10 protein-coding genes (2 of these 10 cut by a window edge) are annotated in these 57,671 nt (G+C 51.0%); 6 read left to right on the plus strand and 4 right to left on the minus strand.

Going from position 1 to position 57,671, the window contains the following annotated elements; all coding sequences use genetic code 11:
- Positions 1–36,692, plus strand: partial view of a non-ribosomal peptide synthase/polyketide synthase gene (locus MKX36_RS10865; RefSeq protein ID WP_340864649.1) — the 3' portion only. Its footprint begins 5,689 nt before the window's first position; the window shows 36,692 of its 42,381 coding nt (coding positions 5,690–42,381); the start codon falls outside the window, past its left edge; it ends in the stop codon at positions 36,690–36,692.
- Between the two features lie 165 nt (positions 36,693–36,857).
- Complete coding sequence (locus tag MKX36_RS10870) at positions 36,858–48,038, plus strand: amino acid adenylation domain-containing protein (protein WP_340864650.1); 11,181 nt, start codon at positions 36,858–36,860, stop codon at positions 48,036–48,038.
- Positions 48,039–48,060: 22 nt separating this feature from the next.
- On the opposite strand, the gene MKX36_RS10875 is transcribed toward MKX36_RS10870, so the two are convergent.
- The gene (locus tag MKX36_RS10875) at positions 48,061–48,201 is read right to left on the minus strand and encodes a hypothetical protein (RefSeq protein ID WP_016818937.1); all 141 of its coding nucleotides are present in this window, start codon (positions 48,199–48,201) and stop codon (positions 48,061–48,063) included.
- A 102-nt stretch (positions 48,202–48,303) separates the two neighbouring features.
- On the opposite strand from MKX36_RS10875, the gene MKX36_RS10880 reads away from it, so the two are divergent.
- Both MKX36_RS10880 and MKX36_RS10885 read left to right on the plus strand, forming a co-directional pair.
- Positions 48,304–50,205: a serine hydrolase domain-containing protein gene (locus MKX36_RS10880; protein ID WP_340864651.1), complete on the plus strand. Its 1,902-nt coding sequence runs from the start codon at positions 48,304–48,306 to the stop codon at positions 50,203–50,205.
- A 102-nt stretch (positions 50,206–50,307) separates the two neighbouring features.
- Entirely contained in the window at positions 50,308–53,343 is a 3,036-nt protein-coding gene (locus MKX36_RS10885) for a chitinase N-terminal domain-containing protein (protein WP_340864652.1), read from the plus strand.
- A 231-nt stretch (positions 53,344–53,574) separates the two neighbouring features.
- Here MKX36_RS10885 and MKX36_RS10890 read toward each other — a convergent pair whose 3' ends face one another.
- Positions 53,575–53,922 carry a hypothetical protein gene (locus MKX36_RS10890; RefSeq protein WP_016818941.1) on the minus strand — a complete coding sequence of 116 codons (348 nt, stop codon included), beginning with the start codon at positions 53,920–53,922 and terminating at the stop codon, positions 53,575–53,577.
- 370 nt (positions 53,923–54,292) lie between these two features.
- Here MKX36_RS10890 and greA point away from each other — a divergent pair, with 370 nt between their 5' ends.
- Positions 54,293–54,772 (plus strand): transcription elongation factor GreA, encoded by a 480-nt coding sequence (greA, locus tag MKX36_RS10895; protein WP_016818942.1) that lies wholly within the window; start codon positions 54,293–54,295, stop codon positions 54,770–54,772.
- Between the two features lie 130 nt (positions 54,773–54,902).
- Here greA and MKX36_RS10900 read toward each other — a convergent pair whose 3' ends face one another.
- Complete coding sequence (locus tag MKX36_RS10900) at positions 54,903–55,442, minus strand: transcription repressor NadR (RefSeq protein ID WP_016818943.1); 540 nt, start codon at positions 55,440–55,442, stop codon at positions 54,903–54,905.
- Positions 55,439–56,593 carry an IscS subfamily cysteine desulfurase gene (locus MKX36_RS10905; protein WP_107735017.1) on the minus strand — a complete coding sequence of 385 codons (1,155 nt, stop codon included), beginning with the start codon at positions 56,591–56,593 and terminating at the stop codon, positions 55,439–55,441. Before MKX36_RS10905 ends, MKX36_RS10900 begins: the two co-directional genes overlap by 4 nt.
- A 167-nt stretch (positions 56,594–56,760) precedes the next feature.
- Between MKX36_RS10905 and nadA the strand changes: the two genes are divergently transcribed.
- On the plus strand, positions 56,761–57,671 hold the 5' portion of the coding sequence (gene nadA, locus MKX36_RS10910; protein ID WP_025364776.1) for a quinolinate synthase NadA. The gene runs 196 nt beyond the window's last position; 911 of the gene's 1,107 nt are visible here — the first part of the coding sequence; it begins with the start codon at positions 56,761–56,763; the stop codon falls past the right edge of the window.

The following is a 57,671-nucleotide window of genomic DNA, read 5'->3' on the forward strand; positions in this document are numbered from 1 at the left end:
TGGTGAACCATATTATCGTGTTTGAAAACTACCCCGTGGAACAGCGCATGGAGCAGATGGGTAGCCGCGGGAACAATGGCTTTACGATTGCCAATGCTTCCATGTCAGAGCAAACAAACTATGATTTCAACATCACCGTGGTGCCAGGCGATGAAATCCATGTCCATTTGGAGTACAACGCGCAGGTGTTGGAACGTACAGCTGTAGAGCAAATCCGTGAGCATTTGCTGCATATGATTGAAGAAGCGATTCACCGACCAGATGCACTGGTGGATGAGCTTGAGCTGGTGACTGCTGCGGAAAAAGCGAAAATCATCGATGGTTTTGGATCAGTAGGCGTAGCTGCATGGAGTGATGAAAAGGAATCGGAATTGTTGTTCCACGCCTATGTGGAAGAACAAGCGCAGCTTGTGCCGGATCATGTGGCCGTTGTATACGAGGAGCGGCAGCTTACGTACCGCGAGTTGAACGAGCGTGCGAACCAACTGGCCCGTAGATTGCGGAATGAGGGCATTGGACGTGAATCGATTGTCGGCATTTTGAGTGAGCGCTCGGTAGACATGCTGATTGGCGTACTGGCGGTGTGGAAGGCTGGAGGCGCCTATGTACCACTGGATGCAGACTATCCGTCCGAACGGATTCGTTTCATGCTCGAGGACAGTGGTGCGACGGTGTTGCTCACGCAAACCGGTTTGCAGGAGCGAGCTCAAGCATGGCTCGCGGAAAGCCGGCTGGCCTTGGTCGGAGGGCAGACTGAGGTTGAACTGGAAACAGCGGCTGGTGCTGAAATGATGGAAAGAGACCGCCTGAATGAAGGCGTAAGCTTGAAAGCAGATTCGAAGTCTGACAGCGAAGCAGCATCCGAACCGGCAACAGGGCTGCGTCTGCGTACTGTATTGGCACTGGACGATGAGTCGCTGTACACCGGGGATACCACGGATATTGAACGTATCAACGAGCCGCAAGACTTGGCGTATGTGATCTATACGTCCGGTACAACGGGGCGTCCAAAAGGCGTCATGATCGAGCATCGCAGCTTGGTGAATACGGCTGCCGCGTATCGCCGGGATTACCGTCTGAACCAGTTCCCGGTACGTCTGCTGCAACTGGCGAGCTTCTCCTTCGACGTGTTCGTCGGCGATATTGCACGGACGCTCTATAACGGGGGCACGATGGTCATCTGTCCGAAAGAGGATCGCATTGATCCAAGCCGTCTGTACGGCTGGATTCGTGATTATCAAATCACCGTGTTCGAATCGACTCCGGCTCTGATCGTACCGTTTATGCAGCATGTGCATGAACACGGGCTGGACATGAGCAGTCTGGAACTGCTGATCACGAGCTCAGACAGCTGTAGCGTGACGGACTACCGAGTGCTGCAAGAACGGTTTGGTGCGGACATCCGCATTATTAACAGCTATGGCGTCACGGAAGCGGCAATTGACTCCAGCTTCTACGACGAAGAGCTGTCAAAGCTGCCAAGCAGTGGGAATGTGCCGATTGGTCAGGCATGGCTGAACGCACGCTTCTACATCGTGGACAGCCAGCTGAATCCAGTGTCGATTGGCGTACTGGGTGAGCTGTGCATCGGCGGCATCGGGGTCGCACGGGGATACCTGAACCGTGCGGACCTGACAGCCGAGAAATTCGTAGCGAACCCGTACGTGCCGGGTGAACGACTGTATCGCACCGGCGACTTGGCGCGGTGGATGCCAGACGGCAATGTAGACTTTATCGGCCGGATGGACTATCAGGTCAAAATCCGGGGCTATCGGATCGAGCTGGGCGAGATTGAAACGGCGATCCAGCGGGTACCGGGTGTGCGTCAAGCTGTAGTCATCGACCGGACGGACGAGCGTGGACACAAGTATTTGTGCGGATACATCACGGGAGAAGCCGAGCTGCGGATCGAGGAAGTACAGGCCGCGCTGGAAGCCGGACTGCCAGCGCACATGGTGCCAGCACGGCTCATGCGACTGGAGACGATCCCGCTGACCAGCAACGGCAAAATCGACCGCAAGGCCCTGCCAGAGCCAGAAGGCAGCATCCATACGGGAGCAGCCTATGTGGCACCGCGTACTACGGTGGAGCAGGTACTGGCTGCGGTATGGGCCGCAGTGCTTGGCGTGGATGCCGTAGGCACGCAGGATAACTTCTTTGAGCTTGGCGGCGATTCGATCAAGGCCTTGCAAGTATCCTCCCGCTTGCTGCAAGCAGGTTATCGACTGAACATGAAAGACCTCTTCAGCCATCCGACGGTAGCGGCACTCAGTCCATTACTTCGTACCGATGGCAAGGTGGCCAGTCAGGAAGAGGTCGTAGGCCAGGTGGAACTGACACCTATTCAGCGCTGGTTCTTCGAGCAGCAGCCGGCTGATCTGCACCACAGCAACCAGGCGATGATGCTGTACCGAGCTGGGGGCTTTGACGTCGAAGCGCTGCGCCGTACGATGGACCGTATGGTCCAGCATCATGACGCATTGCGCACGGTATTCCGTGAGACGGAGCAAGGCTATGTTGCTTGGAACCGCAGTGTAGAGGAAGGCGAGCTATACACGCTGGACATTGTAGATTTCAGCAGAGTGGAAGATGAATCCAGCGCTATCGAAGCCAAGGCGAGTGAAATTCAAGCCAGCATTCATTTGAGCGAGGGTCCGCTGGTGAAGCTCGGTCTGTTCCATTGCGCGGAGGGCGACCATGTATTAATCGTCATTCATCATTTGGTGGTGGACGGTGTATCATGGCGTATTTTGCTGGAGGATTTGGCATCCGGTTATGAGCAGGCTGTTGCAGGTCAAACCGGCACAGCTATTCGGCTGCCGCATAAAACAGATTCGTTCCAGGTATGGGCCAAACAACTGTCAGCCTACGCCAACAGTGCAACGATGGAGCAGGAGCTGGCTTACTGGCAGCATATCGAACAAGCCGAAGCAAGCCTTGCGAAGCCTTTGCCGAAGGATTTTGCGAATGATAATGCACGGCTGGGAGACAGTGAGGTGGTGACGGTCCGCTGGACGAAGCAGGAGACTGAGCAGCTGCTCAAACAAGCTCATCGTGCGTACAACACGGAAATGAATGACCTGTTGCTGGCGGCGCTTGGAAAAGCGGTGTATGACTGGTCGGGTTCCGAACGGGTACTGGTCAATCTGGAGGGCCATGGACGGGAAGCCATTGTACCGGATGTGGATATTACGCGTACGGTCGGCTGGTTTACAAGCCAGTTCCCGGTTGTCCTGGATGGAAGTCTGGGACAAGGGGGACATACTGCTCGTCTGATCAAGCGGACCAAGGAAGGGCTGCGTCATATTCCGCAAAAAGGCATCGGCTATGGCATTTTACGCTACCTGTCGGATCTAAATGTGCTAGAGAAAGCAGGCGTGCAGTTACAGGCTCAACCTGAAATCAGTTTTAACTATTTGGGCCAATTCGATCAGGATTATAAAGGCAACGATTTACAGCCTTCATCCTATTCCATCGGTGTGCCTGTCAGCACGAACGCGACTATGGATTTTGCGCTGGATATCAACGGATTAATCGAGGATGGCGAGTTGGTGTTCACGATCCGCTACGGTACAACGCAGTTCCGTCATGAAACGATTGCACGGCTGGGAGAGCTGCTGGCATCTGGCTTGCGTGAGCTGATTCATCATTGCGTCACCCAAGAAAGAACAGTGCTGACTCCAAGTGATGTGCTGTTAAACCATGTAACGCTGGACGAACTGGAGCAATTGGTGGAAGATACGCGAGATCTGGGCGAGCTGGAAAATGTGTATGCTTTGACACCGATGCAAAAGGGTATGCTCTTTTTCAGCCTGATGGATGAGAATTCGGCGGCTTATTTTGAGCAGGCATCCTTTGAGTTGAATGGGCGCTTCGATGTGGTTACTTTCGGTAAGAGCTTGGATCTGCTCGTACAGCGTCATGAGGCCCTGCGGACGAACTTTATCAACTCATGGAAGGATGAGCCTGTACAGGTCGTCTTCCGCAATCGCAGCGGACAATTATACTATGAAGACCTGCGCGGACTGGAAAAAGAAGAACGTAAAGCACGTGTTGAGGCATTTACCCTTGCCGATAAAGCGAAAGGATTCCATCTCGCGGAGGACGCACTCCTTCGTATCTCAATCCTACAAACCGGGGATGAAACGTATCACTTTATTTGGAGCTTCCATCACATTTTGATGGATGGCTGGTGCTTGTCCTTTATGACCCAGGAAGTATTCGGTAGCTATCTGGCCCTGCGTGCGGGTGATGAGCCAGTGCTGGAGCCAGTCACGCCGTTCAGCCGATTTATCGAATGGCTGGAGCGTCAGGATCGTGAGGCAGCCCTGCAATACTGGCGTGGGTATCTGGCGGACTACGAGCAGCAAATTACGCTTCCACAGCAAAAAGCACAGCCGAAATCGATGCAAGACGGGGAATATATCGCTGAAGATCTGGATTGCGAATTCCAGCCAGAGCTGGTTGCCCAGATCGAACGGGTGGCGAAGCAAAATCAGGTGACGATCAACACGCTGATTCAGACCGTATGGGGCGTTCTGTTGCAGAAGTATAACAACAGTACGGATGTCGTGTTCGGCAGTGTTGTATCCGGCCGTCCAGGGGATATTCCAGGTGTGGAGCACATGATCGGGCTATTTATCAATACAATTCCAGTGCGTGTGCAGTCTGAACCAGGCGAAAGCTTTGTTGAGCTGATGAAACGAACACAGCGGCAGGCGCTGGCTTCCAATGCTTACGATGCGTTCCCTCTGTATGAAATCCAGGCACTGACCGAGCAGAAGCAGGATTTAATCAACCATATTATGATATTTGAGAATTATCCGGTGGAGCAGCAGGTAGAGCAACTGGGCAGTGATGGACAGGATCCCTTCACAATTTCAAACGTGGTGTCTACAGAGGAAACCAACTACGATCTGAACGTTGTCGTGATGCCAGGTGAAGGCATCAAGATTCGTTTTATGTATAACACGCTCAGCTTTGATCAAGCAGGTATTGAGCGCCTGTATGGACATTTTGCGCGCCTGTTGGAGCAAATTTCGCTCAACCCGCATGTTCGGGTGGAAGAGCTGGAACTACTCACAGCAGCGGAAAAACAGCAAATTACAGCGGCCTTTAATGATACCGCTTGTGCATTTCCGTCTCATCAGACGATCCATCAGCTGTTTGAAGAACAGGTGGCACAGACACCGGATCAGGTGGCACTGGTGTTTGGACATCAGCGTCTGACGTATCGGGAGCTGAATGAACGGGCGAATTCGCTGGCACGAGTGCTTCAAGCACAGGGAGTAGGACCTGACAAACTGGTCGGTCTGATGGTACAGCGCTCCGTGGAAATGATCGTAGGTCTGCTGGCTGTGCTAAAAGCAGGCGGTGCTTATGTGCCGATTGATCCCGAATTTCCGTCCTCACGCATTGCATACATGCTGGAAGACAGCGAGGCCGCAGTGCTTCTGACCCGTCGTGATTTGGCAGAAGAGCACCATTGCCACGCCAATGCCCTATTTCTTGAGGATGCGGCATTGTACCAGGGAGAAAGCAGTAACCTGGAATCGATTGCCAGACCAGAGCATTTGGCTTACGTCATCTATACCTCTGGTTCGACTGGAAATCCGAAAGGAGTTATGCTCCAGCATCGCTCCGTCCTCAACTTTATTACCGGGATGCGCGAAGTCATTGACTTTGAAACGAGCAAAACGATGTTGTCACTGACGACGATTTCATTCGATATTTTCGTTTTGGAGACTATTCTGCCCCTGTTGGGTGGAATGACGGTGGTGCTTGGCGACCACCAGCATCAGGTGAATCCTCAGGCGCTGGGTGAATTGATTGCTCATCATCATATTGAAATGTTGCAAATGACGCCGTCCCGGTTGCAAATGCTGCTGGGTCATGAAGCAGGCTCCCGCGCGTTGCAAGGCGTGAAGGCTATTATGGTCGGGGGCGAAGCCCTGCCGTCCAAGCTGCTTGCAGCACTGCAAGAAATCAACGGTCCCCGTATTTATAACATGTACGGACCTACAGAAACGACGGTGTGGTCGACCGTGCAGGAACTGACCCATGCTCAACAAATTAACATCGGACGTCCTATCGCGAATACCCAAATATATATCTTGAATGCGAATGGGGAATTGCAGCCCGTCGGTGTGCCGGGTGAGTTATGTATTGCCGGGGAAGGCTTGGCTCGCGGGTACTGGAAACGTGAAGAACTGACGGCCGAGAAATTTGTAAATCATCCGTTCGCTGATGACAAGGCAGGCCATGAGCGAATGTATCGTACAGGCGATTTGGCGAGATGGATGCCGGACGGTAACATTGAATATTTGGGGCGGATGGATCACCAGATTAAAATCCGGGGCTACCGGATCGAACTGGGCGAGATCGAATCGCAGCTGCTGCAGGTGGAGTCCGTACAAGAAGCAGTCATCATGGCCCGCACGGACGAAACAGGTCAAACCCAGCTCGTGGCGTACTACGTGGCAAGTCAAGAGCTTGGAGCTAATGAGCTGAGACAAAAGCTGGGACAAGCGCTGCCAAACTATATGGTGCCGTCGTATTTCATCTGGTTGGAGCAGATGCCGCTGACACCGAACGGCAAAATCGACCGCAAGTCCCTGCCAGCACCGGAAGGCAGTCTACACAGCGGTGCAGAGTATGCAGCGCCACGAATGGTAACGGAACGGACACTCGTAGCGATCTGGCAGTCCATCCTGGGCGTGCCCACTGTCGGGATTTTGGACAATTTCTTTGATCTGGGCGGCGATTCGATCAAGGCGATTCAAATCGTATCGCGTGCGTTCCAGGCAGGCTACAAGCTGGACATGAAGGATTTGTTCCGCTACCCAACCGTCGCAACACTGGCACCGCATATGCACGAGGTAAGTCGTAGGGTAGATCAGGGAGAAGTGAGCGGGGAAACAACTTTGTCTCCGATCCAGCATGGGTTCTTTGCCCAAAAGCAAGTAGACGCACATCACTTTAATCAGGCGGTGATGCTGCACCGGGAGCAGGGTTTTGATGAGTCCGCTTTGCGTCAGGCACTTGGCAAACTCACAGCGCATCATGATGCTCTGCGGATGGTGTTCAGCAAGACCGAGCAAGGCTATGAAGCCTGGAACCGCGGAGTACAGGAAGGCGAGCTGTATCACCTGGACGTGGTGGACTTTACGAACTTGACGGATGAAGCCACGCTCAGCGCAGCTATTGAGGCGAAAGCTAGTGAAATTCAAAGCAGTATCCAGCTGCATGAAGGGCCGCTGTTGAAGGCTGGTTTGTTCCACAGTGCGGATGGGGACCATCTGTTGATGGTAATTCACCATTTGGTCGTGGACGGGGTATCATGGCGCATTTTGTTCGAAGATTTAGCTGTAGCCTATGAACAGGCCATCCGTGAAGAGACGCTCCAGTTACCAGACAAAACAGATTCATTCCATTCCTGGTCACAAAAACTTTCCGTCTATGCGAATAGCGCAGCCATGGACAGCGAATACGCCTACTGGGAGCAATGGAACGCTGCTGCTTTGGCTGACCAAGTACGTTTGCCTGAGGATCAAGCGCAGACCGAACCGTTTACCTGGGCTGACACGGATACCGTGGTCTTCCAGCTTACGGAAGAAGAGACAGAAAAACTATTGAAGCAAGCACACCGCGCGTACAACACGGAAGTGAACGATTTGCTGCTGACTGCACTAGGCATGACGCTGTACACGTGGACGGGGCATGAACGCAGCCTGATTCATTTAGAGGGACACGGACGGGAGAACATTTTGCCGGATACGGACATTTCTCGTACGGTAGGCTGGTTTACGAGTCCATATCCGGTGCTGCTGGATATCGGTCGTGGTCATGCTTTGTCGGATCGAATCAAACAGGTCAAAGAGAGCCTGCGTCTTATTCCGAATAAAGGAATGGGTTATGGAATCTGGAGATTTTTGAGTGAATCCGGTCAAACCGTTGGTCAGCCAGCAGATGCGCTGAACCTTGGTCAACATCAAGCTTTTGCCGAGCCACAAGTAAGCTTTAACTACCTCGGACAGTTGGATCAGGACTTGCCAAACAGCGATATCCATATGTCTCCTTACTCGATGGGATCGGTCGTTAGTGACCGGACGAAGTTGAAATATGCACTCGATGTGAGTGGAATCGTCACGAACGGCATCCTGGAACTCGACATTCGGTATAACGGCAAAGCCTTCCGTAAGGATACGGTCCAAATGTTAGCCAACCTGCTGAAAGCCAATCTGCTTGAAGTGATCGAGCATTGTGTGACACGGGAGCAGGCCGAATTGACTCCAAGTGATGTGCTGTTTAAAGGCCTGACCCTGGAGCAATTCGATACGATTAAGGCGCAGACCAAGACGGTTGGGGAATTGGAAAATGTGTACCCATTGACCCCCATGCAAAAGGGGATGCTGTTCCACAGTCTGATGAATGCAGAAACAGGCGTGTATTTTGAGCAGGCAACCTTTGACCTTGAGGGCCACTTTGTACCATCCATATTCCAGGAAAGCCTAAAGCTGCTGGTTAGCCGGCATGCGATATTACGGACGAATTTCTACAGCGGCTGGCATGGTCAACCCTTGCAAATCGTCTATCGTCATAAAGATCCGAGCTTCCGTTATGAGGATGTCAGAGGGCGTAAACACGCTGTAGCTGAATTTGTGTCTCAGGATAAAGCCAAAGGCTTTGATTTAACCAAGGATGCGCTCATGCGCGTAGCCGTCTTCCGCACGGGTGATCGCTCATACCGTTTTGTATGGAGCTTCCATCATATCGTAATGGATGGCTGGTGCCTGTCACTAATGACAGACGAAGTATTTAGTGCATATTTTGCCTTGCTGGAGAACAAGCAGCCAGAACTCGCACCTGTCAAGCCGTATAGTGACTATATCGAATGGTTGGAACACCAAGATGCACAGGAAGCATCTCGTTATTGGAGTGACTATTTGGCAGGTTTTGAGCAGCAAACCTTGTTGCCTAGTGAGAACTCGCAGGCTTCTGAAGCAGAGTGGGACAAAGATTCAGACAGAAGCGGTCAAAGTTCAAATTCCGGCTATGTTTTGGAAAAGCTGCCATTTATGTTGGGTAAAGAACGGAGTGCCGCCTTAAACCAAATGGCCAAGCAACAACATGTCACGATTAACACATTGCTGCAAAGCGTGTGGGGCGTTATTTTACAGAAATACAATAATCATCAGGATGTTGTGTTTGGTAGTGTGGTATCCGGTCGTCCGGCAGAAATTCCGGGTGTGGAGAGCATGATCGGTTTGTTTATCAACACGATTCCGGTACGCATATGCAGTGCACCGGATGCTACATTTGCTGACGTATTGCAGCGTACGCAGGAACAGGCTCTGGCCTCCAGTGTCTATGACACGTTCCCGCTCTACGACATTCAGGCACGGACTGAACAAAAACAAGACCTGATCAATCACATCATGGTCTTTGAAAACTATCCCATCGGGCAGCAGATGAAGCAGATGGGCGGTTCCGGCGAAGCGGACGCACACACAGGCTTCTCCATTGCTAATGTGGAACTTACAGAGCAAACCAACTACGATTTTAACCTGATTGTCGTACCTGATGAGGATATCTCTATCCTGCTCGAATACAATGCGCTGGTGTATAACCAGTCTGCAATGGAGCGTATCTATGGTCATATCAACCACGTCATCGGACAAATCGTAGACAACCCGGATATCCGTGTGAATGAGCTGGCATTGGTGACAGCGGAAGAGCAGGCACAGATCGTCCAGGTGTGGGGAGATACGGCGGCAGCCTATCCGCAGGACCAGACGCTAAGCAGTCTGTTTGAGCAGCAGGCAGCGAATATACCGGAGCAAGTGGCGGTGTTGTGCGGAGCGGAGTCGTTGACCTACCGTGAGCTGAACGAGCGAGCTAACCGACTCGCACGCATCTTGCGTGCCGAAGGGGTTGAACCAGATCAGCCCGTGGGTATTCTGGTCCACCGTTCATTGGACATGATCGTGGGCATCTACGCGATCCTGAAGGCAGGCGGGGCCTATGTGCCGATCGATCCAGAATATCCGGCTGACCGCATCCGCTTTATGCTGGAGGACTCGGGCGCGAAGCTGGTGCTGGCACAAGCGCATCTGGCGGAGCAAGCCTCGCTGAGTTTCGACGGCCAGGTACTGGTACTGGATCGTCAGGACATCTATCACGAAGACAGTTCAAATCTAGAGCCCCTGGCTGGACCGCACCATGTCGCCTATGTCATTTATACCTCTGGCTCCACGGGAAAACCGAAGGGCGTGATGGTGGAGCACCATTCCGTGCTGAACCGAATTTTGTGGATGCATAATCGCTACGGCTTGAGTGCAGAAGATACGATTCTGCAAAAGACCGCCTTCACCTTCGACGTGTCGGTGTGGGAGCTGTTCTGGTGGTCAATGGTCGGCTCGAAGGTAAGCCTGTTGTCGGTCGGCGGGGAAAAGAACCCGGAAGACATCGTGGACACGATTGCCCGCGACGGTGTGAGCACGATGCACTTTGTACCCGCCATGCTGCATGCGTTCCTGGAGTATGTGGAGCAGCAGCCACGAGAAGTGATGCAAGCGAAGCTGGGCACGCTGCGCCATGTCTTTGCCAGTGGTGAAGCGTTGCCGCCACAGCATGTGGCCCGGTTCCAGCGGCTCGTGTCGAGCCTGGCCGGAGCGAAGGTGGTCAACCTGTATGGACCAACCGAAGCGACGGTGGACGTATCGTACTTTGATTGCGAGCCGGATGAGGAATATGCAGTGATTCCGATCGGGAAACCGATTCAGAATATCCGTCTGTACATTGTGAAGGAAGGCACGGAGCAATTGCAGCCGATTGGGGTTGCAGGGGAACTGTGTATTGGTGGTGTCGGCGTAGCCCGCGGTTACCTGAACCGTCCGGAGCTGACGGCCGAGAAATTTGTGAAAGATCCGTTTGCTGGCGGGGAAGCAGGCTATGAACGGATGTACCGCACCGGCGATTTGGCGAGATGGATGCCGGACGGGAACATTGAGTATCTGGGCCGGATCGACCATCAGGTGAAAATCCGGGGGTACCGGATTGAACTGGGCGAGGTCGAAACACAGCTGCTTCAAGTGGAATTGGTACGAGAAGCGGTGGTTATGGCTCGTACGGATGAAACGGGTCAAAAACAAATGGTCGCCTACTATGTTGCGGGGCAAGAAATCGGAGCCAGCGAGCTGAGAAGTGAGCTGGGCCGAGAATTGCCAAGCTACATGGTCCCATCGTACTTTGTACAGCTGGAGCAAATGCCGCTAAGTCCCAACGGCAAAATCGACCGCAAGGCCTTGCCGGCACCGGAAGGCAGCCTGCAAACCGGAGCCGACTATGCAGAGCCGCGTACGGTGCAAGAACGCGCGCTGGTCGCGGTCTGGCAGTCCGTACTGGGACTACAGACGGTCGGTATTTTGGACAATTTCTTTGATCTGGGCGGCGATTCCATCAAAGCCATCCAAATCGCATCCCGTGCGTTCCAGGCCGGCTATAAGCTGGACATGAAGGATTTGTTCCAATATCCGACAGTTGCAGCCCTGGCACCGCATATGCATGAGGTCCGTCGTATGGCCAATCAAGAAGAAGTCAGCGGGGAAACTGCTTTGCTACCGATCCAGCATTGGTTCTTTGCGCAGGAGCGCGAGCGTCCACAGCACTTTAATCAAGCGGTCATGCTCTATCGCGCCGAGGGATTTGAGGAGACGGCGGTTCGTAAGGTTATGGATCACCTCGTGAAGCATCATGATGCGCTTCGTACAGTTTTCCGTCAGACTTCCGCTGGTTATACGGCTTGGACACGGGCTGTAGAGGAAGGCACGCTGTATACGCTGGAAACAGTGGACTACCGTAAACAGGAAAACTATGCGGAAGCGCTGGAAGCGAAGGCAACGGAAATTCAAAGCAGCATGGACCTGTCCGCAGGACCGTTGGTGAAGCTGGGAAGGTTCCGTACAGCCGAAGGCGACCATCTGCTGATCGCCATTCACCACTTGGTGGTGGACGGAGTGTCGTGGCGGATTCTGTTCGAAGATTTCTCGACAGGCTACGAGCAGGCGATCAAGGGTGAGCCTGTACGATTGCCTTATAAAACAGATTCCTTCCAAACTTGGGCACAGGAGTTATCTTCTTACGCCAACCGTCCTGAGGCTGCCTCGGATGAAGTTTATTGGAAGCAGCTGGAACAGGCCAAAGCGGAAGCTACGCCGCTGCCTAAGGATTTTGCCTATGAAGGCTCCTTGAACGCAGACAGCGAAGTGCTGACCGTAGCGTGGACCGAAGCTGAAACCGAGCAACTGCTGAAGCAGGCTCATCGCGCCTACAACACCGAGGTCAATGATTTGCTGCTGACTGCGCTGGGACTCGCGATGCACCGCTGGACAGGCGCAGGCCATGTGCTGGTGAATCTGGAGGGACACGGCCGGGAAACGATCCTGCCAGAGGTGGATATTACGCGTACGATCGGCTGGTTTACGAGCTTGTATCCGGTGTTGTTGGAGACCAGCAAGGAAATGACACTGGCTCAGCGAATTAAAGAAACGAAGGAAGGCTTGCGCCGGATTCCGCATAAAGGGCTGACCTATGGCATTTGGCGCTACTTGTCCCCTACGTTCGGAACAGGTGAAGCGCGTGCGATTGCAGAACCGGAAATCAGCTTTAACTACTTGGGGCAGGTGGATCAGGATCTGCAAAACAGTGGAATCACGTTGTCGTCCTACCATGCAGGGGAGACAGAGGATGCCCATTCCCGCTTGCCGTACACGCTGGATTTAAACGCGATGATCTCGGAAGGCACGCTGTGTTTGACAATTGCTTACAGCCGTAAGCAGTATCGTAAAGAAACGCTGGAGCGTGTGGCGGGACTGCTGCAATCCGCTTTGCAAGAGGTCATTGCGCATTGCACCGCTCAGGAACAACCGGAACTGACGCCAAGTGATGTATCCTTCAAAGGTCTGACGACTGGAGAGCTGGAACAGATTGCGGAACAGGCGGCACGTATCGGTGAGCTGGAAAATGTATACGCACTGACACCGATGCAAAAGGGCATGCTCTTTTACAATCTGATGGATTCGCAATCGGGAGCGTATTTTGAACAGGCCTCCTTTGATCTGCGCGGACATTTTAATATTGCTGCATTTGCGGCCAGTTTGGATGTCTTGGTGCAGCGGCATACGGTATTGCGCACGAACTTCTACAGCGGCTGGAAGGATGAACCGCTTCAGGTCGTGTACCGGAATAAGCGCAGTGAACTGTATGTTGAGGATTTGCGGGATATGGAGGAAGAGCAGCAAAACGAGTACATGCTCGAATTTACACGTAAAGACAAGCAAAGAGGTTTTGATCTAGCAAAAGACGCCTTGATGCGTGTCGCTGTGTTGCGCACAGGTGAGGATACGTACCGTTTTGTATGGAGCTTCCATCATATCGTGATGGACGGCTGGTGCTTGTCACTGGTGACAAACGAAGTGTTTGCAAGCTATTTTGCGATCCTGGCTCATAAACAACCGGAACTGGCCCCTGTAACCCCGTATAGTCAATATATCGAATGGCTGGAGCAGCAGGATCGTCAGGCCTCATCAAGTTATTGGAGCAAGGTTCTGGATGGATATGAGGAGCAGTCCCGTTTGCCACAGGCAAAAATCCAGGGCAAGGCGGGGTATCAGGCGGAGCGTCTGGATTTTGATTTGGGCGTAGAGCTAACCGCTGGTATTCAGCGTATAGCCAAGCGTTATCAGGTGACCATCAATACGTTGATGCAGACCGTTTGGGGCCTTTTGCTGCAAAAATATAATGGCACCGATGATGTCGTGTTTGGCAGCGTGGTATCTGGACGTCCGGCAGACATTCCGAACGTGGAGCATATCATTGGTCTGTTTATCAATACGATTCCGGTGCGTATCCGCAGTCAAGTGGACAATCTATTCTCCGACGTGATGAAGCAAACCCAGGAGCAATCGATTGCTTCCCATGTGTATGATACGTATCCGCTGTATGAAATTCAGGGGCTGTCAGAGCTTAAGCAGGATTTGATCAATCATATTCTTATTTTTGAGAACTATCCGGTCGAGGAGCAAATTGAGCAATTAGGTAGCGGTGAGGCGGCCAGCTTCACCATCACAGGAGCCGAGTCTGTCGAGCAGACCAACTATGACTTTAACGTGGTAGTGCTGCCGGGGAATACCATTCACATGAGCTTCGGCTATAATGCCTTGGCCTTTGAACGGGAAAGCGTAGAGCAAATTCGAGGTCATCTGGTACAGCTGCTGGAGCAAGTGACAGCGAATCCAGACATTCGCGTGTGTGAGCTGGATATGGTTACGGTGCAGGAGCGCGAGCAAATCGTTGAGGTCTGGGGCAATACAGTAGCAGTGTATCCAAGCGAGCAAACGATTCACGGCTTGTTCGAGGCGCAAACGGCGCAGACACCGGAGCAGACAGCCTTATTCTTTGAAGGAGAGACGCTGACTTATCGTGAGCTGAATGAACGCGCCAATCAATTGGCTCGTACCTTGCGCAGTCAAGGCGTGACGAAGGATCGTCTGGTGGGTCTGATGACTGAGCGCTCGGTGGACATGATCGTGGGCATCTTTGGGATTTTGAAGGCTGGGGGCGCCTATGTTCCTATCGATCCAACCTATCCGGAGGAACGTATCCGCTACATGCTGGACGACTCGGGAGCGAAGCTGCTGTTGACACAAAGTCATCTGGTGGACAAAGCAGTTATCGATGGTCAAGTGCTGGTGCTGGATGGAGCACAAAGTGTGTATCACGAGGATGGCTCCAACCTGGAGCCGTGGTCCGGCCCGAATGATTTGGCGTATGTGATTTATACGTCAGGGACGACGGGGCAGCCGAAGGGCGTGATGCTGGAGCACCATGGGCTGTGCAATCTGAAAACGTATTTTGATCAGACGCTCAAGATCCGTACGTCGGATCATGCGCTGCTGTTCGCCAGCTACTCGTTTGATGCAGCTTGCTGGGAAATCTTCCAGGCGCTGTTCTGCGGCGCCACGTTATATGTGCCAACGACAGAGACGATTTTGAACTACGAGCGGTTTGAGCAGTATATGGCCGATCACCACATCACGGTGGCTGCTTTGCCGCCGACCTATGCGGTGTATCTGGAGCCGCAGCGGATGCCAAACCTACGTATTCTGTTCACTGCGGGCTCAGCCTCTTCCACAGAATTGGTATACAAGTGGAAGGATCAAGTGGCGTACTACAATGGCTACGGTCCAACCGAAAACTCGGTGGCAACATCTATTTGGCCGGTATCCGAGGATGAAAGGGCAGGCCAACTCATTTCCATCGGACGCCCTATGCCGAATCACCGGGTATACATGGTGGATGTGCATGGACATTTGGCCCCGGTCGGCGTAGCGGGTGAGCTGTGCGTATCTGGTCCGGGTCTGGCGCGGGGTTATTTGGATCGCCCAGAGCTGACAGCGGAGAAATTTGTAGCGAACCCGTTTGCAGCCGGTGAAGCAGGCTATGAACGAATGTACCGTACGGGGGACTTGGCGAGATGGATGCCTGACGGCAACATTGAATATTTGGGCCGGATCGACCACCAGGTGAAAATCCGGGGCTACCGGATCGAACTGGGCGAGGTCGAAGCACAAATATTGAAAGTGGAAAATGTGCAGGAGGTCATCGTCCTGGCCCAAGCGGACGAGCAGGGACAAAACCAACTGGTGGCGTACTATGTCGCTGAAAGAGAAGTCAGCGCGGGTGAGCTGCGCAGCTTATTGGGTGAGGAACTGCCCAACTACATGGTGCCTTCATACTTCATCCAGCTGGAGCAGATGCCGCTGACACCGAACGGAAAAATCGACCGCAAGGCCCTGCCGACACCGGAGGGCAGCCTGCAAAGCGGAGCGGATTATGTAGAGCCGCGCACAGCACTGGAGCAGACGTTGGTTTCGATTTGGCAGTCTGTCTTAGGAGCGAAGAGCGTCGGGATTTTGGATAATTTCTTTGACCTCGGCGGCGATTCGATCAAAGCGATCCAGGTATCGTCCCGCTTACTGCAAGCGGGCTACAAGCTGGACATGAAGGATTTGTTCCAATATCCGTCCATTTCGCTGCTGAGCGGTCATGTACAAAAAGTTAGCCGTACGGCCGATCAGGGCGAGGTTTCGGGAAGTGTTAAGCTGACTCCGATCCAGCAGTGGTTCTTTGGACAAGCCTCGGCAGAGCCGCATTATTTTAACCAGTCGGTGATGCTGCATCGAGCAGAAGGCTTTGACGAAGCCGCATTGCATCACACGGTGACCAAGTTGACGGAGCATCATGATGCGCTGCGTATGGTCTTCCGTCAGACCGAACAGGGCTATGAAGCGTGGAATCGCGGTATGAATGAAGGCGAGCTGTATCATCTGGACGTTGTGGATTTGACAGGCGTCGAAGATGCGGCAGATGTTGCGATGGCGATCGAAACGAAAGCTAATGCCATTCAAAGCTCGATTCGTCTGGATGAAGGACCGCTGGTGAAGTTGGGACTTTTCCGCTGCATGGATGGAGATCATTTACTGATTGCCATTCACCATTTGGTTGTAGACGGCATTTCATGGCGGATTGTGTTTGAGGATTTTGCGACTGGATATGAGCAGGCCGTTCGGGGAGAAGCGATTCGCTTGCCATATAAAACGGATTCGTTCTCCACTTGGGCAGAGCGTTTGTCTCAATATGCCAACAGTCCGGCCATCGACAAAGAACGCGAATATTGGCAGCGTCTTGCCCACGTGGAAGTCGCATCGCTACCTAAAGATCAAGAAAGAGCGGCAGGACAGCATTTTGTGGTCAGAGACAGTGAGACGGTGACCGTAGCTTGGAGCGAACAGGACACCCGACTGCTGCTGCAGGAAGCACATCGTGCGTACCACACCGAGGTCAATGATCTGCTGTTAACCGCACTCGGTACCGCATTGTACAACTGGAGCGAGCAGGAGCAAGTGCTGGTCAATCTGGAGGGCCATGGCCGGGAAGCTATTGTTCCCGATATCGACATCACACGTACCGTGGGCTGGTTTACGAGTCAGTATCCGGTGCTGCTGGATGTGGATGGAACATCAGAAGTAGGGCAGCGCATCAAGCGGGTAAAAGAGGACCTGCGGCATGTACCGCATAAGGGCATTGGCTACGGTATGTTGAAGTATATGTCTTCGGATGATGCTACCTCTTCCTGGAGCCTGCAGCCTGAGATCAGCTTTAACTATTTGGGACAATTTGATCAGGACTTGGAAAATGGGGAGATCACGCTGTCTTCACATCCAGGTGGAGAGCCGTTGAGTGACCGCACCGTACTGGAGCAGCCGCTGAATGTGAACGGCATGATTACAGCAGGCGTGCTGACCCTGGAAATTCGTTATGACAGCCACGTATACCAACAGCAAAACGTAGAGAAGTTTGCCCGGCTATTGCAGGAAAGCTTGCAGGAAGTCATCAAGCATTGTGCCTCCCAAGAGCGGAGTGAGCTAACGCCAAGCGATGTCTTGTTCAAAGGCTTGACACTGGAGCAGCTGGAGCAATTGACGGAGCAAACAGCTTCTGTGGGCGAGCTTGAAAATGTGTATGCTCTTTCTCCCATGCAGAAGGGGATGCTGTTTCATAGTCTGATGGAGCCGGACTCAGGTGCATACTTCCAGCAAGCGTCGTTTGATCAAAAGGGCAGCTTTGATGTTGCTATTTTCCGTAAGAGTCTGGATGTGCTGACACAGCGTCATGAAGCGCTGCGGACGAATTTCCATCAATTTGAGACAGGACACGGTCTGGAGCCATTGCAAATCGTGTTCCGTCATAAAAATAGCGATCTTTCCTTCAAGGATATACGCGAAATGCAGGAAGCGGAGCAACAGGCATATATCCAGGCGTTTAAGCAGGAGGACCAAGCGAGAGGTTTTAATCTCGGTACGGATGCGCTGATGCGCGTACAGGTATTGCAGACCGATGAAGAAACGTATCACTTGGTCTGGAGCTTCCATCACATCGTCATGGACGGCTGGTGCTTGTCGCTTGTTACGGGCGAGGTGTTTGGTACGTATTTTGCGCTGCTGGAGCAGAAACAGCCGGAGCTTGCTCCGATCACACCGTATGGCCAATATATCGAATGGCTAGAGCGCCAAGATGAACGTGCGGCAAAAGAGTATTGGAGCAGCTATTTGGCGGGCTTTGAACAGCAGACGTTGTTACCTGGAGCGGATACTTTATCCAAAGACCACGTGGCGGATAGCAGCGAAAGTGTTCTGTCTACGACAACAAGCGATACCAGCAAATATGTTTCTGAAAAAATAACGGTAGAGCTGGATCCAACGTGGAGCGAAGCTATGTACCGGATTGCGAAGCAGCAGCAAGTCACGATCAATACGCTGATGCAGAGCGTGTGGGGCCTTATTTTGCAGCAATATAACAACAACGAGGATGTTGTATTCGGCAGTGTCGTATCTGGACGTCCGACGGATATTCCGGGCGTAGAGCATATGATCGGCCTGTTCATTAATACCATCCCAGTGCGGATTCAAAGTGAGCGAAATGCCACGTTTGTGGACATCATGCGCAAAACGCAGGAGCAAGCGCTGGCTTCAGGCGTCTATGACAGCTTCCCGCTGTATGAGATTCAGGCGCTGACCGAGCAGCAGCAAAATCTGATTAACCACATTATGGTGTTTGAGAACTATCCGGTCGAGGAACAAGTTGAGCAGCTGGGTGAAGCTCGTCCATCCGCGTTTGACATTACGAATGTAGAGGTTGTCGAGCAAACGAACTATGATCTGGACTTGATTGTGATGCCAGATGAAACCTTCCGGATCATGTTTAGATACAACGCGAATGTGTACGATCGGTCTACGATCGAGCGGATGCAGGGACATGTACTGCATGTCATCGAGCAAATTATTGACAATCCGCATATCCGAGTGAATGAGCTGGCATTGGTGACAGCGGAAGAGCAGGCACAGATCGTTCAGGTGTGGGGAGATACGGCAGCAGCCTATCCGCAGGATCAGACGCTAAGCAGTCTGTTTGAGCAGCAGGTAGCGAATACACCGGAGCAAGTGGCGGTACTGTGTGGTGCAGAGTCGTTGACCTACGCGGAGCTGAACGAACGGGCTAACCGTTTGGCCCGGACCTTGCGTGCGCAAGGGGTTCAGCCGGATCAGCCCGTGGGTATTCTGGTCCACCGTTCACTGGACATGATCGTAGGCATCTACGCGATCCTGAAGGCCGGCGGAGCCTATGTGCCGATTGATCCAGAATATCCGGCCGATCGTATCCGCTTTATGCTGGAGGACTCGGGCGCGAAGCTGGTGCTGACGCAAGCGCATCTGGCGGAGCAAGCCTCGCTGAGTTTCGACGGCCAGGTGCTGGTGCTGGATCGTCAGAAGCAGGACGGCAAGAACATTTATCACGAAGACGGATCAAATTTGGAGCTACTGGCTGGACCGCATCATGTTGCCTATGTCATTTATACCTCCGGTTCGACCGGAAAACCGAAGGGCGTGATGGTGGAGCACCATTCCGTGCTGAACCGGATTTTGTGGATGCATGAACGTTATGGCCTAAGCGCGAAAGATACGATCCTGCAAAAGACCGCCTTCACCTTCGATGTGTCGGTGTGGGAGCTGTTCTGGTGGTCGATGGTCGGCTCGAAGGTAAGCCTGCTGTCGGTCGGCGGGGAAAAGAACCCGGAAGACATCGTGGACACGATTGCCCGCGACGGCGTGACTACGATGCACTTTGTACCGGCGATGCTGCATGCATTTCTGGAGTATGTGGAGCAGCAGCCACGAGAAGTGATGCAGGCGAAGCTGGGCACGCTGCGCCATGTCTTTGCCAGTGGTGAAGCGTTGCCGCCACAGCATGTGGCCCGGTTCCAGCGGCTCGTATCGAGCCTGGCCGGAGCGAAGCTAGTCAACCTGTATGGCCCAACCGAAGCAACGGTGGACGTATCGTACTTCGATTGCGAGCCGGATGAGGCATATGCGGTGATCCCGATCGGAAAACCGATTCAAAATATCCGTCTGTACATCGTGAAGGAAGGCACGGAGCAATTGCAGCCGATTGGGGTAGCAGGGGAACTGTGCATCGGCGGTGTCGGCGTAGCCCGCGGTTACCTGAACCGTCCGGAGCTAACGGCCGAGAAATTCGTTGCCGATCCGTTTGCCGGCGGGGAAGCTGGGTATGAACGGATGTACCGCACTGGTGATTTGGCGAGATGGATGCCAGACGGCAACATTGAATACTTAGGCCGGATTGACCATCAGGTGAAAATCCGGGGGTACCGAATTGAGCTGGGCGAGGTCGAAACGCAGCTACTCCAAGTGGAATCGGTACGAGAAGCGGTGGTCATGGCTCGTGCGGATGAAACGGGCCAAAAACAAATGGTGGCGTACTATGTCGCGGGGCAAGAAATCCGTGCCAGCGAGCTGAGAAGTGAGCTGGGCCGGGAGCTGCCAAGCTACATGGTCCCATCGTACTTTGTACAGCTGAAGCAAATGCCGCTGAGTCCCAATGGAAAAATTGACCGCAAGGTCCTGCCGGCACCGGAAGGCAGCCTGCAAAGCGGAGCCGACTATGTCGCACCGCGGACGTGGGTGGAAGTGAAGCTGACACAAATTTGGCAGGATGTACTGGGTCTGGCGCAGGTCGGCGTGAAGGAAAACTTCTTTGAGATGGGTGGACACTCGCTGCGGGCGACGACACTGGCCTCGAAGATTCACCAAGAGCTGAACAAGCCACTTCCTCTGCGCAGCATTTTTAAAGCGCCAACGATTGAGCAGCTGGCAGCCGTTCTGGAAGGTGTGGATCAGGTGGCGTATGCGTCCATTCCGGTGACGGAGGAGCGCAGCTTCTATCCACTGTCCTCGGCACAAAAGCGACTGTATGTGCTGCATCAGTTCGACCCGCAGGATGTGAATTACAACATGCCGTCGGTGCTGCAAGTGAGCGGTCCGCTGGATGTGAAACGAGTGGAACATGTATTCCGTCAACTGATTGCCCGCCATGCAACCTTGCGTACCCGCTTTGAGCTAATCGACAGTGAGCCGATGCAATGGATTGAGGACACTGTGCCGTTCGAGGTGGAATATACGAAGGTACAAGCAGCGGGTGCGACTGTGGACACAGATCAGGACACAACTACAGATACGTACACCATGGTCAACATAGAAGCACAAGAGTTGGTACGGCGCTTTGTCCGTCCGTTTGATCTCAAAGCTGCGCCGCTGCTGCGGGTAGGCTTGGTGGATCTGGGCGTTCAAGGAGCGAAGCAGGAATCCCAGCATTTGCTCATGCTCGACATGCACCATATCGTCTCGGATGGGGTGTCCATGGAGGTCCTGACCGATGAGTTTGTCCGCTTGTATGGCGGTGAAGAGCTAGCGTCTTTGCGGATTCAGTACAAAGATTATGCAGTATGGCAGCAAAGCGAGGCCCATCAGGAATGGATGCAGCGTCAGGAAGCGTACTGGCTTGACACCTTCCAAGGAGAACTACCTGTACTGGATCTCTCCACTGACTTTGCCCGCCCAGCGGTGCAGAGTACGGCAGGGGATACGATCGAATTTGTACTGGAACGTGAGGTTAGTGAACGCCTGAAAGAACTGGCGGCACACACCGGCGCTACTCTGTATATGGTGTTGTTGGCGGCGTACACCACGCTCTTACACAAATACACAGGCCAAGAGGACATCGTCGTTGGCACACCGATTGCCGGACGACCGCATGCCGAACTGGAGAGTCTGGTCGGTGTATTCATCAACACGCTGGCGATGCGCAATTATCCGTCCAGCGACAAGTCGTTCCTGGATTATCTGCAGGAGGTCAAAGAGCATGCGCTCCGTGCGTATGAGCATCAGGACTATCCGTTTGAAGAACTGGTTGAAAAACTGAATGTAACGCGGGATACGAGCCGGAATGCGCTGTTTGACACGATGTTTGAGCTGAAAACAATAGAGCAGCAGGAGTTCGAGCTGAAAGGTCTGACCTTGAGCTCCTATCCACTGGACAATCATACGGCCAAGTTTGATCTGAGCTTGGAGGCCATAGAGCAGCCCGAAGGCATTCTGTGCCGTCTGGAATACAGCACGGCGCTGTATAAGCCGGAGACCATGACGCGATTGGCACAGCATTTTGCGGAAATCATTCGAGCTATTGCCTATCATCCACAGCAGCCCCTGGCAGTTTTGAATATGGTAACCGCCGAGGAAAAAGAGCAACTCATCGATGGATTTGGAAATGTGGGGGTATTAGGTGCTGATGCTGTTGAAGCGGGAGCCCTGTTCCATGCCTTTGTGGAAGAACAAGCCCAGCTTGTACCAGATCACGTGGCGGTGGTGTACGAGGAGCAACAGCTGACGTACCGCAAACTGAACGAGCGTGCGAACCAATTGGCGCGTAAATTGCGAAAGGAAGGCATTGGACGCGAATCGATTGTCGGCATTTTGAGTGAACGCTCGGTAGACATGCTGGTCGGCGTATTGGCGGTGTGGAAAGCCGGAGGCGCCTATGTGCCGCTGGATGCAGACTATCCATCCGAACGGATTCGTTTCATGCTGGAGGACAGCGGTGCGACGGTACTGTTGACCCAAACGAGATTGCAAGAGCGTGCCCAGGTATGGCTGGAGGAAAGCCAACAGGCCTTGGCCGGAGGGCAGACTGAGGGTGAATTGGAAACAGCAGCTGGTGCTGAAATGATGGAAAGGGACAACCTGAGTGAAGGCGTAAGCTTGAAATCAGATTCGCCACCTGACCGCGAAGCAGCCTCCGAGCCAGCAACAGGGCTGCGTCTGCACACCGTACTGGCATTGGATAATGAGTCACTGTACACCGGAGATACGACAGACGTCGATCATATTAACGAACCGCAGGATCTGGCGTATGTGATCTACACGTCGGGGACAACCGGACGTCCAAAAGGTGTCATGATCGAACATCGCAGCTTGGTGAATACCGCTGCGGCCTATCGTCGGGATTACCGCCTGAGCGAATTCCCGGTACGACTGCTACAACTGGCCAGCTTCTCCTTCGACGTGTTCGTCGGCGATATTGCGCGGACACTCTATAACGGGGGAACGATGGTCATCTGTCCGAAAGACGACCGGATTGATTTTAGCCGTCTCCACGGATGGATTCGTGATTATCAAATTACGGTGTTCGAATCGACTCCAGCTTTGATCGTACCGTTTATGCAGCATGTGCATGAACACGTACTAGATATGAGTAGTCTAGAGCTGCTCATCACGAGCTCAGACAGCTGCAGCGTGACAGACTACCGAGTGCTGCAGGAGCGGTTTGGCGCGGATATCCGTATCATCAACAGCTACGGTGTTACGGAAGCGGCGATTGACTCCAGCTTCTATGACGAAGAGTTGTCGAAGCTGCCAAGCAGCGGTAACGTGCCAATTGGACAGGCGTGGCTGAACGCACGCTTCTACATTGTGGACAGCCAGCTGAATCCGGTGCCGATTGGTGTACTGGGCGAGCTATGCATTGGCGGAGCCGGGGTCGCACGGGGGTACCTGAACCGTGCGGACCTGACGGCGGAGAAATTCGTAGCGAACCCGTACATGCCGAGTGAACGACTGTATCGTACCGGCGACTTGGCGCGGTGGATGCCAGACGGCCATGTGGACTTTATCGGCCGGATGGATGATCAGGTCAAAATCCGGGGCTTCCGGATCGAACTGGGCGAGGTGGAAGCGCAGCTGCTGACTGTGGCTGGCATTGAGAAAGCGATCGTCACCGCCTGGGAAAACGAAGACGGAGACAAAGATCTGTGTGCGTATGTCGTAGCCTCGGAGGCGCTGAATTTGCCGGAGCTGCGCAGCACACTGCAGCCCAAACTGCCGGGCTATATGATCCCGACCTACGTCGTACCCCTGGATCGTTTCCCGCTGACACCAAACGGAAAAATTGATCGCAAAGCGTTGCCAGCGCCAGAAACACGTCTCGAAGGAGGCACGAAGTACGTGGCGCCGCGCACAGAGCTGGAAGAGCAGCTGGTACGTATTTGGAAAAGCGTTCTGAATCATCACCAAATAGGCATCCAGGATAACTTCTTTGAAGTGGGAGGACATTCGCTGCGCGCTACCACCCTGATGGCGAAAATTCATCAGGAGCTGAATCACAAGCTGGCCTTGCGAGATATTTTCCAATATCCGACGATTGAACAATTGGTACAGGTAATGGATGAAGATCAGACCCAGCAAACGTATGTATCCATACCTGTGGCAGAGGAGCGCGAATATTACCCCGTTTCCTCGGCACAAAAACGGATGTACGTTTTGAGTCACCTGGAAGGGGGAGAGGTTAGCTACAACATGCCAGGAGCGTTGATTATCGAAGGCTCCTTGGATAAAAAACGACTGGAACAAGCCTTCCGCCAGCTGATTGCCCGTCATGAAGCCCTCCGAACCCGATTCGATATGGTGGATGGTGAGGTGATTCAGCGGATTGAATCCAGCGCTCCATTCAGCGTGGAATATGTGCAAGCAAGCGAAGAAGAGACACCGCAGTACGCACAGGACTTTGTACGTGCATTTGATCTCGCACAAGCACCGTTACTGCGGGTTCAGTTGATCGAAAACGGACCGGGGCGTCACGTTATGCTCTATGACATGCATCATATTATTTCGGATGGCGTGACGGAGGGCATTATCGTGCAGGAGTTTTCTCAATTGTATGAAGGCAAGGAGCTGTCGCCACTTCGGATTCAGTACAAGGACTATGCGGTTTGGCAGCATGCAGATATGCAAAGTGAACGTCTGCGTGCGCAAGAAAGCTACTGGCTGAACACCATGTCTGGTGAGATTCCGGCGCTGGATATGCCGACGGATTTTACAAGACCTGCTGTACAGCGTCTGGAAGGAACTCGATTTGAGTTTGCGATCTGTATGGAGGACAGTGAGCGGTTGAAACAGCTGGCCGCGCAAACCGGCTCCACCTTGTACATGGTGTTGCTGGCAGCGTATAGTACGCTCTTGCATAAATACACGGGTCAAGAGGACATCATTGTCGGCACGCCGATTGCCGGAAGACCACATGCGGAACTGGGGAGCCTGGTAGGGGTATTCCTCAACACGCTGGCGATCCGCAATTATCCGTCTGGCGACAAAACGTTCCTGGACTATCTGCAAGAGGTCAAAGAGCATGCGCTCCGTGCGTATGAGCATCAGGAATATCCGTTTGAAGAGCTGGTTGAAAAGCTGAATTTAACACGGGATACGAGCCGGAATGCACTGTTTGACACCATGTTTGAGTTGAAAACATTTGAGCAGCAGGAGTTCGAACTGGAAGGTCTGACCTTCAAGCCGTATCCGACGGATAATCCTACGTCCAAATTCGATCTGACCTTGGATGCCGTAGAGCAGCCAGAAGGTATTCTGTGTAGTTTGGAATACAGCACGGCGCTGTACAAGCCGGAGACCATCGCACGCTTGGCACAGCATTTTACCGAACTCGTACGTGCCATTACACTTCATCCACAGCAGCCACTGGCAGCTCTGGATATGGTAACTGTCGAGGAGAAGGCACAAATCCTCTATGGTTTTGGAGATGTAGGCGTATCGGAGGTTGCGGCTGAAGCAGAAGTCTTATTCCATGCCTATGTGGAAGAACAGGCACAGCTTGTGCCAGATCATGTGGCGGTGGTGTACGAGGAGCAGCAGCTTACGTACCGCCAGCTGAACGAGCGTGCGAACCAATTGACGCGCAGACTGCGAAAAGAAGGCATTGGACGCGAATCCATTGTCGGCATTCTAAGTGAACGCTCGGTAGACATGCTGGTCGGCGTACTAGCGGTATGGAAGGCTGGAGGCGCCTACGTGCCGCTGGATGCAGACTATCCGTCCGAACGCATTCGTTTCATGCTGGAGGACAGCGGTGCGACGGTGCTGTTGACCCAAACCAGTTTGCAGGAGCGCACGCAAGCATGGCTGAATGAAAGCCAAGGGGCTCTGGGCGAAGGAAAGACCGAGGGTGAGTTGGAAACAGCGGTTAGCGCTGAAACGATGGAAAGAGACAGCCTCAATGAGGGTGTAAGCTTGAAATCAGATTCGCCACCTAACCGCGAAGCAGCATCCGAGCTGGCAACAGGGCTGCGTCTGCACACCGTACTAGCATTAGACGATGAGTCGCTGTATACCGGAGATGTGACAGACGTCGATCACATCAACGAGTCGCACGATCTGGCGTATGTGATCTATACGTCCGGTACAACGGGACGTCCAAAAGGCGTCATGATCGAGCATCGCAGCTTGGTGAACACGGCTGCGGCCTATCGCCGGGATTACCGTCTGAACCAGTTCCCGGTACGTCTGCTGCAACTGGCGAGCTTCTCCTTCGACGTGTTCGTCGGCGATATTGCACGGACGCTCTATAACGGCGGCACGATGGTCATCTGTCCGAAAGAGGATCGCATTGATCCAAGCCGTCTATATGGCTGGATTCGTGATTATCAGATTACCGTGTTCGAATCGACGCCAGCCCTGATCGTACCGTTTATGCAGCATGTGCATGAACACGGACTGGACATGAGCAGTTTGGAGCTGCTGATCACGAGCTCGGATAGCTGTAGCGTGACGGACTACCGAGTGCTGCAAGAACGGTTTGGCGCAGATATCCGTATCATCAACAGCTATGGCGTCACGGAAGCGGCGATCGACTCCAGCTTCTACGACGAAGAGCTGTCGAAGCTGCCAAGCAGCGGGAATGTGCCGATTGGACAGGCGTGGCTGAACGCACGCTTCTACATCGTGGACAGCCAGCTGAATCCGGTACCGATCGGTGTACTGGGCGAGTTGTGCATCGGCGGCATCGGGGTCGCACGGGGGTACCTGAACCGTGCGGACCTGACAGCCGAGAAATTCGTAGCGAACCCGTACGTACCGGGTGAACGTTTGTATCGCACCGGCGATTTGGCGCGGTGGATGCCGGACGGCAATGTAGACTTTATCGGCCGGATGGACTATCAAGTCAAAATCCGGGGCTATCGGATCGAGCTGGGCGAGATTGAAACGGCGATCCAGCGGGTACCGGGTGTGCGTCAAGCCGTAGTCATCGACCGGACGGACGAGCGTGGACACAAGTATTTGTGCGGATACATCACGGGAGAAACCGAGCTGCGGATCGAGGAAGTACAGGCCACGCTGGAAGCCGGACTGCCAGCGCACATGGTGCCAGCACGCCTGATGCGACTGGAGACGATCCCGCTGACCAGCAACGGCAAAATTGACCGTAAGACCTTGCCAGAACCGGAAGGCAGCATCCATACGGGAGCAGCCTATGTAGCCCCGCGTACCAAGGTGGAGCAAGTATTGGCTGCGGTATGGGCCGGAGTGCTCGGCGTGGAGGCCGTAGGCACGCAGGATAACTTCTTCGAGCTGGGCGGCGATTCGATCAAAGCGCTGCAAGTATCGTCCCGCTTGCTACAAGCAGGTTATCGACTGGAGATGAAAGACCTGTTCAGCCATCCAACGGTGTCTGCATTGGCGCTGAAAGTCCAATCCGTTACCCGATTGGCGGATCAGAGTGAAGTGGTAGGCGCTGTGAAGCTGACACCCGTTCAACACTGGTTCTTGGAGCAAAACCTGGCGGATGCTCATCATCACAACCAGTCCATCATGCTGCATAGCAAGGATGGTTTTGATGAAGCGGCACTGCGTACAGCGATGGATCAAATGGTTAGTCATCACGATGCACTGCGGATCGTTTTCCGTCCTACCGAACACGGGTATGAAGCCTGGAACCGCGCCATTGGCGAGGGTGAGCTGTATACGCTGGAACGCATAGACTTCAGCCATGAGTCGGAAGTGTCTGCGGCGATCGAGGCCAAAGCGAATGAAATTCAGGCGGGGATTCATTTAAGCGAAGGACCGCTGGTGAAGCTGGGGCTGTTCCATTGCCCAGATGGAGATCATTTGCTGATGGTTATTCATCACTTAGTAGTAGATACCGTTTCTTGGCGCATTTTGTTCGAGGATCTTACGACAGCCTACGAACAAGCATTGAACGGACAACCGACTCGTCTTCCGCACAAAACGGATTCGTTCCGTACCTGGGCTGAGGGACAGTCTCACTATGCGAACGGCCCAGAAATGGCAGCAGAGCTCGCCTTCTGGCAAGAAGTAGAACAAGGTGTGTATGAGCCGCTTCCAAAAGACGAATCCCCTTCTCATTCCTTGAATAAAGACAGCGAGCTCATGACAGTCACGTGGACAGCTCAAGAAACGGAGCAGCTGTTAAAACAAGCACATCGTGCCTACAACACGGATATGAATGATTTGCTGCTGACCGCACTCGGCCTGGCTATTCATCGCTGGGCGGGGATTGAACGAGTGCTCGTCAACCTGGAAGGCCATGGACGGGAATCCATTCTGCCCGAGCTGGATATTACGCGCACGGTAGGCTGGTTTACGACCCAATTCCCGGTTGTGCTGGATATGAGTGTGAGCCAAGACCTTTCACAGCGCATCAAACAGGTGAAAGAAGGGTTACGCCGGATTCCGCAAAAGGGTATTGGCTACGGTATGCTGAGATACCTGTCCGCAGCATGTGAGCAAGAGCGTTTTGGAACCGAACCTGAAATCAGCTTTAACTATTTGGGACAATTTGATCAGGATATGCAAAATCAATCCATTGGCGTGTCTCCTTACGCTAGCGGTGCCGAGCTGAGCGCACATGCAGCCAGATCGCACACGCTGGATCTGAACGGACTGATTTCAGAAGGTCAATTGCAATTGACGATCAGCTACAGCCATCAGGAATATCGCAAGGAAACGATGGAGCAGCTAGCCGAAGCGCTCAGAACCAGCCTGCAGGAAATCATCGCACATTGCGCGGGTCGCAAACAGCAGGAGCTGACGCCAAGCGATGTCAAGCTTAAACATGTAACCTTGGCCGAGCTGGATCAGTTAGTAGAGCGGACTCGTGACATCGGGGAACTGGAAAATGTATATGCCTTGACACCGATGCAAAAAGGCATGTTGTTCCATAGCCTGATGGATGCAGCGTCAGGGGCTTATTTTGAACAAACGACCTTTGACTTGCGTGGTCGCTTCCAAGCAGATATTTTCCAAGATAGCTTGAATCATTTGGCGCAGCGGCATGAGATCTTTAGAGCTAATTTCATTAGCGGCTGGCAGGATGAGCCCGTGCAGGTGATTTTCCGGCGCAAGGATGTTGGTTTCAGCTATGAAGATTTGCGTCATTTGGATGATCAGGAACGTGACGCGTATGTGAAGGAATTTATTCGCCAGGACAAGGCAGCCGGATTCGATTTGTCCCGGGATGCGTTGATGCGCGTGGCCATTTTACGGACAGGTGATGAGGATTATTACTTTGTGTGGAGCTCTCATCACATCCTAATGGATGGCTGGTGTGTGGCGTTAGTAACGGATGAGGTGTTTGAGGCTTATTTTGCAGCCGTAGAACATAGAGAACCAAAGCTCGCCCCGGTGACTCCATACAGTCAGTATATTGAGTGGCTTGAAGCCCAGGATGTAGAAGCAGCAGCCTCATACTGGAAAGATTATTTGCTGGGCTATGATCAACAAACGTCGATTCCAACCGGAAAAGTCGGCGCGAAAGCGGACGGTGCACAATTTGAGCATGTGCTGTGCGATCTAGGTAAGGATTTGACAGGGCGTATGGAAATGGTAGCCAAGCAGTACCACGTGACCCCGAATACATTACTGCAAACAGCCTGGGGCTTACTGCTTCAAAAGTACAACGGTAGTGATGATGCCATATTTGGCGGTGTCGTGTCGGGTCGTCCGGCTGATATTCCGGGGATCGAAAATATGGTGGGCTTGTTCATTAACACCATTCCCGTACGTATCCGCAGTGGAGCTGAGGACACCTTTGCCGACCTGATCAGAGTAAATCAGCAGCAGGCGCTGGCTTCTCAAGATTATGAAACGTATCCGCTGTATGAAATTCAAGCCTTAACCGAGCAAAAGCAAGAGCTGATCAACCACATTATCGTGTTTGAAAACTATCCGGTGGAGGAGCAGGTCGAGCAGCTTGGCGAAGGTGCAACGTCGGATTTTGTAATCAACAATGCAGGCATGATTGAACAAACGAACTATGATTTCAATCTGGTCGTTATGCCGCAGGAAGCGATGAAAATCCGATTCGAATACAATACGAAGTTATTTGATCGGGAAGCCGTGGAACGGACTCAGGGGCATTTGATACAGTTGTTGGAGCAGGTGGTAGCAAAGCCGGACATTCGAGTGCAAGAGCTGGATGTGTTAAGCGAGCAGGAACGCGAGCAAATTCTCAGCGTATGGGGAGATACAGCCGCCGAGTATCCAAGCGAGCAAACGATCCATGGTCTGTTTGAGACACAAACGGCGCACACACCAGAGCAGCCAGCGTTGTACTTCGAAGGAGAGCAACTGAGTTATCGCGAACTGAATGAACGCGCGAATCGTCTGGCTCGTACCTTGCGCAGTCAAGGCGTGACGAAAGATCGTTTGGTGGGTCTGATGACCGAACGCTCGATAGACATGATCGTGGGTATGTTAGGCATTTTGAAAGCCGGAGGTGCATATGTCCCAATCGATCCGACGTACCCAGAGGAGCGTATCCGCTATATGTTGGACGACTCGGGAACAGAGCTGTTGTTGACGCAAAGCCATCTGGTGGACAAGGTAGCCTTTGACGGTCACATGCTGGTGCTGAATGGGGCACAAAGTGTGTATCACGAGGATGGTTCTAACCTGGAGCCGTTGTCCGGTCCGAACGATCTAGCGTATGTGATCTATACATCGGGGACAACGGGGCAGCCGAAGGGTGTTATGCTGGAGCATCACGGGTTATGCAATCTGAAAACCTATTTTGATCAGGAATTCGAGATCAGTACCTCAGATCATATGTTGCTGTTCGCCAGCTACTCGTTTGATGCGGCTTGCTGGGAAATCTTCCAAGCTCTATTCTGCGGAGCCACGTTGTACGTGCCAACGTCAGAGACGATTTTGGACTACGAACGGTTTGAACAATATATGGCGGATCACCACATCACGGTGGCAGCTTTGCCGCCTACCTATGCGGTGTATCTGGAGCCGCAGCGGATGCCAAATCTGCGTATTCTGGTCACTGCGGGTTCAGCCGCTTCAACAGAGCTGGTATACAAGTGGAAGGATCAGGTGGCGTACTACAATGGCTATGGTCCAACCGAAAACTCGGTAGCGACATCCATCTGGCCGGTATCCAAGGATGAGAGAGCAGGACAGCTGATTTCCATTGGACGTCCTGTGCCGAATCATCGGGTATACATGGTAGATGTACACGGGCATTTGGCTCCGATAGGCGTAGCGGGTGAGCTGTGCGTGTCTGGTCCGGGTCTGGCACGTGGTTACCTGGATCGTCCAGAGCTGACGGCGGAGAAATTTGTACCGAATCCGTTTGCGGCTGGCGAAGCTGGGTATGAGCGGATGTACCGCACAGGCGACTTGGCAAGATGGATGCCAGACGGAAACATCGAATACTTGGGCCGGATTGACCATCAAGTAAAGATCCGGGGTTACCGGATTGAGCTGGGCGAAGTCGAGGCGCAAATATTGAAAGTGGAGGACGTACAAGAGGTCATTGTACTGGCCCAAGCGGACGAGCAGGGACAAAATCAACTGGTGGCGTACTACGTCGCTGAAAGAGAAGTAAGTGCTGGTGAACTGCGCAGTTTACTGGGTGAGGAGCTGCCCAACTACATGGTGCCTTCTTTCTTGGTACAGCTGGAGCAGATGCCGCTGACACCGAATGGTAAAATCGACCGCAAGGCTCTACCAGCACCTGAAGGTAGCCTGCAAACCGGAGCCGACTATGTCGCACCGCGAACGTGGGTGGAAGTGAAACTGGCGCAAATTTGGCAGGATGTACTAGGCCTCACTCAGGTCGGTGTGAAGGAAAACTTCTTCGAGATTGGCGGACACTCGCTGCGGGCGACCACACTGGCCTCGAAGATTCACAAGGAACTGAACAAGCCGCTTCCACTGCGCAGTATTTTTGAAGCACCAACGATTGAGCAACTGGCAGTCGTACTGGAACAGCTGGATCAAGTGACGTATGCGTCCATTCCAGTAACGGAAGAGCGCAGCTTCTATCCCTTGTCCTCAGCGCAAAAACGACTGTATGTGTTGCATCAGTTCGATCCACATGATGTGAACTACAACATGCCATCGGTGCTGCAAGTGAACGGTCCGCTGGACGTGAAGCGAGTGGAGGACGTATTCCGTCAACTGATTGCCCGTCATGCGACGTTGCGTACCCGCTTTGATCTGGTGGACAGCGAGCCAGTGCAGTCTATTGAGGACACCGTACCGTTCGAGGTCGAATTTACGAAGGTACAAGCTGAGGGTGCGACTACGGACACAGACACGAGGGTCAACAAGGAAGTACAAGAGCTGGTGAGTTGCTTTGTCCGTCCGTTTGATCTCAAAGCTGCACCGCTGCTGCGGGTAGGCTTGGTAGATCTAGGCGTATCAGGAGCAGGGCAGGAACCGCAGCATGTACTCATGCTCGACATGCACCACATCGTTTCGGATGGCGTGTCCATGGGGGTACTAACTAATGAATTTGTCCGCTTGTATGACGGTGAACAGCTAGCGCCATTGCGGATTCAGTACAAAGATTATGCTGTATGGCAACAAAGTGAGACCCATCAGGAATGGATGCAGCGCCAGGAAGCCTACTGGCTCGACACCTTCCGGGGGGAACTGCCTGTGCTGGATTTACCGACAGACTTTGCCCGTCCGTCGATACGAAGTACGGCAGGCGATACCGTGGTGTTTGGGCTGGAACGCGAAGTGAGCGAACGCCTGAAGGAACTGGCGGCGCACACAGGCTCTACGCTGTATATGGTGCTGCTGGCGGCGTACACCGCACTCTTGCATCAATACAGCGGCCAAGAGGACATCGTTGTCGGCACGCCGATTGCCGGACGACCGCATGCCGATTTGGAGCCAATCCTCGGGATGTTCGTCGGTACGTTGGCATTGCGAAACTATCCGACAGCGGAACATACCTTCCGCAGCTACGTGGAAGAAGTGAAGGTTCAGGCTCTGCAAGCCTACGAACATCAGGACTATCCATTTGAGGAACTGGTGGAAAAGCTGAATGTGAAGCGGGATATGAGTCGCCATCCGCTGTTCGATACGATGTTTACCCTGCAAACGACGGAGGAAGGCGAGCTGCAACTGGCAGACCTGAGCTTCCGTCCATACGGCTTGGAGCAAACACCGGCGAAGTTTGACTTCACGCTGGAAGCCAGAGAGGAAGAGGCAGGCATCCAGTTCGGATTGCAATATGCAACTGCGTTGTATCAACGGGAAACCGTTGAACGGATGACACGTCACTTTATTCGCTTAGCCGAAGCCGTGGCGGCAAACCCGGATGCGAAGCTGGGTGAGCTGGAACTGATTACGACCGAAGAAACCGAACAGATTCTGAAGGTGTTCAATGATTCGAACGCGCACAGCGTGCGTGGAACACTGCAAGGTCTGTCACTCAGCGAGCGTTTTGAAGAACAAGCGAAGGACTACCCTGAGCGGATAGCCGTTGTGTCTGGCGATATAGCACTAACCTACGCTGAGCTGAATGAGCAGGCGAACCGATTAGCCCGTGTGCTACGGGCGAAAGGTGTTGAAGCAGATCAACCGGTAGGCGTACTGCTGGAACGTTCTGCGGATATTCTGGTGAGCATTCTGGGGGTACTGAAGGCCGGAGGTGCGTATGTGCCAATGGATACGATGTATCCACAGGAGCGTATTGACTATATGCTTCAAGACAGTGGGGCCAAGGTCGTGATCACCAGCAGAGTTGCCAACCTGTCACTCGAACTGCCATCGACAGTACAAGCTATCGTTCTTGACGATGAGGGCGTTCAAGCTCAATGGGGAGCACAGGATGCGAGCAACCTAATCCCTGTCGCCGGCCTGCATAACCTGGCCTATATGATTTACACCTCAGGTACAACCGGTCAGCCGAAAGGGGTTATGATTGAGCAAGGCAGTGTCGGCAATCTGGTAGACGCTTTATATGAACGAGTATACAGCCGGTATGATCATCCGCTTCACATCGCATGGCTGTCCGCATTTGTATTTGACGCTTCGGTGAAGCAGATCTTTGCCAGCTTGCTGCTAGGTCATACCCTGCATGTGGTATCCCGTGACGTCAGCCTGAGCGGGGAGCATTTGATCGCGTACTATCGCATGCACCGGATTGATCTGTCGGACGGCACACCAGCGCATCTGCATATTTTGAACGAAAGCGTCAGCGTGACAGAAGCGCCAGATGTGAAGCATTACCTGATCGGGGGCGAAGCTTTATCCGTGCAGCTGGTACAGGGGTTCCTACACAAATGGTCCGGGTATCGTCCGGTCATTACGAACGTGTATGGTCCGACCGAAGCGACCGTAGATGCAACCGCCTATACGATTGAAGATGTAGAGTCGCTGAATGTACTGCTGGAAAAAGGGGAGCACACGGTATCCATCGGAACGCCGATAGCCAACCAGGCTGCGTACATCTTGAACACTCGACAACAGCTGGTACCGATCGGTATCGCGGGTGAACTTTATATCGGAGGGGCAGGTATCGCACGAGGATACCTCAACCTGCCGGAACTGACGGCTGAGAAGTTTGTTCCGAATCCGTTTGCTGATGCGACGGCCGCTGATCCAGCGGACAGCACTTACGCAAACCGGATGTACCGGACAGGCGACCTGGCACGGTGGCTGCCGGATGGCAGTATCGAGTATTTAGGCCGGATCGACCATCAGGTTAAAATTCGCGGGTATCGGATCGAGCTGGGCGAGGTGGAAGCACAGCTGCTGACCGTGGACGGCATTCAGAAAGCCGTAGTCACGGCATGGGAAAACGAAGACGGACACAAGGATCTGTGTGCCTATATCGTAGCTTCGGAGTCGCTGAGTCTACCGGAACTGCGAAATGCGCTGCAGCCGAAGCTGCCGGATTACATGATCCCGACGTATGTGGTACAGCTGGATCGTTTCCCGCTGACGCCCAACGGGAAAATCGACCGGAAGGCATTGCCAGCACCAGAAGCACGCCTTGAAGGAGGCCTGGAGTATGTGGCACCGCGGACGCCACTGGAGGCCAAGCTAGCCCAAATCTGGCAGGATGTCTTGAAGCTGTCCAGCGTAGGAGTCACCGACTCATTCTTCGATATGGGTGGACACTCCCTGCGGGCCACGACGCTGGTGGCCAAAATCCATCAGGAACTGGGCAGCCGAATTACACTGCGTGAGGTGTTCCAGCACTTTACGATTGAGCAGCAAGCCCAGCTGATCACCGCGCAGGGCACAGACACCTATACGGTGATCCCTACAGCTGCCAAACAGTCTTACTATCCGGTTTCCTCGGCTCAAAAACGACTGTATATTTTGAGCCATCTGGAAGGTGGAGAGGTCAGCTACAATATGCCGGGTGTATTAGTCGTGGAGGGGCCGCTTCAGGCAGATCGACTGGAGGATGCGTTCCGTCAGTTAATAGCCCGCCATGAAACGCTGCGAACTTCCTTCGAAATGGTGGACGGCGAGGTTGTTCAGCGGGTTTACGATCAGGTAGCGTTTGCAGTAGAGCGCCTGCAGGCCCATGAGTCCGAAGCCGAAGCCTATATCGAGTCTTTTGTACGCAGCTTCGATCTTCAGCAGGCACCTCTGCTGCGTGTCCGTCTCATTCAAACCGGACCCGAACGTCACCTCCTGATGTACGACATGCACCATATTATTTCAGACGGTGTGTCGTCTAACAATATCGTGCAGGAGCTGGGACAATTGTACGAGGGACAGGCCTTGGCGCCGCTGCCCATTCAGTACAAGGACTATGCCGTGTGGCAGCAGCAGGAAATGCAGCGTGAATCATACCAACGCCGGGAACAGTTCTGGCTGGAGCATTTAGCCGGAGAGTTGCCTGTACTGGAGCTGCCGATTGCTTACCCTAGACCTGCTGTTCGCAGCTTCGAGGGAGCAATGTATGAATTTACTGTTGACTCGAATGTATCCGAGCAACTGCGCCGAATCGCGGCACAGACCGGAAGTACGCTGTACATGGTGCTACTGAGTGCCTATACCGTCCTGCTGTCCAAATACAGCGGTCAGGACGATTTGATCATCGGTACGCCGGTAGCAGGCCGCTTGTTACCAGAACTGGAGCCACTGATCGGCATGTTCGTCAATACACTAGCCATCCGGCACCAGCCGCAGGGCGACCAAACGTTCCACAGCTACCTGCTGGAAGCCCGAGAACGTACGCTACAAGCCTTCGAGCATCAGGATTATCCGCTTGAGGAGTTGGTGGAAAAGCTGGATGTAGCGCGGGATGCAAGCCGTAATCCGTTGTTTGACACCATGTTTGTACTGCAAAATACGGAGTCACAGGAAGCGAAGCTTGAAACACTGTCCTTTAGTCCGTATGTTCAGGAGCATCGTATTTCCAAATTCGATTTGACCTTGTCCATGAGTGATGAAGACGGGCAGATCAAGGGTTCCTTCGAATATTGCACAAAGCTGTTTGGCGTAGATGCTATTGAACGATTAACCGGAGATTTGATAGCGATCCTGTCCCAGGTTGGAGCTAATCCAGATTTGCTATTAAGTGATATTCAGGTGAACTCGAGCGAGCAGCCGGAAGGCTTCTCGCCAGATTCCATCGACTTTATTTTCTAAATCAGTTTTCTAAAAAGAAATGATTTCACTTTGCATGCGCAGAGGGCGGCGGCTTGTCCGACTGCCCTTGCCTGCAAAGTATTAATTTTCCGACACATTGCTCAATTACGTAACAAAGCACCATTCCAACAGGGGTACAGACCCCATGAAGCAGGAGGGATGTCATTGAAAGCCTTATTTGAGAAGGAAAAAAACTACTGGAGTCATAAGCTGGAATCTGAGGATCATATCACTTGCTTGCCATACACCAATCATGTGTCCAAGGATACAGCTGCAACGAGTTCTAATTTTCTTACGTACACGCTCACATTTCCATCTGAAATTTCCCAAAGAATATTATCTATAACAGGTGGAGCTCCATGGGCCGTGTTTATGGTTCTGCTGGCTGGAGTTGAGAGCTTATTGCATAAATACACAGGTGAGGAAAGTGTGCTGCTGGGCATTCCAGTAGCCAAGTCTGGCAACAGTACTGCAAAGCCGATTAACCATCTGATTTTACTGAAAAACACGCTGAATTCCTCGACAACCTTCAAAACCTTGCTGTCCCAAATCAAAACTTCTGTCAGCGAAGCAATTGAACACCAAAATATTCCTTTTTGGAACTATACCGAGGGGCTTGAAATTCCACGTAACGAGAACGATAAGCCTCTTATTCACACCACTGCATCCCTGCAAAATATCCACACTTCTTATTTTATGAATCATGTGCAATCTGAACTGGATTTTCAATTTCAATGGGAAAATGCAGTGGTTTCCCTGAATGTGACATACAGTAGCGACCGTTATGACCAGATGACGATTGAACACTTTGTTGAGCAACTAATACGGCTGTACACCGTTGTTTTGCATCAGCCTGAGCTGGAGATTTACACAGCACAAGTGCTGTCAGAGCAAGAAGTGGAGCAACTGGTTCATACCTTCAACGATACAGTTGTGGATTATCCAAGTCATGCGTCCATTCATGAATTGTTCGAGATGCAGGCGAAGCAGGTACCACACCAGGTGGCAGTAGTATCCGGACAAGATAGCCTGACCTATGGAGAATTAAATGAAAAGGCTAACCGACTGGCTCATTCTTTACGTAAGCAGGGAATTCACACCGAGCAGACAGTCGGCATTATAGCTGAACGATCGATAGAGATGATCGTAGGTATGCTCGCGATTCTTAAAGCGGGCGGGGTGTATGTTCCGATTGACTCCGAATACCCGGACGAGCGCGTGCGCTATTTGCTGGAGGATTCCGGTGCCGAAATACTACTTGTGCAGAAAATAGAACATCGGCCCACTGATTTTAAGGGAATGGTGCTTGACCTGAGTGATGCCGCGATTTATGGAACGGATGATGCAGATCGTTACGATCCAATCTTGCCGAATGATCATGGAACAAATACGGATATGGCTGATATGGCATACGTGGACTGCCTAAATCCGTTTTACTCTATTTCCGCCAGTTCCGAACTTGCTTCTACTACAACCATCCCAACAGAAGCTACGCAATCAGAACATGCTAAACTAATACATCCGGTTTACGCAGCTGATCGTTTAGCTTACATTATGTACACTTCTGGTACAACAGGCCAGCCCAAAGGCGTTATGGTGGAGCATCGCAATGTCGTGCGTTTGGTGAAAAATACAAACTATGCACACTTGGATGCGGACACGCGCATTTTGCAGACCGGGTCTGTTGTCTTTGACGCGTCTACCTTCGAAATTTGGGGGGCGCTATTGAACGGTGGACAGCTGGTACTGGTGAGCCAGGATGTCATTTTGGACGCACCTAGACTTAAGGCAGCTGTCCGTAATCATGGCATTACCACGATGTGGCTGACCGCGCCGCTCTTTAATCAGCTTTCCCAGCAGGATTTGGAACTGTTCGAGGGAATACAGGAGTTGCTGGTCGGTGGCGATGTGCTGTCCGTACCGCATATTAACCGGGTACTGAAGGCTCATCCGAACCTGCGGATCATTAACGGCTATGGTCCTACAGAAAATACGACCTTTTCTACTACGCATGCCATTACCGGCGTCCAATCAGAAGCCGTGCCCATTGGCAGCCCGATCCATAACTCAACGGCATATGTCGTGGACCGTTCGATGCAGCTTCAGCCGATTGGAGCGTGGGGAGAACTGCTCGTTGGCGGTGACGGGGTGGCTCGTGGATACTGCAACCGCCCGGACCTGACAAGCGAAAAGTTCATCAACAGTCCGTTTCGTAACGGCGAACGCTGCTATCGAACAGGGGACCTGGTGCGGTGGAATGCGGACGGGACGCTGGAATACAAAGGGCGGATCGACGCACAAGTGAAAATCCGGGGCTATCGGATTGAATTGGGCGAGGTGGAAGCGCAGCTGTTGAAGCTGGAGGCAGTCCGAGAAGCAGTTGTGATTGCACGGGAGGATGAGCAGGGGCAAAAGCAGCTCTGCGCTTATGTGGTAACCCATGCGGATGTACAGTTAAGTGAGCTTCGCAGTGCTTTGAACCGAGAGCTACCAAGTTATATGGTGCCGTCGTATTTTGTACAGCTGGAACAATTACCCTTGACACCTAATGGCAAGGTGGATCGCCGGGCGTTGCCGCGACCCGAGGGAGGCATAAGCTCAGGCGCAGAATATGTACCTCCTCAAAATCAATTACAAGCACAACTGGTCAGCATCTGGAAAGAAGTGCTTGAAATTGAACGTATTGGCATTAAGGATAACTTTTTTGAAGCAGGAGGACATTCCCTGCGGGCGACACATGTCATATCACTCATCCATAAGCAATTGCATAAAAATGTGCAGCTAAAGGATCTATTCCAGCACCCAACCATCGAACAGTTTGCGCAGGTTATTGAAGCACTGGAGCAAACCACCTATGAATCCATCCCTGTTTCGGAGAATAAGCCATTTTATGCGGTATCTTCGGCCCAAAAACGGATGTATATTCTCAATCAGCTTGATGGAGCGGGAATTAGCTATAACATACCCGGAGCCCTGACACTGATCGGTTCACTTGATCATAAGGCACTGGATAATGCGTTCCGTCAGCTTATTGACCGCCATGAAACATTGCGAACGAGCTTTGAGACCATGAATGGTGAACCTGTCCAGCGAGTACATAACGAGGTTTCTTTTCGCGTGGAGTTGATTCATGCCCCCGGAGCTGACCAGAGGGAGACAGATGAGCTGGTGCATGGCTTTGTCCAGCCATTCAATCTTGAGCAGGCTCCGCTGTTCCGGGCTGGTCTGATTGAAATTAGTCCAGAGCATCATATTTTGCTGTTGGATATGCATCACATCATTTCTGACGGCACCTCTATAAATGTATTGATTCAGGACTTCATCCACTTATATGCAGGGGATACGCTTCCGTCGCTGCGTATTCAGTATAAGGACTACGCTGCTTGGCAGCGGGAGCAGCAACAAAGTGAACGCTATCAAGAACAGGAAGACTACTGGCTCAATACCTTCGCAGGAGAGCTGCCTGTGCTGGATATTCCGACTGATTATCCACGTCCGGCGGTGAGAAGCTTTGAAGGGGATGTACTGGAATTTACGCTCGATCAACGGCAAAGCGAAGGATTAAAAAGCATTGCGATGCAGACCGAATCGACTTTATATATGGTGCTGTTGGCTGCCTATACGACTTTGCTTAGCCAATACAGCGGGCAGGAGGATATCATTGTCGGTTCACCAATCGCGGGACGGCCTCATGCTGATCTTGGCAATCTGATCGGTATGTTCGTCAATACACTGGCAATCCGTAATTATCCGGAAGGCGGGAAAACATTCCGCGATTATGTGCTGGAGGTCAAGGATAACGCGTTAAAGGCTTTTGAACATCAGGATTATCCGTTCGAAGAGCTGGTAGAAAAGCTGGGTGTGGATCGAGATTTAAGCCGCAATCCGTTATTTGATACCATGTTTGCTCTACAAAACCTGGAACAAACAGAGCAGCAGCTGGCAGAGCTGCAATTAGCACCTTATCCAAGTGAACAAACGACGGCTAAATTTGATCTAAGTCTGTTCGCGCAGGAGGATGGGGAACAAATTGCCTGCGGTTTTCAATACGGAACCCGTTTGTACAAACGCGAAACCATCGAACGACTGGCTGTACATTTACAGCAGCTAATCAATGTGGTTATCGAACAGCCGGAGATCGCTCTTGCGGCTATAGAAATGGTTTCGACTCAAGAAAAAGAGCAGCTGGTGAAGCAATTCAGCACTACAGCAGCAGACTCTCCGTATCCACGGGATCAATTAATGCATGTGCTGTTCGAGGAACAGGTTGCACAGTCGCCAGATCGACTAGCGATCACCTTTGCGGACACACAGCTCACTTATCGCGAGCTGAATGAGCGTTCCGATCGTTTGGCATGCATCCTTACTTCCCATGGGATACGGCACGGGTCCGGAACTCAGATACAGCGAGTAGGGATAGTGGCTGAGCGTTCCATTGAAATGGTCGTGGGCATGCTGGCTATTTTGAAGGCAGGGGGGGCTTACGTTCCTATTGATCCCGAGTATCCGGAAGAGCGCATCCGATATTTACTAGAGGATTCCGGTGCCGAGCTGTTACTGTCACAGCGACGTGAGCAGGTTTCTTTTGAACCAGGTATTCCAGTCATCGATTTGAGCGATGCGCAACTATGGAGCAGCGAATTTGAAGGCTACACTCATACCCATGGATCAGATGCCATTTCAAATGGGGGATCTGCCTTAGATCTTTCGCATGTCATATACACCTCTGGTACGACAGGCAAGCCGAAAGGCGTTATGGTCAATCACCGTAATGTCGTACGATTGGTGAGGAGCACTAGCTACGCCACGCTTGACGAAAATACGCGTATGCTGCAAATGGGTGCAGTTGTATTCGATGCCTCCACATTTGAAATCTGGGGAACGCTGCTGAACGGTGGCCAATTATATGTAGTAAATCATGACACTATTTTGGATGCTGCCAAGTTCAAACAGGCGATGAATAAGTATCGGATTAACACCATGTTCATGACCACGGCTTTATTTAATCAGCATTCACAGCAAGACATTGAAGTGTTTGCATCCCTGAAGGAATTGCTCGTGGGTGGTGATGTGATGTCCGTACCACACGCTAACCGCGTGCTGAAGGAGTACCCGCACCTTCGATTGAGTAATGTTTATGGGCCGACGGAGAACACAACCTTTTCCACCACCTATGAAATTATGGAACCGCAAACTCAAGGTGTTCCCATTGGCCGTCCGATTAATCATTCCACCGTTTATGTGGTCAATCGTTCGTTAAAATTGCAGCCTGTGGGGGCATGGGGCGAACTACTTCTCGGTGGCGATGGCGTGGCACTCGGGTATCTGAATCGGCCTGAGCTTACGGCAGAAAAGTTTATTGAAAGTCCATTCCGGCCTGGAGAATATTGCTATCGTACAGGGGATTTGGTGCGTTGGCGTGCTGATGGCGTACTGGAGTACAAGGGAAGAATGGATGAGCAGGTCAAAATTCGCGGCTACCGCATCGAACTGGGTGAAGTTGAAACCCGTTTGTCCACGATTGCAGGTGTGAAGGAATCGGTTGTGATAGTACGGCAGGACGATCACGGGCAAAAGCAGCTGTGTGCCTATTTTGTAACAGACAGCGAACTAAGCGCTAGTGACTTACGTAACGCTCTATCACAGGATCTGCCGAGCTATATGGTGCCTTCTTACTTTGTACGTCTTTCCAGACTGCCTTTGACGCTAAATGGCAAAGTAGACCGCAGGGCACTACCTCTGCCTGAGCATAATCTCGATACAGGCATGGATTATGTGGCACCTGAAACGGATGTTCAACAAGCACTGGCTGCGGCTTGGGGCGCCATCCTAGGTATTCAGAAGGTTGGGATACAGGATAACTTCTTCCATTTGGGTGGCGACTCCATCAAGGCCATTCAAGTATCGTCTCGCTTGTTTCAGGCTGGATACAAGCTGGAAATGAAAGACTTGTTTAAATACCCGACAATTGCGGATCTAAGTACTTATATTCAGCCAGTTAACCGAGTAGCCGAGCAGGGCGAGGTTACCGGAAATGTTGTGCTTACACCGATTCAGCGCTGGTTCTTTGAACAGCCAACAGGTGAACCACACTATTTCAACCAATCGGTCATGCTCTATCGGCAGGAAGGCTATGACGAACAGGCACTTCGGCAGGCGCTCCATCAGATTACAACGCATCATGATGCATTGCGTATGATTTTTCGGTCGTCGGAGAACGGATATACAGCATGGAACCGAGGTGTAGATGAAGGCGAACCGTACCATTTGGAGTGCTTTGACTATAGGAACAGTGATGCTATTGAAGGGAACTTGGCGAAGATAATTGAAGCCAAATGCAATGAAATTCAATCTGGTATTTCTCTAAGCGAAGGGCCGTTGATGAGGCTCGGCCTGTTCCGTTGCCCGGATGGGGATCATCTGCTGGTCGCAATTCATCATTTGGTGGTAGATGGAGTGTCCTGGCGCATCTTATTTGAGGACTTGGCGACAGCTTATGAGCAAGCCTCCAAGGGTGAGCAGGTGATTCAGTTACCTCACAAGACGGATTCGTTCCAAACGTGGGCCGAAAAGCTGCACGCCTATGCCAACAGTCCGGCCATGGAACGTGAGCGGGCGTATTGGGAGGAGCTTGCACAAGCGGAACTGGCTCCTTTGCCGCAGGATTACGGACATAACGAGCACGATAAGCCATTGATTGGCGATAGTGAGTCGGTTACTGCTTTATGGACAAATGCAGAGACAGAGCAACTGCTCAAGCAGGCCAATCGTGCCTACCGTACAGAAATTAATGACCTGTTGCTGACTGCGGTAGGAATGGCGTTACAGGCATGGAGCGGAAATGATCGTTTCCTGATAAATCTAGAGGGACATGGACGTGAACCCATTTTATCAGAGGTGGATATTACCCGGACGATAGGGTGGTTTACAAGCCAATATCCTGTTTTACTCGATATGCCAGAAGAGACTGCTCTTTCACAGCGAATCAAACATGTGAAGGAAGGACTGCGCAGTATCCCGCAAAAAGGGATCGGCTACGGCGCACTGAAATATTTATTCGACAGTCAGACACAGGCATCGGAGGGACCTTCAGCCATATTTACGACAGCTCCTGAAATTAGTTTTAACTATTTGGGACAGTTCGATCAGGATATGAAAGGAAACGACTTGCAGTCATCCCCATATGAGGGGGGGATGCCACTTAGCCCGACAATGGCTCGGACATATACACTGGATTTTGGCGGCATCATTTCGGGAGGTCAGTTGGGGCTGACAATTAGCTATAGCCGTACCAGCTACCGACCAGAGACGATTGAGCGATTGGCGGGATTACTGGAATCGAGCTTGCGCGAAATTTTGACACATTGCACCCATAAAGAACACCCAGAGCTGACCCCAAGTGATATTTCCTATAAAGGAATGAGTGTGGAGGGCTTGGACAGCCTGTTATCTGAAATGGGCGCTGCGGGTGAGATCGACAATGTATATGCACTAACCCCGATGCAGAAAGGGATGTTGTTTCACAGCCAACTTGATAGTCAAGCAGCCGCGAATGACGCGTATTTTGAGCAGGTTTCTTATGATATGCGGGGTCGGATAGACATCGGGAATTTTGCAGAAAGTCTGAATATGCTGGTTCGGCGACATGAGGTGCTACGTACACATTTTTATTTCGGCCGGGATACGGAGCCGTTGCAGGTGGTCTACCGAAATCGGGATTGTGGCTTCTATTATGAAGATTTACGCGAGTTGGATAGCGATACAAGGGGCATTTGGCTGAAGAACTTCAAGTTGGAAGATAAAGCAAGGGGATTTGATCTGCGTCGGGATGTCCTGATGCGTATAGCGATTTTGCGCACCGGGGAAGACAGTTACCATATTGTGTGGAGCTTCCATCATATCGTCATGGACGGCTGGTGTCTGTCCCTAATAAATAAAGAAGTGTTTGAGAGCTATGCAGCACTTCAGGAGGGCAGAGTGCCAGAGCTGGCACCGGCAGTGCCGTACAGCCGCTTTATTGAATGGCTGGAAGCACAGGATCGCAAGGCGGCAACTGATTACTGGAGCAGCTATTTATCCGGGTATGAGCAGCAAACAGCACTACCAGCTGTAAAATCCGGCCGCAAGAGTGGAGGCTATACAGCTAGTGATTGGGTGACGGTTTTGGAGCGTGAGCTTACCCTCCGGGTGGAGGAGACGGCTAAGCGATATCAGGTAACCATGAATACGTTATTACAAACCGTATGGGGAATTGTGCTGCAAAAATATAACAACCACCGTGATGTCGTATTTGGTAGTGTCGTCTCAGGCCGCCCATCGGATATTATCGGAGTCGAGGGTATTATCGGCTTGTTCATTAATACCATTCCCGTTCGCATCCTTAGTGAGGCAGGGGAATCTTTTGCAGAAGTTATGAAGAAAACGCAGGAACAGGCGCTGGCTTCTCATGCGTATGATACGTACCCACTGTTTGAAATTCAGGCATTGACTGACCAGAAACAGGATTTAATTAACCATATTATGGTGTTTGAAAATTATCCGGTGGATGAGCAGGTCGAGGAGGTGGAAATTGATGGGCAGGAACTTTCCCCGATTTCCAACGTGGTAGCTCTTGAGCAGACCAACTATGATCTGAATGTAGTTGTAATGCCGGGAGAATGCGTGAAGATTCGTTTTATGTATAATGCGTTAAATTATGATCAAACAGACATTGAGCGTCTGCATGGACATTTTGTGAACCTGTTGGAGCAAACTTTGCTTAACCCAAATGTTCGCGTAGAAGAGCTGGAACTGGTTACAGCGGCGGAAAAACAGCAAATTACTGGAGAGTTTAATGACACTTCCTCTGCATATCCAGACAATCAGACGATTCATAAACTGTTTGAGGAGCAGGCAGAACGCACACCAGATCATATTGCCGTAGCTTTGGATCATCAAACATTGACCTATCGAGAGCTCAATGAGACAGCCAATCGATTAGCGCGTATACTGCGGGATGCAGGGGTCAAACCTGATGAACCTGTTGGCATTTTGACGGAGCGCTCGTTGGATATGATTACAGGAACACTTGCCATTTTGAAGGCTGGAGGCGCGTATGTGCCGATAGATTCTCAATATCCAGAGGATCGTATCCGTTATATGCTAGAGGACTCGGGAGCCAAGCTACTGTTGGCTCAGCAGGATTTATTGGATCGGTGCTATTTTGACGGACAGATTGTCAATCTGAATGATGATAAGTCGTACAGTGCAGATGCTTCCAATCCGGGTATAGATGGAGCGAGTAATCATGCCGCTTATGTCATTTATACCTCAGGCTCAACAGGTAAGCCTAAGGGTGTCGTAGTTGAGCACCGAAGTGTTGTGCGTCTCGTCCGCAATACGGATTATGTCCCATTTGATGAATCAACCCGAATGCTGCAGACATGTGCGTTTGTATTTGATGTATCTACATTTGAAATTTGGGGTGCACTGCTGAACGGCGGTCAGCTTGTTCTCTTGCATAAGGATGATCTTTTGGACGCAGCCAAGATGAAAGAGACGATACAGGATCATCACGTCAACATGATGTGGCTGACCACACCGTTATTTAATCAGCTTTCGCAGCAGGATAGTAAACTTTTTGGTGATGTGAAGTATTTGTTGGTTGGTGGTGATGTTTTGTCTGCACCCCATATTAACCGGGTCCTGCGCGATAATCCGCATATGAACATCATTAATGGCTATGGACCAACGGAAAATACAACCTTTTCGACGACATATCACATTACGGAAGAACAGCTGGATTCTGTGCCAATCGGACGTCCTATTTGCAATTCGACGGCGTATGTTGTGGACTCATCATTTAACTTGCAACCGGTCGGAGCCTGGGGTGAGCTGGTTGTTGGTGGAGACGGAGTTGCGCGTGGTTATTTGAATCGTCCTGAACTGACGGCTGAGAGATTTCTTGCTAATCCGTGGGTGGACGGAGATCGCCTGTACTGTACTGGGGACCTTGTTCGCTGGCGTGAAGACGGCATACTGGAATACGCTGGACGGATTGATCAACAGGTTAAAATTCGCGGTTACCGGATTGAGCTAGGCGAGGTGGAGACGAGACTGGCAAGTGTACCTTCTGTACGGGATAGCGTTGTTATCGCTTTGCGGGATGGAGCAGGTCAGCAGCAATTATGTGCTTACTTCACTGCCGATGAACAGCTGACCATACGTGAGCTTCGAACTGTGATGTCGGCCAGTCTGCCGAGCTATATGATTCCGTCCGCTTTTGTACAGCTGGATCAGTTTCCGCTGACGACTAACGGCAAAATTGACCGTAAAGCTTTACCTGTGCCGGACAAAGCATTGCACACGGGGATAGAATATGTCGCACCACGAACCGATGTGGAGCAGTTGCTGGCAGCTATTTGGCAGGAGGTGCTTGAAATCCCGCAAGTGGGAATCCACGATGACTTTTTCACGTTGGGTGGACATTCCTTGAAAGTACTGGAGCTTATACGCAAAGTTCGTCTTGCTACAGATATTGAGCTGCCCATCCGTAGTGTTCTGGAGTTCCCGACCATAGAAGAGCAGGCGCTCACATTATTGAAAGCCGATCTGGACTACAAGGTCGATAGTCCAATCATTCGGTTGAATGAACACGGTCCGGTTTCCATCTTCTGCTTTCCTCCTATGCTTGGATACGGACTGTCGTTCGCAGAGCTTGCAAAACAACTGGACCAAGATGCAGTTGTGTATGGATTAGAGTTCGTAGATGATGTTACGGATGAGCAGGCAATGTTGGCACGATATGTTGATTTAATCATCAGCACGCAGGCGCAAGGTCCGTATGTGCTGCTTGGTTATTCTATAGGTGGGAATCTGGCGCATAAGGTTGCCGGCACACTGGAGCGCCAAGGTCATACTGTATCCGATATTTTAATGCTCGATTCGGTCAAAAGGGCAGAAGCTCTGCCTTTCACAGATGAAGAAACAGAGCAGGAAATTCATGCCATGCTGGAACAGGTTCCCGAATCCTATCGTGAGCTGTTGAATGAAACGTACCAGCGTAAAATGATCGCTTATGCGGTGTATGGCAACCAGCTTGTGAACACAGAAAATGTTCAGGCGAATATTCATGGCTTTGTTGCCGCTGGATCGGAAACGGTGAAGGGCACAGGAGATAATAAACTTTTATGGAAAGATGCTACACAAGGAAGCTATGAAGAGCATAGCTTGATTGGTAATCATTATGAACTGCTGGAACCCGGATTTATCGAAGAAAATGTAAAATGTATCCGTGCCACAATACACAAGATAACCCGGAACATGGGCAAAGACGTGACACAAGGATTGGCCCATCATAATTCTTGAAAACTTACAGTCGATGATTTAACTAACTGGAATTACTAATTTTATCTGTAATGTATGAATCCTGATCGAACAGGTAAGAAGCCTTCTGCTTACGCGATTCGATCAGGATTCGCTTTATCATGCGCACTCCCGCGAGGGAAGTGCGATGATTCCATAGCGCCATGCTGATGGCTCCCATACGGAGTGTAAATATCTGCTCCGCTATGCAATCACCGCACGGTTTAAATCATGAAATCAACTTCATAGGTAAGGAGGGTACTTCAATATGAAGAATAGAGGTATTGGCTACCTATCCGCATTCTTAACAACGTTGTTTCTTTGGAATTTGCTCATTGCTTCGGCATGGGCAGCAGACAGTATAACACCTAATTCAGTGGAAAAAGCAGTGGACGATATCATGAGTACAGAATTGGAAAAATTGCATATTCCGGGCGCTGCCGTCGTTGTGACCCAGGAAGACCAAATTCTTTTTAGTAAAGGATATGGATATGCAGACCTGGAGCGGAAAATGGTATTCGACCCGGCAAAGACCATTGTTCGTGTTGGCTCGCTAACCAAATCATTTAGTGCAAGTGCCACAATGCAACTGGTCGAGCAAAACAAGCTTGATTTGAATGAAGACGTGAACAGCTATCTCCACAGCTATAAAGCTTCGCAATACCAAAATCATCCTTTTAATCTGCATCAGCTTCTGACACATACTGCGGGATTAGATGAAGCGATATACGACATTAACAGCTCAACTCGCGCAGGCGTTTTACCTACAGAGCAGTATCTCAGCACGTATTTTCAAAATCAGCCACCTATCCGCAAACCTGGAATTCAGTATGAATACAGTAATGTCGCCTTCGGCCTGATCGGTAATATCGTGGAGCAAGTAACCGGTCAGGGACTGAATGATTACTTTCGTACACATCTATTCCAGCCGATGAATATGCCCAGCGCGACACTGGAGTTGCCATTAAATCATCCAGAATTGGCGCAATCGTATCAGTGGAAGCATGGAGCTTATGTGAAACAACCCTTATCGTATATCAATCTGCCGGGAGCAGGAGCGTTGAACGTCACACCCAACGAATTTTCCCACTATCTGATCACTCATTTAAACCAAGGAGAGTATGAGGGCAAAGCGGTACTCCAGCCACAAACGGTAAAAGTGATGCATGCACAGCAATTTGCAGCGGATGCCCGTCTGGATGGCTTGGGCTACGGATTTTTCCGTGGTCAACTGAAGACGGGAGTACCCATGTTGTGGGCTACTGGAGAAATTGATGATTTTATTTCCGAAATGGTACTGATTCCATCCCAAAAGATCGGTATTTTTGTGACCATCAATTCAGCTGACACAGACACCCTGCTTCATGGAAAAGTCATCAATACGATAGCTCAAATGCTGCCCGTAAAGCCACAGGCCGCTTCTCAGTCACTGGCTCGTTCTGTCACGCAAGTGAAGCTTTCGCCAGAGATCGAGGGCGTATATCAGGTGGATACTACTCCTGTTCATGGGTGGGGAAAATGGATTCGGATACTGGGAAGCATTAAATACACCGTTCATATTCAAGATGATCATACGCTAATTGTTAAAGGAAAATACCCGGATCAGAATGAAGCAACAGACAAAGTTTTTCAAGCAGCAGGTGATGGGCTGTTTGTGGAAAAGGGGGGCCAGCTTAAAATTTTGCTGTATCAGGAAAAGGGTACGTGGATGATGATTGCCCCGGATAGTAAGACCATGAAGCAGACGACACTTTGGCACCGTACCTGGACGCTACTCGTCAGCTATGCAGCCGCATCCTTATTTTTCGTCACAACCCTACTGATATGGATCATAAGATATGTGATCAGAGCTATCCGCAAAACGAATAATCACATTTCGTCCAACCTGGCATACATCGCGTTACTAAATACGATTTTTCTCGGGGTACAGGTCGTCTATGGTAACAATCAGATGGTGTATGGCTATTCCGCCTGGTATATCTGGGGAATTTGTACGCTGCCGCTCATTTCAGCACTCATTGCCGTGTGGGTATTGATCGTGAATGGCACCAAGCTGATTACAGGGGAAAAAAGAACCCGGGCTGCCGGGAAAATTGTATTTGCGATACTCACTTTGCTGCATACAGCCTACCTTTTTTATTGGAATTTCCTCCCTTTTCATTATTCCTAAAGATTTACAAAACAACGCATGTCCACACATAAATGAATGCTAACATTTATATTTAGTGCCCCTCTTGAGAGGGGCCTTAAACCAATTAACAGGAGGAATAGAATGGGAATCTTTCGTCGTTTTACATCCCGCAGCTTCAAATACGCAACAGCTATGGTTTTCACTTTATCGTTGTACGCTGGTGTTGTGGGCGGCATGCAACCGGCACGCGCAGAAGGTCCGGCAGACCCGGCCCCTTTCATTGCAGCCAAAGTGGTCAACGAAAACGCTGGTAAAAAAGTGTTGTTCGATAATACACATGGACAGACAGCCGGCGCAGCAGATTGGGTGATTGATGGTGGATTTTCAGATTTTGGCCAAGCCCTTGCAAACAATGGCTACGATGTTCATGAACTTCGCCAATCTACACCTATTACTTATAATGATTTAAAGAATTATGATGTATTTGTGACAGCGGAGCCCAATATTCCTTTTAAACAAAGCGAACAGGCCGCAATGGAACAGTATGTTAAAGCAGGCAATAGCATTTTTTTCATTGGTGATCATTATAACGCCGACCGCAACAAGAATCGCTGGGACGGATCGGAAAGTATCAATGGGTACCGTCGTGGTGCATGGGAAGACCCTGCAAAGGGAATGAGTGAGGAAGAAAAAAGCTCGGCAGCGATGCAGGGCGTGGTTAGCTCAGATTGGCTGGGTAACCAGTTTGGTATACGCTTTCGCTACAATGCATTAGGCGATATCACGGCTAATCAGATTGTTGAACCTGCCCAGGCGTTCGGCATTACAGCAGGAGTGAGTAATGTGGCAATGCACGCAGGATCAACATTGGCGATTATTGACCCGACCAAAGCCAAGGGGATCGTATATCTGCCTAAAACCAATCAGGCTTGGGGGAATGCAGTAGATCAGGGCGTTTATAACGGAGGTGGTATAGCGGAAGGACCTTATGCAGCTGTAGCAAAAGTAGGTCTAGGCAAAGCTGCTTTCATTGGGGATTCATCTCCTGTTGAAGATGCAACGCCGAAATATCTGCGTGAAGAGACAGGAACCAAGAAGACAACGTATGATGGTTTTAAGGAGCAGGATGACGCTGTGTTACTGGTCAATATCGTCGATTGGTTGTCCAAGAAGGAGGAGTATACCAGCCTGTCGGGTGTAAAAAACTTACAGCTAGATCAGCCGACGGCATTGCTGTCTTTTGAAGCTCCTCAGGCTTCTACGGAACCGCAAGCCGAGCCTTGGTCTGCTCCTGCAGCCGGCTACAAATGGTGGGATCAGCGAACGTTCAAGGCCGGCTCCTATGGCGGACCTACAGCCAGTGCGCAGCCTGTGTACAGCATCGTTCGGCAGGAGCAACTGCCGAATGCACAGCCTTTTCAAATTCGCATAGTTGCCGACCAACTGGCTCCCAATAGTACGATTAGCGGATTCAGCGCAGGTATTTATGTAGCGGGCGGCAACCAAGTAGCCCAGATTCAAAATCCAGATGGAAGCTGGCCGACCTCTTACGGTTATAGCGGAACATTTAGTCTGGAATCCGACAGCAAGGGGCATGCCTATAGGGACCTGACGGTGCGGATCAAGCCGGGTACCAGTGGTGCAGCTAATCTTAGGCTGAGACAAAACGGCAGCAACCTGCTGACCCAATCCGTCGTGCTGGCAGATGTCCCAGCCCAGCCGTTGCCTGAGGATGGCAATACAATTCCGGCTCGAATCAGTGTCGCAGAAGCACGGAATCTTTCGGCTGGCAAAGTTGTGACCTTAGAGGGTGTTGTGACGACAGAACCAGGGGCTTTTGGCGGTCAAGCCTTTTACATGCAGGATGAAAGTGGCGGCATTTATGTATATCAAAACCAAAGCGGCTTTCACCAAGGTGATCGAGTAAAGATTACAGCAAGTTTGGCACTGTACAATGGTGAAGTCGAGTTGACTGATGCAGTGGCTATTGAAAAAACGGGAGAAGGACAACTTCCGCAAGCTGTGCAAGTCACCGAGCTCAGCGATGCGAATCAAGGACAGCTGGTTGAGCTTCCTACTGCCATTATTCGTAATATAATAGATGCAACTCCTGTAGGTTCGTTTGAATTTGATGCAGTAGCGGGTGAGGTTAGCCATCATGTGCGAGTTGATGCACGTACAGGCTTAACACGGACATCTTTTCCGTATCAAGAAGGACAGCAAGTGAAGCTGAAGGGAATTTCGGCGGTTTTCAAAGGAAATTATCAGTTAAAGCCGCGCGGGCTAGATGATTTTTCAGCTCAGACAGGCGCAGCTTTGCAGGAAGTAGAGCTTTCACTGGATCAAACAACATTTAACGTTGGGGATACAGCAGCCACACATCTCAAGGGTACGCTCACAGATGGCAGCCAAGCTGATTTAAGTAATGCCTCTGTTCAGTATATCAGCAGCCATGAATCCGTTGCACTGGATACGTATGGAGAGCTTCGGGCCCTAAAAGAGGGGAGCGCCGAGATTACAGCGAGCGTCACCTTGGACGGTAAAACGGTCGTATCCAATCCAGTAACCGTTAGAGTCGAGAAAAACACTGTAGGTGAAGTGCCGGGTAAACCGGTGCTGTCTCATGATAACGGTCAGGACACCGGACTGAAGGATGGAGACTACAACATCACCATGAATCTGTGGTGGGGCACGAATGGTGATGAACTCAAGTTGTATGAAAATGACAAGCTGATTGCAACCCAATCGTTGCAAGCGGCTTCCCCTGAAGCACAGCATGCAGTCATTTCTGTTACAGGCAAGAGCAATGGAACCTACACGTATACTGCTGAGCTGATCAACGCTTCCGGTAAAACGGTCAGCGACCCGTTAACTGTCGAAGTGATCGATGCTACTCCTGGCATACCGGTGTTGTCTCATAACAATTGGGATGGTGACGGTAACTATACCCTGACAATGAACATGTGGTGGGGTACGAATGCAACCCAATACAACCTGTATGAAAATGGAGAGCTGATCGACACGCAGGATCTGTCGAGCCAAAGTCCGCAGGCCCAAAGTGCTGTGACCAACATCCAAAATCAAAAGCCGGGTACATATGAGTATCGGGCCGAGTTAGTCAATGCTGCAGGAGAGGTTTCCAGTCAAACCATAAGTGTAGAAGTGAAGGAACGTTAATTCGAAATAATGAGCCGTTAAAAAGGAAGAGCATCTATTGACCTCGCGAGAGTCTATAGATGCTCTTTTTTGCGGGAATTAGCATTTTAGGATTGGGTTGGCGAAGCGGAAAGTCCCTCTATATCTGAGGAGCCATAGAAGATCATGGCAACTAGAATCACAATAATGATAAACTCTGCAAAAGATTCTCCATCAAACTCACTCACCACAACTATCTCCTTTCGCCACCTGTTAATTATTTATTTTCTGCGAAAAGGCTTGTATCACCTGATCCAACGTCATATTGCCGTTATCATTTAAAAATTTCACCATATTATCGACATTAGTAGGGGCAGATGCTAATGTTTTGTATTTTCCTGTGAGACCTAAAAATAATGTTGCTTGTCTGTATAAAGTCACGGAATCGACGTTTAGTTTTCCTGTTAGTAGGAGGGCTGCGACTAGGACCTCTACATTTTTTCCTTGAAGTGCTGAAAAGATAGCCGAATTACTGTTTAATCCATTTTTCTTTTGACCGTTAGGGGGGGATTTGGATTTGCGATTCCCGTTCCCATTGCCATTCTTTCCTAAGGAAGCCATTGAATCCTTCCTCCCGCCATACACTGCTCCTGCCTGATTTGCATGAAATTGGGGACAAGGGCAGTGGCACTGCACGTGCTCATTAAAATACGTTATGATCATACGATATGCGAACAAGAAAGCTTTGGTTACCATATGGATCACAGTGGTCGAAGGTAGCTGATTGCTATTTCCTGAATTTCTTTTCGCATGTTGGTCCAATTTAGAGTAAACTACAATAAAGCAAGCTAAATGAGCATTTTGCATCAATTCCAGGAGCTTTATCCAATTAGCATTAGATGGACCCTAACGGTTTAGCTCGTATATATTGTACCTTCGAGTATTGAACTTGAATTATGCAAAGTGCTGAAATAGGAGTTGAAATAAGACCATGTCGAATGAAGAAGTATTGTTAACTAAAGAGGGATTAGCCAAGCTGGAGGAAGAGCTCAAGGAACTGAAGACAGTAAAACGCAAGGAGCTAGCCGAACGCCTCAAGTTGGCCATCAGCTATGGAGATCTGAAGGAAAATAGTGAATATCACTCAGCCAAGGACGATCAGGCGTTTATGGAAACACGAATCATGGTCTTGGAAAAAATGTTGACCAAAGCTCGGATAGTGGATGAAAGTAATCTGGATCTTAAAACGGTCAGTATCGGTTCTACTGTTATTCTGAATGACATCGAATTCTCGGAGAAGGTGGAATACAAAGTTGTAAGTCCTGCGGAGGCAGATGTTCTGGACAACAAAATTTCCTATGAGAGTCCTTTAGGTAAGGCACTTTTGGGGAAAGAAGTGGGCAGTATCATTCATGTCGATGCACCTATGGCTGTAATCAAATATGAGTTACTAGAAATTAAGCTCGCTTAGTCCATTCCCGATTCCCTTTATAAGGGGGCCGGGATTTTTCATTTCTTGCTATTTACATACCATCCCTGCGGAGTGCATTTGCACTCCACAAACTGGAAAGGATTTTTATTGCTTTGCTATCGTATTAAGATTAATCTGTCATTAGGAAGCCGGCTTGCTCCAATGCAGCACAGGCATCATTAATTTTATCTTCATCCGACGCATGCAAGGTATGCAGGTGGATGCCTCCGGTCAGCTGGGACAAATAAGTGGCTTGGGTGGAGCTGATCTTACGTATAAAATCGTCCACTTCTTTGCGAGTTCCGACCCGTATTGGAGCAGTCAGATCTCCATATACTGGATGTTCAACTATAACATCCTGCACACTGACACCGTAGTCTACAATTAGCTTTAATTCTTCTTCTGTTTGTTCAGGTCGGTGATTACACACAATAATACGAGAGGCTAAGGGAGCGGCTTGAGCCGCAGGTTCCATATAAATGTATCCTTGACTCGTTGCAAGTATAGGCTCTTGGCTTGCTTTTAACAGGGAAATATCTTGTACAATTACTTGTCTGGAAACGGAGGACCTGCGTGCCAGCTCGCTCCCGGTCAGCGGTGACTCGCTTTTGAGCCACAATAGCAGCTGTTCGCGGCGATCCGTACCTGACCGTTTTAAAGATTCAGTCAACGGGATAAGCTCCTTTCTTGTCGATGCGTCAGGTCTGTCAAAATATCTACCAGTACATTCAATTCCTCGATGGTGGTTGTCCTGCCGAAAGAAATACGGATAAATTGTAAGGCTTCACGTTCAGATGCTCCAAGTGCCTGTAAGGCAGGTGAAGGATCGTGATGTCCGGCGGCACATGCGCTTCCGGTAGATATACAGACACCGCTGCGATTACATTCCAGCATAACATATTGTCCCTCGTAACCGTGAAAAAAACATCCTACAATATGATGAAGCACTGCTTTTTTTTCGCTTTCCTCTACCACCCAACGTAATGGAATGGATCTTTCCTGAATTTTCGTAATAAAGTATCTTCGCAGGGTAGCATATCGCTCCTGATGCATCTCCATCTGTTCCGTCATCATTTCTGCCGCTGCGACAAAGGCTGCAATCCCAGGAACATTAACTGTACCAGGACGAAATCCGTTTTCATGCAGTGTATCAGGATACACCGGACGCCATGGGGTTCCGGGTTTAAGATATGCAGCACCGACACCTTTGGGGCCATATACTTTATGGCTTGATATAGAGAGTGCATCCACTCCCATGGCTTCTACATCTATGTGAACATTCCCAAATGTTTGTACCGCATCACTGTGCAACATAATACCACGTTCGTGGAGCAGGGGAGACAAGGCAGCAAGATCCTGAATCAGCCCTGTCTCTGAATTGGCGTGTTGTATTGATACAAGCCCGGTGTTGTCTCTAAGATGGGGTACAAGAACTTCACGGGTTATTCGTCCTTCCTGATCCGGTTGTATAATAGTTAGCTCATAGCCCTGATGTTCTAGCAAAGTAGCAAGATTGTACATCGAGTGATGTTCCAAAGCGCTCATAATCCAATGCTTTTTGTCTGGCGGCAGCCCGTTCAGGATTGATTGCACGACCACCATATTGGATTCTGTGCCCCCTGATGTAAAATAGATGCCTTCCTTTTGCCCGCCAATCATTTTTGCCATTCGTTGCCTGCTGTAATCTAGTGTGTAGGCTGCTTGACCGCCCGCATCATGGAGGCTGCTGGCATTTCCGAACATTTCCTTATTCATTACGCTATATATATGCAAAGCTTCGTCACACATGGGTGTGGAAGCGGCATAGTCCAGGTAAATCACAGCAAATCCTCCCCGCTTAAAAATAATTCCATTCCAAAAACTCTTGAGATTATTGTAGGCATGTGTAAATATAGGTGTCAAGACACATGTAAATATGTTTTGTACACATAGCGGTTATCTATTCGTGAGCGAGGGACAGTCAGCCGCAACGATATGGAGGGAATCTAATGTCTATGCTAGACGTTTTACAAGGAAATCGTGGACTTATGCCAGAGCATTATAAAACACTGACGGTTGCTGACATGGAGCAACGCGTAGCCGAGCTGAAACAAAAATGGGGCTCAAAGCTGCTCATTCCGGGCCATCACTATCAGAAAGACGAGGTTATCCAATTTGCTGATATAACAGGAGATTCTCTACAGCTTGCTCAAATGGCGGCACAAAATCAGGAAGCGGAGTTTATTGTGTTTTGCGGGGTCCATTTTATGGCGGAGACAGCGGATATGCTGACTACCGACCGGCAAACCGTTGTTCTGCCGGATATGCGCGCAGGCTGCTCAATGGCAGATATGGCAAACATGGAGCAGACGGAACGAGCGTGGAAGCATTTGCAGGAGTTGGTTGGTGATACGATCATTCCGTTAACATATGTAAATTCCACAGCAGAGATTAAAGCCTTTGTAGGACGGCATGGCGGGGCTACCGTGACTTCTTCGAATGCCAAGCAGGTGCTAGACTGGGCACTGAAACAAAAGGAACGTATTTTATTTTTGCCGGATCAACATTTGGGACGCAATACAGCCCATGATCTTGGAATCCCGCTGGATGAAATGGCTGTATGGAATCCTATGACCGATCAGTTGGAGACTGAACGAAACCCGGCAACCGTAAAAATCGTTTTATGGAAAGGGCATTGTTCAGTTCATGAAAAATTTACGGTAGATCATATTCGCAACGTCCGTGAACGCGATAAAAATATCCGAGTCATCGTTCATCCCGAATGCTCTTATGAGGTTGTACAACTCGCAGATTGTGCTGGCTCCACCAAATTCATCATCGATACGATCCGTGCGGCAGAGCCGGGAACCCGTTGGGCCGTTGGCACAGAGATGAATCTCGTGCAACGAATTAGACAACA

Source organism: Paenibacillus sp. FSL W8-0439 (assembly GCF_038008995.1).
Classification (GTDB): Bacteria; Bacillota; Bacilli; order Paenibacillales; family Paenibacillaceae; genus Paenibacillus; species Paenibacillus polymyxa.

What these genes read in the sequence shown, in the direction of transcription:
- MKX36_RS10875 (WP_016818937.1), bottom strand. Translation starts at nt 48,201, where the DNA reads ATGGCGCTATGGAATCATCGCACTTCCCTCGCGGGAGTGCGCATGATA.
- MKX36_RS10880 (WP_340864651.1), top strand. Translation starts at nt 48,304, where the DNA reads ATGAAGAATAGAGGTATTGGCTACCTATCCGCATTCTTAACAACGTTG.
- MKX36_RS10885 (WP_340864652.1), top strand. Translation starts at nt 50,308, where the DNA reads ATGGGAATCTTTCGTCGTTTTACATCCCGCAGCTTCAAATACGCAACA.
- MKX36_RS10890 (WP_016818941.1), bottom strand. Translation starts at nt 53,922, where the DNA reads ATGGCTTCCTTAGGAAAGAATGGCAATGGGAACGGGAATCGCAAATCC.
- greA (WP_016818942.1), top strand. Translation starts at nt 54,293, where the DNA reads ATGTCGAATGAAGAAGTATTGTTAACTAAAGAGGGATTAGCCAAGCTG.